Source organism: Sodalinema sp. (assembly GCF_046483825.1).
GTDB lineage: Bacteria > Cyanobacteriota > Cyanobacteriia > Cyanobacteriales > Geitlerinemataceae > Sodalinema.
In genome coordinates this window covers 1-50,671 of sequence record NZ_JAWOCL010000021.1, presented here as the reverse complement: position 1 = coordinate 50,671, position 50,671 = coordinate 1, and the positions used below count along the sequence as shown (strand labels likewise).

Annotated in this window: 41 protein-coding genes, 1 tRNA gene and 1 riboswitch; of the genes, 16 read left to right on the top strand and 26 right to left on the bottom strand. The window is 52.1% G+C overall.

Annotated features, from left to right (window positions below):
• On the top strand, positions 1-218 hold a 218-nt coding region (locus tag R6U67_RS01540), incomplete at its 5' end, for a hypothetical protein (protein WP_410250908.1).
• Between the two features lie 165 nt (positions 219-383).
• Positions 384-1,262, top strand: a complete 879-nt coding sequence (gene nadC, locus R6U67_RS01535; protein WP_410250906.1) for a carboxylating nicotinate-nucleotide diphosphorylase — start codon at positions 384-386, stop codon at positions 1,260-1,262.
• A gap of 50 nt (positions 1,263-1,312) precedes the next feature.
• Here nadC and R6U67_RS01530 read toward each other — a convergent pair whose 3' ends face one another.
• On the bottom strand, positions 1,313-2,368 hold the full coding sequence (locus R6U67_RS01530; RefSeq protein WP_410250905.1) for a C39 family peptidase: 1,056 nt from the start codon (positions 2,366-2,368) through the stop codon (positions 1,313-1,315).
• 57 nt (positions 2,369-2,425) lie between these two features.
• The gene (locus tag R6U67_RS01525) at positions 2,426-3,592 is read right to left on the bottom strand and encodes an RRXRR domain-containing protein (RefSeq protein WP_087712259.1); all 1,167 of its coding nucleotides are present in this window, start codon (positions 3,590-3,592) and stop codon (positions 2,426-2,428) included.
• A 375-nt stretch (positions 3,593-3,967) separates the two neighbouring features.
• Between R6U67_RS01525 and R6U67_RS01520 the strand changes: the two genes are divergently transcribed.
• Positions 3,968-4,041 (top strand) — tRNA-Pro (locus R6U67_RS01520).
• A gap of 97 nt (positions 4,042-4,138) precedes the next feature.
• Here the strand turns inward: R6U67_RS01520 and R6U67_RS01515 are convergent.
• Positions 4,139-4,366 (bottom strand): hypothetical protein, encoded by a 228-nt coding sequence (locus tag R6U67_RS01515; RefSeq protein ID WP_410250904.1) that lies wholly within the window; start codon positions 4,364-4,366, stop codon positions 4,139-4,141.
• Between the two features lie 38 nt (positions 4,367-4,404).
• A riboswitch (Glutamine riboswitch) is annotated at positions 4,405-4,481 on the bottom strand.
• 94 nt (positions 4,482-4,575) lie between these two features.
• On the bottom strand, positions 4,576-5,676 hold the full coding sequence (gene queA / locus R6U67_RS01510; RefSeq protein ID WP_410250903.1) for a tRNA preQ1(34) S-adenosylmethionine ribosyltransferase-isomerase QueA: 1,101 nt from the start codon (positions 5,674-5,676) through the stop codon (positions 4,576-4,578).
• Positions 5,677-5,894: 218 nt separating this feature from the next.
• Here queA and R6U67_RS01505 point away from each other — a divergent pair, with 218 nt between their 5' ends.
• Positions 5,895-6,281: a hypothetical protein gene (locus tag R6U67_RS01505; RefSeq protein ID WP_068790547.1), complete on the top strand. Its 387-nt coding sequence runs from the start codon at positions 5,895-5,897 to the stop codon at positions 6,279-6,281.
• A gap of 190 nt (positions 6,282-6,471) precedes the next feature.
• Here the strand turns inward: R6U67_RS01505 and R6U67_RS01500 are convergent, their stop codons facing one another.
• A complete protein-coding gene (locus R6U67_RS01500) occupies positions 6,472-6,921 on the bottom strand; it encodes a YraN family protein (RefSeq protein ID WP_410250909.1) in 450 nt (149 codons plus the stop codon).
• Between the two features lie 77 nt (positions 6,922-6,998).
• On the opposite strand from R6U67_RS01500, the gene R6U67_RS01495 reads away from it, so the two are divergent.
• Positions 6,999-7,559, top strand: coding sequence for a pentapeptide repeat-containing protein (locus R6U67_RS01495; RefSeq protein WP_410250902.1), 561 nt, complete (start codon positions 6,999-7,001; stop codon positions 7,557-7,559).
• Positions 7,560-7,766: 207 nt separating this feature from the next.
• Here R6U67_RS01495 and R6U67_RS01490 read toward each other — a convergent pair whose 3' ends face one another.
• Complete coding sequence (locus R6U67_RS01490; RefSeq protein WP_410250901.1) at positions 7,767-10,751, bottom strand: ATP-binding protein; 2,985 nt, start codon at positions 10,749-10,751, stop codon at positions 7,767-7,769.
• Positions 10,752-11,162: 411 nt separating this feature from the next.
• Between R6U67_RS01490 and R6U67_RS01485 the strand changes: the two genes are divergently transcribed.
• Both R6U67_RS01485 and R6U67_RS01480 read left to right on the top strand, forming a co-directional pair.
• A complete protein-coding gene (locus tag R6U67_RS01485) occupies positions 11,163-12,629 on the top strand; it encodes a cobyric acid synthase (RefSeq protein ID WP_410250900.1) in 1,467 nt (488 codons plus the stop codon).
• 48 nt (positions 12,630-12,677) lie between these two features.
• Positions 12,678-13,298 (top strand): cob(I)yrinic acid a,c-diamide adenosyltransferase, encoded by a 621-nt coding sequence (locus R6U67_RS01480; RefSeq protein ID WP_410250899.1) that lies wholly within the window; start codon positions 12,678-12,680, stop codon positions 13,296-13,298.
• Here the strand turns inward: R6U67_RS01480 and R6U67_RS01475 are convergent.
• Genes R6U67_RS01475 through R6U67_RS01465 form a run of 3 tightly spaced genes read right to left on the bottom strand, consistent with a single transcriptional unit; the run spans position 13,295 to position 15,830 of the window.
• A complete protein-coding gene (locus tag R6U67_RS01475) occupies positions 13,295-14,467 on the bottom strand; it encodes a beta-ketoacyl-ACP synthase (protein ID WP_410250897.1) in 1,173 nt (390 codons plus the stop codon). The genes R6U67_RS01480 and R6U67_RS01475 overlap by 4 nt on opposite strands.
• On the bottom strand, positions 14,467-15,225 hold the full coding sequence (locus R6U67_RS01470; protein ID WP_410250895.1) for a peptidylprolyl isomerase: 759 nt from the start codon (positions 15,223-15,225) through the stop codon (positions 14,467-14,469). The genes R6U67_RS01475 and R6U67_RS01470 overlap by 1 nt, the downstream gene beginning before the upstream one ends.
• 38 nt (positions 15,226-15,263) lie before the next feature.
• Positions 15,264-15,830, bottom strand: coding sequence for a photosystem I assembly protein Ycf4 (locus R6U67_RS01465; protein WP_410250894.1), 567 nt, complete (start codon positions 15,828-15,830; stop codon positions 15,264-15,266).
• Positions 15,831-16,094: 264 nt separating this feature from the next.
• On the opposite strand from R6U67_RS01465, the gene psbD reads away from it, so the two are divergent.
• Positions 16,095-17,150 (top strand): photosystem II D2 protein (photosystem q(a) protein), encoded by a 1,056-nt coding sequence (gene psbD / locus R6U67_RS01460; protein WP_410250893.1) that lies wholly within the window; start codon positions 16,095-16,097, stop codon positions 17,148-17,150.
• 662 nt (positions 17,151-17,812) lie between these two features.
• On the opposite strand, the gene R6U67_RS01455 is transcribed toward psbD, so the two are convergent.
• Positions 17,813-20,788 (bottom strand): Ig-like domain-containing protein, encoded by a 2,976-nt coding sequence (locus R6U67_RS01455; RefSeq protein WP_410250892.1) that lies wholly within the window; start codon positions 20,786-20,788, stop codon positions 17,813-17,815.
• A gap of 504 nt (positions 20,789-21,292) precedes the next feature.
• Between R6U67_RS01455 and R6U67_RS01450 the strand changes: the two genes are divergently transcribed.
• Positions 21,293-23,533 carry a PP2C family protein-serine/threonine phosphatase gene (locus R6U67_RS01450; protein ID WP_410250891.1) on the top strand — a complete coding sequence of 747 codons (2,241 nt, stop codon included), beginning with the start codon at positions 21,293-21,295 and terminating at the stop codon, positions 23,531-23,533.
• Here the strand turns inward: R6U67_RS01450 and R6U67_RS01445 are convergent.
• A complete protein-coding gene (locus R6U67_RS01445) occupies positions 23,511-24,314 on the bottom strand; it encodes a type III pantothenate kinase (protein WP_410250890.1) in 804 nt (267 codons plus the stop codon). The two genes, R6U67_RS01450 and R6U67_RS01445, sit on opposite strands and share 23 nt — an antisense overlap.
• Before the next feature lie 309 nt (positions 24,315-24,623).
• On the opposite strand from R6U67_RS01445, the gene R6U67_RS01440 reads away from it, so the two are divergent.
• Positions 24,624-27,251 (top strand): GAF domain-containing protein, encoded by a 2,628-nt coding sequence (locus tag R6U67_RS01440; protein WP_410250889.1) that lies wholly within the window; start codon positions 24,624-24,626, stop codon positions 27,249-27,251.
• A 30-nt stretch (positions 27,252-27,281) separates the two neighbouring features.
• Positions 27,282-28,148 carry a tetratricopeptide repeat protein gene (locus tag R6U67_RS01435; protein ID WP_410250888.1) on the top strand — a complete coding sequence of 289 codons (867 nt, stop codon included), beginning with the start codon at positions 27,282-27,284 and terminating at the stop codon, positions 28,146-28,148.
• A 32-nt stretch (positions 28,149-28,180) separates the two neighbouring features.
• Here R6U67_RS01435 and R6U67_RS01430 read toward each other — a convergent pair whose 3' ends face one another.
• Entirely contained in the window at positions 28,181-28,537 is a 357-nt protein-coding gene (locus R6U67_RS01430; protein WP_410250887.1) for a hypothetical protein, read from the bottom strand.
• A gap of 145 nt (positions 28,538-28,682) precedes the next feature.
• Between R6U67_RS01430 and R6U67_RS01425 the strand changes: the two genes are divergently transcribed.
• Positions 28,683-29,489, top strand: coding sequence for an SPFH domain-containing protein (locus tag R6U67_RS01425; protein ID WP_410250886.1), 807 nt, complete (start codon positions 28,683-28,685; stop codon positions 29,487-29,489).
• A 145-nt stretch (positions 29,490-29,634) separates the two neighbouring features.
• On the opposite strand, the gene R6U67_RS01420 is transcribed toward R6U67_RS01425, so the two are convergent.
• The 4 genes from R6U67_RS01420 to R6U67_RS01405 all read right to left on the bottom strand — a co-directional run bounded on the left by R6U67_RS01420 (position 29,635) and on the right by R6U67_RS01405 (position 33,108).
• Entirely contained in the window at positions 29,635-30,912 is a 1,278-nt protein-coding gene (locus tag R6U67_RS01420; RefSeq protein ID WP_410250885.1) for a TldD/PmbA family protein, read from the bottom strand.
• Between the two features lie 30 nt (positions 30,913-30,942).
• Positions 30,943-31,812, bottom strand: a complete 870-nt coding sequence (locus R6U67_RS01415) for a Tab2/Atab2 family RNA-binding protein (RefSeq protein ID WP_410250884.1) — start codon at positions 31,810-31,812, stop codon at positions 30,943-30,945.
• 114 nt (positions 31,813-31,926) lie between these two features.
• A complete protein-coding gene (locus R6U67_RS01410; protein ID WP_410250883.1) occupies positions 31,927-32,679 on the bottom strand; it encodes a tetratricopeptide repeat protein in 753 nt (250 codons plus the stop codon).
• Positions 32,680-32,688: 9 nt separating this feature from the next.
• The gene (locus R6U67_RS01405; RefSeq protein WP_410250882.1) at positions 32,689-33,108 is read right to left on the bottom strand and encodes a pre-16S rRNA-processing nuclease YqgF; all 420 of its coding nucleotides are present in this window, start codon (positions 33,106-33,108) and stop codon (positions 32,689-32,691) included.
• Positions 33,109-33,310: 202 nt separating this feature from the next.
• Here R6U67_RS01405 and R6U67_RS01400 point away from each other — a divergent pair, with 202 nt between their 5' ends.
• The gene (locus R6U67_RS01400; RefSeq protein WP_410250881.1) at positions 33,311-34,252 is read left to right on the top strand and encodes an alpha/beta fold hydrolase; all 942 of its coding nucleotides are present in this window, start codon (positions 33,311-33,313) and stop codon (positions 34,250-34,252) included.
• Here R6U67_RS01400 and R6U67_RS01395 read toward each other — a convergent pair.
• Entirely contained in the window at positions 34,249-34,956 is a 708-nt protein-coding gene (locus R6U67_RS01395) for a Uma2 family endonuclease (RefSeq protein ID WP_410250880.1), read from the bottom strand. The genes R6U67_RS01400 and R6U67_RS01395 overlap by 4 nt on opposite strands.
• Before the next feature lie 197 nt (positions 34,957-35,153).
• Between R6U67_RS01395 and R6U67_RS01390 the strand changes: the two genes are divergently transcribed.
• From R6U67_RS01390 to rnc, 3 genes are all read left to right on the top strand, one after another.
• Positions 35,154-35,429 (top strand): 4a-hydroxytetrahydrobiopterin dehydratase, encoded by a 276-nt coding sequence (locus R6U67_RS01390; RefSeq protein WP_410250879.1) that lies wholly within the window; start codon positions 35,154-35,156, stop codon positions 35,427-35,429.
• A gap of 145 nt (positions 35,430-35,574) precedes the next feature.
• On the top strand, positions 35,575-37,203 hold the full coding sequence (locus R6U67_RS01385) for an HD domain-containing phosphohydrolase (RefSeq protein WP_410250877.1): 1,629 nt from the start codon (positions 35,575-35,577) through the stop codon (positions 37,201-37,203).
• 57 nt (positions 37,204-37,260) lie between these two features.
• Positions 37,261-37,965, top strand: coding sequence for a ribonuclease III (rnc, locus tag R6U67_RS01380; protein WP_410250876.1), 705 nt, complete (start codon positions 37,261-37,263; stop codon positions 37,963-37,965).
• A 160-nt stretch (positions 37,966-38,125) separates the two neighbouring features.
• Here the strand turns inward: rnc and sipA are convergent, their stop codons facing one another.
• The 9 genes from sipA to R6U67_RS01335 all read right to left on the bottom strand — a co-directional run bounded on the left by sipA (position 38,126) and on the right by R6U67_RS01335 (position 50,487).
• Positions 38,126-38,344: a regulatory protein SipA gene (sipA, locus tag R6U67_RS01375; protein ID WP_068788574.1), complete on the bottom strand. Its 219-nt coding sequence runs from the start codon at positions 38,342-38,344 to the stop codon at positions 38,126-38,128.
• Between the two features lie 222 nt (positions 38,345-38,566).
• Positions 38,567-41,422: a response regulator gene (locus R6U67_RS01370; RefSeq protein ID WP_410250875.1), complete on the bottom strand. Its 2,856-nt coding sequence runs from the start codon at positions 41,420-41,422 to the stop codon at positions 38,567-38,569.
• Between the two features lie 70 nt (positions 41,423-41,492).
• On the bottom strand, positions 41,493-44,237 hold the full coding sequence (locus tag R6U67_RS01365) for a methyl-accepting chemotaxis protein (RefSeq protein ID WP_410250874.1): 2,745 nt from the start codon (positions 44,235-44,237) through the stop codon (positions 41,493-41,495).
• A 41-nt stretch (positions 44,238-44,278) separates the two neighbouring features.
• A complete protein-coding gene (locus R6U67_RS01360) occupies positions 44,279-44,644 on the bottom strand; it encodes a response regulator transcription factor (RefSeq protein WP_410250873.1) in 366 nt (121 codons plus the stop codon).
• A 303-nt stretch (positions 44,645-44,947) separates the two neighbouring features.
• The gene (locus R6U67_RS01355) at positions 44,948-46,777 is read right to left on the bottom strand and encodes a methyl-accepting chemotaxis protein (protein ID WP_410250872.1); all 1,830 of its coding nucleotides are present in this window, start codon (positions 46,775-46,777) and stop codon (positions 44,948-44,950) included.
• Between the two features lie 2 nt (positions 46,778-46,779).
• Positions 46,780-47,364, bottom strand: coding sequence for a chemotaxis protein CheW (locus R6U67_RS01350; RefSeq protein ID WP_410250871.1), 585 nt, complete (start codon positions 47,362-47,364; stop codon positions 46,780-46,782).
• Positions 47,365-47,373: 9 nt separating this feature from the next.
• Entirely contained in the window at positions 47,374-48,597 is a 1,224-nt protein-coding gene (locus tag R6U67_RS01345) for a response regulator (protein ID WP_410250870.1), read from the bottom strand.
• 67 nt (positions 48,598-48,664) lie between these two features.
• Complete coding sequence (gene asnS / locus R6U67_RS01340; protein WP_410250869.1) at positions 48,665-50,056, bottom strand: asparagine--tRNA ligase; 1,392 nt, start codon at positions 50,054-50,056, stop codon at positions 48,665-48,667.
• Positions 50,057-50,079: 23 nt separating this feature from the next.
• On the bottom strand, positions 50,080-50,487 hold the full coding sequence (locus R6U67_RS01335) for a DUF2203 domain-containing protein (RefSeq protein ID WP_410250868.1): 408 nt from the start codon (positions 50,485-50,487) through the stop codon (positions 50,080-50,082).
• Positions 50,488-50,671: the final 184 nt, after the last annotated feature.

The following is a 50,671-nucleotide window of genomic DNA, read 5'->3' as shown; positions in this document are numbered from 1 at the left end:
TTTGTCGAGCTTTCAAACGATTTAATTTTCGAGGTTCGGAATGCGTCGTTTGGGGGGCGTTGTTTGCCCGTCCTCCCGAGCGCTTAACTAATCTAACAAGACTATCTGGGGCTGTCAACCCTTTTTTTCAAAGTTTTTTGAAAGTTTTTTGCTGCCTTGCTCCGAAACTCCCTCAGGGCAAGGCTTTCAGCCCGAAAACTTTTTTGATTTTTTCCTGATTTCTCCCCGTTGACCCCTGATCAACCGGATCTAGGGGAGAGATGGGGAGCTGGGAACTGACGAATCGGTTAGGGATAGATCGCCTCCCCAAAGAATCCCTAATGAAACCTCCTCGCCGAACGGTATGGTTGAACATGCTGTATTCAGAATGAGGGACGTCTCCTGTGACCCTATCTCCTGTCTTACCCCCTTGGGTGGTTTTAGATCCGTTGATCCAAAGTTGGCTGGCCGAAGATATCGGACGGGGCGATCGCACCAGTCAGACCTTACTCAACGGTCAATCTCGACAAGGAACCGCAGAATGGACGCTCAAAGCCCCCGGCGTGATTGCCGGTTTACCCGTAGCGCAACGTATCTTTGAGCAACTCGATCGCCAAATCCAAAGCGAACTTATATATAAAGAGGGAACCGCCTGCGAAACAGGGACCGTAGTGGCCCGCTTCCAGGGAAACCTCCAAAACCTACTCATGGGAGAACGAGTCGCCCTAAACCTCGTTATGCGTCTCAGTGGCATTGCCACAAGTACCCGTGAGTACGTCGACACCATCGCCGACCTCCCCACACAGCTCACAGATACTCGTAAAACCACACCCGGACTGAGACTACTCGAAAAATATGCCACCTGTGTCGGAGGTGCTATTAACCATCGTTTAGGACTTGACGACGCCATCATGATCAAAGACAACCACATTGCCGCAGCCGGTAGCCTAACCGCAGCCGTGACGCAGATTCGTCCTCAAATTCCCTATCCGCTGACCATTGAAGTCGAGACGGAAACCCAAGAACAAGTCCAAGAGGCCCTCCAAGCTGGAGTAGACATCATCATGTTGGACAACATGTCCCTCCCCGACCTAGACAATGCCGTGCAACTCATTCGCCGAGAGAACCCCAACATCAAAATTGAAGCCTCAGGCAACATCACCCTAGAGCGTCTGCGAGCCATCGCGGAAACCGGAGTGGACTATATTTCCACCAGCGCCCCCATCTCACGCGCTCCCTGGCTCGATATCAGCATGAAACTTAATGTCCCCTCGAAGAGCTAGGGGACATCACAGAACCTGAGAGAAAGGAGTCAAACCAGCAAACTGAGTCGTCAACGGGAAATGAAATGCACCCAGAACTCACCATCGGGGATACAGACACGACGAATCAAGTTATAGGAGTAATGAAGAAACGCACCGCTTAAATCCCGGCGGTAGCCCCATTCAAACCATTCTCCGTAGGGATCATGGACAATAAAACCGCGATCATCATAGCCAACAAGGACAATAATGTGACCGAACGAGGTGAAATAGCCATGAATAACCGCAGGATTCCCCCCTGCCAACCAATCCTGGACTTCCTCAATGGTGGCATTGGTGCGAAAGGTATCACGACAGCCATAATCCCGTACCACTCGCGCTAAATCGTAGGGACTATGACGACTCCAGCCACGATTAATCATGTATTCGTAGAGTTCATCCTCAAACTGCCCCACAGAACTACGGCGAGAAGCCCCCAAAAAATCTAAACACATGGCCAGAGAGGTCACATTACAAGACCCCATGGGATTATACCAATTGTCCAATTGGGACTTGTAAGGCACATCGAGACGGATGGTCGTCGGTTTATGTAGGGGAACCTGACGATCCTCTTCTTCCCAGATTTCCACATGCTCTCGGAAGGCATACCAGATTTTTGAGTCTTCCACCTTGCCCGTATCCCCCCGCTTGGGGAACGCCGTATCCCGTAAAGCAACACGTAAATGATTGCGCACCTCTTCATAGTCGACGAGGCGAAATTGTTCCCCCGCCGGAACTGAACGCTTTTCAGTATCAGCCAGGGCCGACGACTGTACGGGCCGAGATTTGAAGACTGTGTTTTGGAGAACTTTCAACTCCGGGGGGGGTTTAGGCAAATCCTCCCGTCGGGTTTGAATCATAAGCCGAGCTGTTGCAGCCCCAAGATAGCCCAGTTCCTCTACATCCATCAACTCTTGAAAGCGGTCAAAGGCAGCTGTACTCAATGGGCCAAAGAGTCCATCCGCCGGAGGCTCCAGTAATCCGAGATCAATCAGGCGTACCTGAATTTGACGAGTCAGTTCCTCATCAGCGGCAATATCCTGATAATCGTATTTGCGATCCGTACCGAGAAAGTCCTGTAGCTTCATCAAAAACTCCTTGTGGAAACCCCCACCTCGCACCGCAGGTGGGGGAGGAAACAAGCGTCAGCCAGCAGGGTTCAATACCCCACTGACGGACCATCTCTGCGGGCAACTAACTAAAATGCCCGTGGCGCGATAGAGTAACGTAACCTTGCCAGCACTAAACTGACCAATACGCTTCCAGGTCAACCCAGAAACCGAAACTTGCCGAGCGGTATCGCCACTGACATAGCCGACTGAGACACGACCGGCCATTTCAGCCCGCACCAGATCCCCTTTTCGGAATCCGTGGCGGGTCACTGTGCCCCCATATTTGCGGCGTACCCCCTTCTTTTTCGGAACCATCAGGTGCAGTTGCCGACGACTAATGGGTGGCCGTTTAATCACCACAAATGGGGCAGATGTGAGCTTAACCTGGCCAAATAAACAACAACCGTGACTCCGTTTTCCGTAGAAAGGGCGATACTGAATGAAGTATCCACAAGCTAAGGCAATCCCATCGACAGCATGGGTTTGGGGGACTGCCCTGGCTTTATCCTGAGATTTCGTTAATCCCAAAACAGAGCGAAGTTGAGCGGTGCCATTGCCATCACTCTGCCACCCATAGCGAGTATAAACCGGGGCAATCTGCTCCATTTGCTCAAGGGCGTAGGCTTGCCCCACCATCACAGGTGAGAAACCCTTACCGGATTTTGCCCCCTTTCGACCTGAGGTTAAGTCCACGTCGGCGCGGACTTTCTCGTAGCCAATAGCCGCAATGGGAAAGAGTCGAGATAACTCCTGAACCACCCGAAACTCTAGGTCTCGGTTGGCTCGAATGCTGGGGGCGACGTTCTTCTGTCTACGGTTGTTAAATCGTTTTTGGCGATGATTCCGTAATGGGAAGGGTAACTCTCGATTGATTCGCCGACTACGGCGAGAACGCCGAAGCATTCTGCGATTGTCCATCCGCTCCCGCACCTTGAGATAGGGGAGTTCTAGGTGGGACTGAAATAGGGTCGCTTTAGCCGATTGAACGGCAATCCCTGAATAGAGTTTGCCGGGATCGACACCAACCACAATGGGTTGAGTCTTACGACCTGATGGTTCGGCTTTTAAGCGCACGGCCTTAAGGCGGAGATTTGTTTTGACCCATGTTGCTCGGCCTTGCTCTACCCATCGCTGTGCGCGATGGCGCTTGGTGGGCATGGCGGGAGTCCCATCCGGGTTTTGGACAGGGATACGTTGCATGGAAGATAATTCCCAAACTACAGGTCTCTTAAGCCAGTACATACGGTGTGTCTGGGTTAACCCCACTCCCTGAGATTCCAGGGCCTTACAGATAATCCGGTGCGCGAGAAGCAACCGGACGTGTTGCCGTATGCACCTCAATGGCCGATTCGCAGCTACGACCAGGTTATCTCTGGTCACTCCTCCACCTCGGCAAATGCCAGGTGGGGGTCATTGATTGAACTGTTATGCCACTCCCCTAGTGAGATAGGTCGATCGTACCGCGATCGCAGCCCAAATTTGAGCCAGCCTCAGGAATCAATCGCAGTTTCCCCAATTAAACCAGTTGGCAAGAGCGCGCTCGATCTCCTATACTCTAAGGGGCGACTCAAACATCGGGATGTAGCGCAGCTTGGTAGCGCGCCTGCTTTGGGAGCAGGATGCCGCAGGTTCAAATCCTGTCATCCCGACTCAATCGCAACGGATACAAACGAGAAACACCCCCGAGACCATCTCAGGGGTGTTTCTGTTGGATCATCACGCCTGTGAGGCAATCAGGGGAGACGCTTAAATCTGGCGAGAGCCAAAACGGCCAACTCTAGAGAAACGTCCCCACAGAAACGGGATAGCTAAAATCACAAGTTTGACAATCCAGGGTGCAAAGTAAAGACTCAGAACAGCACAGAGTCCAGCCACACCCACCGCTGCAACCTTAATCATCTCCTCAGTCGTGTTGAGGCTGAGGAAAAAGGAGCCAACGGCAAACGCAAGGGCAACCAAGCAGGCAACCAACATCTGTAATACCTCAAATTTAGGAAATTCGTTAAGGATGCGGTGCGTTCCTTCGGTGCAAAAGCCCTACTTCCGTCTTCCCACGTGTATTGTTTAGACCGATAGGAAGATGAACGATTAAGTTGACTAATCTTTACACTCGCCTCAACTTATGTCAAGGATCATGTTCATGAATCTCTGATACAGAGAAATACTCAAACCTGAAACCCTAACTAAGAGCGGGCTTCAGGCATAATCAGCATCGCATCCCCAAAGGAGAAAAATCGATAATTTTCAGCGATCGCCTCCTCATAAAGCCCCAAGAGTCGTTGTCGTCCCAGTAAAGCCGAGACCATCATCATCAAACTGGACTTGGGAAGATGGAAGTTTGTAATTAAGCCATCCACCACCCGCCAACGATATCCCGGATAAATAAACAAATCGGTTTTGCCCGAAAACGGCGCGATCTCCCCTGATGGCTGTTGGCCAGCGGCGGATTCGAGCGATCGCACCGCCGTCGTTCCAACCGCAATTACCCGTCCTCCCCGAGATCGGGTCTGACGAATTGCTTCCACCGTTGTAGCTGGGACATCCAGCCACTCCTGGTGCATAACATGCCTACGAATATCTGACGTTTCCACGGGCCGAAACGTTCCCACCCCAACATGGAGAGTTACAAACGCCTGAGAGATCCCTTGCTCATGCAGCCGTTGCAACAGATCCGGCGTAAAATGCAATCCTGCCGTTGGGGCCGCCGCTGATCGAGCTTCGCGAGCGTAAACGGTCTGGTATTGACTGCTATCGGCTTGAGACTGCGTCACATACGGAGGGAAGGGAACTTCCCCATAGTCTTCTAAGGTCTCCAAAACCGTTTGTCCCGAGGGTGGAATTAGCTGCAACACTCGACCTCCCGTCGCCTCATCAGTGGTCAGAACCTTAGCTCGAAACGTTCCGAAATCCTCAGTAGGCGAACCGTTCGGGGCATCAAAACGGATCTCAGCCCCCGGTTTCAAACGCTTACCCGGTTTCACCAAAGCCAACCAACGATCCTCAGTCTGTTCTTCGAGCAGCAGCACCTCGACCTTGGCCCCACTTGATTTGTGACCATGAAGACGAGCGGGTAAGACCCGAGTATCATTTAAAACCAATAAATCTCCTGCTTTCAACCAATTCGGTAACTGCCAAAAGACTTGATGGCTGTGATCTTGTGGTGAATGGACAACCAGTAAACGGGAATGATCCCGAGGGGTGACTGGATTCTGAGCAATCCGTTCCTCGGGTAAATGATAATCATAAGAATCGAGTTGTAAATCATCCTCAGACGTGGGGATCATAGTTGAATTTAAACCAGGACATCATCAACAGTGAACAGGAGTATACGCAATGGGATCAAGGACTCTGAGGGTCAAATCAAGCGATCGCCTCCCTCAGCCATTTTCGCAATTGATTCGGGATTGGGGAACCTTCCCCATGCAACTATGGGGAGTTCACCCTAGGAGCTTGGGTCAGAGTCAGCGACCATAGAGATAGACCCCAATTCAAGGCACTCTCTATGGATTACCTCTACTATCTTGCCAACGCCAGCCTGACGTTACGGGTCGTTGAACATCTCAAACGACAAAATTTTCCCGTTCGCTTCATCACCGTCATTCACCAAATCGACGGATGGGTGCTACGAGTTAAGATGGACTCCCCATTGAGCCGTCAGGATCATGGTAATTTCCAAGCTTACCTCAAAGAAGTGGGAATTCCCTATCCCTCCAACATCCGAGTGCAGATGGCGATGTGGAGTTTAGAAACAGACCAGGCTCCTGTGGATGTTATGCGACGCTATCAAGTGGCTGTTGTCTGTCATGGCAACCCAGACACCGCAGAAATTGAAGCCTTCCGTCGTCAGTTTGTTCGGGGACTTGGTTATTGTCCCGAAACCTTAGCGTGAACGGGTATTGAGACAGCGATCGCAGCATTAGATCATCGCACCATTTGATCAGGTCAATCAGGGTCATCTTCAGCATTGGCAGACCAGAAATTCGCCACTTAGGCTTGGACTAAAATAAACAAAAAAACGTTTCACAGCAAGGGTTAAAGACGTTAATTTAGTCCTATCTGATGTGACGAATACAAAAGACTCAATCCAAAATACTGACAAGGTACTCTTGTAACGTCAGTTGAACGTGATTCACAATCACAGGCTGTCCGATCGCAATCATATCGGGCAGTTTTGTGTTGATAGGCTCCCTCAATCCCCGGTTAGGAAGAGACTGACAACGAACTAAAGCCAAATCAAAGCGACAGGGAAGCTCAGCATACTGGGGGAAGCGAGACAAAAACAAGGACGCCGCCTTCTGCAATCGCTGACACTTAGCCGCCGATAAAGCACCTCGTCCATCGTCATCCCAATTCCCACGACTGCGAGTTTTAACCTCCACAAACGCGAGAATTTTCGCCTGTTGAGCCGTCGCAGGAAACCCCGCCACAATATCCAACTCCCCCAAACGACATCGCCAACGTTGGTGTAACACACGCACCCGAGATCCCCGTAACCACTGAGCCACGAGATCCTCCCCTAGAGTTCCCAGAGTGTTCCTGCTAGGATGAGCCTTGGAGTGCCTGTCGTGAGACGGACTGTAACCTTTTGTCATGGGAGAGAACGATTGTGAACTACGAGGATGAACAGTATTGGTATCAGCATTGGTATCAGCCACTGGCGATCGCAGCCAAAGCCAGCCTCAACATCAGCCTGGCCATCATCTGCATCTTAACGTTCGCCGTAGCAGACCTAGCCTGGGACAATTCCCAAGCTCAAGCCGTGGCCTATGAAAAGCAAACCCTCTATGGATCTGACTTTTCTGGTCAAGATTTACGAGATTCCAACTTTACTTTAGCAACCATCCGTGCTAGCGATTTCAGCAAAACCAACTTACAAGGGGTGCAACTGTTCCGAACCAAATTCAAAAACGTCAACTTAGAGGGAGCCGATTTGAGCTTCGCCACCCTAGACTCGGCCTTGTTCTTAGAAAGCAACCTCAAAAATGCCATCCTTGAGAGTGCCTTCGCCTATAACTCAGAATTTCGTAACACCAATATCGAGGGAGCCGACTTTACCGATATCTTTCTCAGCGATGACACCGTGATCGAGTTATGTGAGATCGCTTCGGGAACCAACCCCGTCACGGGCAATAAAACTCGGGATACCCTCGGTTGCGACTATCTCTAGGAAACGATCTCTAGGAAATTGCCCAAACCCGCTCAGACTGGGCTATCTGTACTGAACTGAGCCGGGTAGATCGGCCGTCAATCCCCCGGTTGTGATCGGATCACGGCGATCGCGCATCACTAAAGAAGAGTTTAGAGGTTTCTGTGATCCGCGATCGCCCACATCAGCCAATCCACCCCAGCACGAGAAGCCAAATCACTCAGACGGCTATTTGGACAAGGTTTGAGTTTGATGGGGTAGCTCAATAACAAAACCAGCTCCGCCGTCAGCCGATGGTTGATAGAAAAGTCGCCCCCCATGTTTGTCAACCACAATCTGGTAACAGATGGACATCCCTAACCCCGTTCCCTTGCCGATCGGCTTGGTGGTAAAGAACGGATCAAAGACTTGCGATCGCAGATGTTCAGGAATCCCCAAGCCATTATCCTCAATTCTCACCCGAACCACCTCCCCATCTAACTCCGTAGAAATACGAATTTGGCTCGGCTGAGCGTACACCTCCTCAACGGTACGCTGGCGATCGCGCTCTTCGAGAGCGTCAAGAGCATTCACCACAATATTCATAAACACCTGGTTTATCGAACCCGCATGACATAACACCTGGGGTAAGGCTCCATAATTTCGGATGATCTTGACTTCAGGGCGATCAGACTTAGCCTTGAGGCGATTCCCCAAAATCGTCAACGTACTCTCAATCCCCTCATGTAAATCCACCGGTTTCACCTCCGACTCATCCAGGCGGCTGAAATTCCGTAGACTAGAGACAATTTCCCGGATACGTTCAGCCCCAACCCGCATCGAACCGAGAATTTTGACAATATCCCCGGCGATAAAATCCAATTCAATCTCATCCCGTCGTTGAGCCACCTCCGGATCATCGAGAGGGCAATTCTGCTCATACAGTTGGATAAACCCCAATAAATCCCCAATATACTCATCAGCATGAACCAAATTGCCATAGATGAAATTGACAGGATTATTGATTTCATGGGCCACCCCAGCCACCAACTGTCCCAAACCTGACATTTTTTCCGTTTGCACTAACTGGGCCTGAGTCTCCTTGAGGGTGTTCAGGGCCTGCAACAGTTCTTCGGTACGCTCCTTAACTCGCTGTTCGAGAGTTTCAGTCAGTTCCTCCAGAGCCTTTTGGGCCAGTTGCCGATCTTGAATTTCCTGGGCCAGTTGTTGATTTTGTTCAGCCAACTCTTCCTCAGCCAGTTCTCGGCTTTCTTCACTCAGCACATACCACCAGGAGGCGATCCCTAAAATCACCAGTAGGGGAGCGTAAAGTGCTACAAACACCGTCAATAGGCCTTCATCGAGTTGCGGCGATCGCGGTGGTAACTCTTTCAAGCCTAGATAGGCGACGACAACAAATAAGAGTCCCGTAATACTGGCAACGAGGGTAAAGGCCCCTAGGAACCGTAATACCTTTCGATCGAGGTGAGGGGCAATTTTGCTATGAAAAGTCTTTTGCAACGGCTGCAACAGAGGAAACTCTCCCCACTCGATGGCCGGTTTGCAGCGATCATGACAGCGAGAATCTAAGCTACAACACAGCGAACAGATTGGCCCGTCATACACCGGACAATGGGCCATATCTTGCGGTTCATAGGCGTTGTCACAGAGACAGCAATCGATCAAATCTCGATTATCTAAGGTACGAACCGCCCCAGTCAGCCTGTCATCGAGGCTGGCGATCAGGCTGGTGGCTTCAATTTGGCTTTGATAGGGATTGACACGGGCAATGTAGAATCGTCCTTGCGTGAGTTTGGCCAGCAGCGGTGAGAGAACGACAGCCAAACCGAGGGCAATAAAGGGGGAATAGGCTTGAGCGTAATCCCCCCAGGTTCCCACAAAAGCGACGATCGCCACCAAAGAAGCAATAATCGTTGCTCCAAACCCCACCGGATTGATGTTATAGAGATGAGCCCGCTTAAACTCAATATAGGAGGGACTCCAGCCCAGGGGTTTGTTAATGACCAAGTCGGCCACTAAGGCCCCAACCCAGGCGATCGCCACATTCGAATACAGTCCCAACACCGCTTCTAACGTTTCAAACACTCCCAACTCCATCAACAGCAGCGAGATGGCCACGTTGAAAATTAGCCAAACCACTCGTCCTGGATGATTATGGGTTAAACGGGAAAAGAAATTCGACCAGGCTAAAGACCCCGCATAAGCATTCGTGACGTTAATCTTGATTTGAGAGACCACCACAAACAGCGTCACCACCGCCAACACCGTTTCAGGGCGGCTAAAGACATCCTCAAACCCGGCTAAATACATATATACAGGTTCTTTGGCCTGAGTCATCGAAATCCCATGTTCCAGGGCTAAGAAGGCCAGAAACGCCCCTCCAATCTGTTTGGCCCAACCTAATACAACCCAACCGGGACCAGCGGCCATGGCGGCTAACCACCAACGGTAACGATTCTGGGGGGTGCGATCGGGTAAAAATCGTAGATAATCCACTTGTTCACCCAATTGAGCGATCAGGGAAAACGAAACCGTCGCCGCTGTCCCGAATAATAGTGGATTGAAACCCGACTCACTGGCTGCCTTTCCCCCAAACTCAATCCAACGAGCGAAAACATCAGGTTCCCGGTGCAAAACAAACAGATAGGGGGTCACCATCAGAATCAACCAAAGGGGTTGCGTCCAAAGTTGCAGTTTATTAATAAAGGTCACCCCATAAAACACCATCGGGATGATAATCAATGAACAGAGTAAATACCCCCAGGGCAACGGTAAATTTACGTAGAGATTAAGGGCCTGGGCCATAATGGCCGCTTCCAAGGCGAAAAAGATAAAGGTAAATGAGGCATAAATCAGAGATGTAATCGTTGAACCGATATAGCCAAACCCAGCGCCCCGAGTGAGTAAGTCCATATCGATGTTGTATTTTGCCGCGTAATACGAGATGGGAATCCCGGCCAGAAAAATAATTGAGCTGACTAGACTAATTGCCCAAAATGTGTTAAAAAACCCGTAGTTAATGACCAGAGATCCACCGATCGCCTCAAGAGCCAGAAAGGAGATCCCCCCTAACGCTGTATTGGCCACCAACAACTCAGACCATTTACGGAAGGATTTTGGTGTATAGCGCAGAGAATAGTCTTCAAAGGTTTCATTGGCAACCCACGTGTTATATTCTCGCCGTTCTTTTAAGATTTTGGGCGTACTAGCCATGGTTTATCGCGTGTTTTTGACAGACTAAACTAGGAAACAAAAACTTGACGGCTGATGCGCCGGCTCAGACAAGCTGACGTTGGCTGACGTTTATCAAGACTGGACATCGATAACTGTTGTCTTAGTCACATTCTTGGATGCTTGATGGTATGAAATCAGACTGGAATAACCGAATCTAATTTTAGAGGATAGCTCCCTGAATCAGCAAGCAAATTAAGTTTCATGAATTTTAGGGGAAGTTTAGGGGCAAACCAGAGTCACAAATGTAAATAAAAATTCATAGATTTTGCGACATGATTGAAGCAGGGTTTAGAATGAGATTATTTATTTTATAACTTATATGTTTTAGTTGAGGTGTTGTAACCGTTGAAGTTAACCGTTGAAGTTGACTGTTGAAGTCAAAAAAATCTCATGAAAGCTATTTCGATTCTAGGAACCTCATCCAATGCCGGTAAAAGCTGGTTAACAACAGCATTAGGTGCATGGTTGTATCGCCAAGGGGTTCGCGTTGCCCCTTTTAAATCGCAAAATATGTCCAATAACTCCTATGTCACCTTAGATGGTGGAGAAATTGGTCGAGCGCAAGCGGCCCAAGCCTTAGCCTGCGGGTTACAGCCCCAAGTGGAAATGAACCCAATTCTGCTTAAACCCTCAGGGAACAGCACCTCACAATTAGTCGTTTTAGGACAGGCCAAAGAGCATATCCCCGCCAAACTCTATTATCGTCATATTGAAGCTCTTTGGCAGGTCGTTACTGATACCCTAGAAGGCTGGAAATCTCGCTGTGATGTTCTACTTCTCGAAGGGGCCGGAAGTCCCGTTGAACTGAATCTCATGCACCGAGATATCGTGAATTTACGTCCAGTTGCCCATCTACAAGGACGTTGGTTATTAGTGGGGGACATTGAACGGGGAGGGATTTTTGCTCAAGCGGTGGGAACGTATCAGTTAATTCCTGAGAATCTCAAAGAAGCGGGATTGGGATTGGTGGTCAACAAATTTCGTGGTGATTTGAGCCTGTTTGCTGAGGCTGCAAGCCACTTTCAACAGCATTTACCTCATTTTCCCTATTTGGGGACGTTACCCTATCAGGACGCCCTACAACCTGAAAGTGAAGATAGTTTGTGTGAGGAGGCGGAGGAATCCAACAGCGGCGAGGGAGCGATCCTGGCCTGGATTCGCTTCCCCTATTTGTCCAATTCCCAAGATTGTCAGCCCTGGCGGCTTGATCATGGGGTACAGGTGAAATGGGTGCGATCGCCGCAGCAGTTAGACGCGGCCCGCGTCATCGTCTTACCCGGAAGTAAAAATACCCTACGAGATTTGGCCTGGTTACGGGAAACCGGCTTAGCGGCGGCCATCACCCAGGCCCGCGATCGCGGTGTTCCCATCATCGGCATCTGTGGCGGCTATCAGATGTTGGGGGATTGGCTGATTGATCCGACAGGATCAGCTGGGGATGCGGGCCAAGTTCCCGGCTTAGGCTTGCTTCCCCTCGTGACGGAGTTTGCTCCCTCGAAATCCGTGCGTCAAGTGGCGGCCCAATGGGAAGATGAGATCTGGCAAGCCTATGAAATCCATATGGGGCAAACCTCACTCTCTCCCCGGGGGGTTGATGACTCCACCTATGGGCCTCTGTTGTTGGCGGATGGCGTGGCTGAAGGCCAACGGGGCGATCGCACCCTGGGAACCTATCTTCATGGCTTATTTGAGTCCTCAGCCGTCCGTCGTTACCTGATGCACTTGGCCCGAGTCGAGGGGTATCAACCCGCCGCCGAGAGTTGGCTGGCAGTCCAACGGCGACTGTACGATGACATGGCACAATTGATCGAAGACTATTTGGATTTAACGCCAATCCGTCGTTATTTAGAACTTTGATTCGTTCAATTTGCTTCTTTAAGGGGTTCGATGACCAGCAATTCTCCAATGGATTCACTGACGCAGAAGGAACAAGAGCGGCTACGGAAGATTAAGGCCGCTAAAGATAAGTCCCATGAGGCTCGACAGGGCCAGGAAAAAGGCCTCTATGTTCTATTTACAGGACTGGGTAAGGGCAAAACCAGTAGTGCCATGAATTTGGTCTATCGTCATTTGGCTCACGATCGCCCCTGTGCGGTGGTTCAGTTTGTCAAAAACTCCCAGGCCTATCCCGATGGCGATCGCCTCCTGCTGACAAAACTCTCGCAACAGGGGTTTCCTGTCAACATTCATACTCTCGGAGGCGGCTTCACCTGGGAAACTCAGAACCCTGAACAGGATCGCCAGATGGCCGCAGCGGCTTGGCAGCAAGCGGTGGATTATATTCAAGATCCTGAGATTTCCTTGGTGGTTCTCGATGAACTGCATATCGCCCTCAAAAATAAGCAGTTAGAGGTTGAACCGATTTTGGCGGCGATTCAGGCTCGTCCCCCCCTCTCTCATGTGGTGACGACGGGCCGTTATGCGCCCGAGGTGTTGATTGAGGCGGCGGATTTGGTGACGGAGATGACTCGCGTGAAACATCCCATTTCTCAGGGAGTTCCGGCCCAACTGGGGATTGAGTTTTAAGGCGAATAACGGGAGAGGGCGATCGCGGCATTTTGCCCGCCGAAGCCAAAACTTAGACAGAGACTGTGATTGCACTCTTGCTCGCGAGTTTGGCTGATTAAATCTAAGTCAAACTCCGACTCTCGCAGGCCCACACAAGGGGGAAGACGGCTGTCTGTCATCGCCAAGAGGCAAAAGGCCACGCCTAAGGCGCCTGAGGCCCCGATGGTATGGCCCGTTGCACCTTTGGTGGAACTGACGGGAACCCCTTGGGGAAATAGCCATTGAATCAAGGCCGCTTCGCGACTGTCGTTGAGCTGGGTACTGGTTCCGTGAGCGTGAATATAGTCGATGTCTTGGCTGGTGAGTTGACTGCGATCGAGACAGTGTTTCACCGCTGCGATCGCCCCCAAACTCTCGGGCTGCGGGGCGCTAACATGATAGCCATCGGCGGTGAGGCCAAAATCGAGAACTTCGCCGTAGATCCGGGCCTGTCGCTGTTGGGCTAAATCGGCTCGTTCGAGGAGAAATAGGGCCGCACCTTCGGCCAGGGCCAGTCCTTCTCGTTGGCGATCGAAGGGATAACAGCCGTGTTTGGCTAAAGCGCCCATGCGGTCAAAACTGGCTAAGGTTAGGGGAGTGATGGGAGTTTCGACGGCCCCGGCCAGGACGCGATCGCAGGTTCGCTCCCGGATTAACTGCACCCCACGGGCGATCGCCGCGATTCCGGTAGCACAGGCGGCCATCGGCGACAAAACGGGGCCGTGACTGCCACAAAGGGCGGCGGCTAGGGTTCCGGGGTTATAGGGAAGAGCCGCATACCAGGCTTGGGGGTTTGGAAAATTGCTTTGTTTGGCCCATTGAGTCGCGAGTTGTTCTAATTGCCCCTGTTGAGCGCGACTGGAACTGACGACAATGCCGCAATCGGCCAGGGGGGGAGTCAGTCCCCCATCTTCTAAGGTCATGAGTACAGCTTGCTGAGTCAGTTCGCTCAACTCCATCGGCTGAGAACCCAGCATCCCGAGAGGTTTGCTGGGTAAGGTGGGGAAGGGTTGTTGCTGTCGCAGCCCTGATTCTCCATTGAGGAGTTTACGCCAACTTGTGGGCAACGTTCCTAAGCTGCTGCGTCCCCCCATGCCGGTGATGACAACTGGGATTTGCGATCGCCTCACCTGGACTTGTTCAACCACTACTCGACGAGATTCTCGGCGCCTTCGCTGACTCGGGCCGATTCGATGCGATCGCCTTGTTGAATCCCATCAACGACCTCCATTCCTTCGCTGACATAGCCAAAGACGGCATAATTCCCGTCCAGGAAGCTGAGATCATCGAGGGTGATGTAAAACTGGGCTGAGGCGGAGTTGGGGGCTTGCGATCGCGCCATCGCCACGGCCCCTCGACGATGTTGTAATAGGGGCGCGTCTCGGACTCCAGCCTGGGCTAAGGTTTGACCATAAACGGGATCGTCTGCCCCTTGGGGTTTGATTTCCAAGGGGATATAGCGAGCTTCCCCCGTCTCAGCATTGACATAATTCCCCGTTCCCAGTCGCGAGGCGGGGACATCGGGATCGGTACTGAGGGGATCTCCCCCTTGAACCACAAAAGGATCTGGCTCTCGCACGACGCGGTGAAAGCGGGTTCCGTCATAGACCCCTTTCTGAACTAAGTCTACAAAGTTACCGGCGGTGACGGGGGCATCCTCGCCGTTGACTTCAATGGTGATGGGGGAACCATTGGCGACCATCACCACGGTCGCCATCCCTTCTAAGCGAGGCGTGATCTCTGCTGCGGCTTGGACTTCGGAGGTCGCGGTTGGAGTTGACGCGGGATCGGTTTGAGTGAGATCGCTCGATTGAGTGCAACTGGCCAATACCGTAATACTGAGAACAATTAACACCGTCAGGCGCAGTCGCCACCAACGGTCCTGGGATTGGGTCAAAGGTTGCATGAGTCTGTGACCAATAAATTGGACTGAGCTAACTAATCTTATAAGCCTTCGAGGGGAACGGCGAGGAAACGTGCTAACTCAGCGGCGCGATTTTCGACTTCGGCTAAGGACAGGGGTTGGCCAACTCGGGTTAGGGGGATATCCCGCATTCCTTTTACCCGCAGGTATAAGGATCGTTTGGGGTTCACGCCATCTTTGATGTCAACGCGAATGGATTTGATGTCGTTGACGTCGCAGGTAATTTCAATGCGGCGGTTTTTGCCGGGAAATCCCCAGCGAAATACGGTTACGGTTCCCTCGTTGAGGTTGAACTCGTTGTAACCACCGCCAACATCCCAGAGAATCACGAGCCAGAGATAGGTTGACAGTAAGATAGCGGCGGTTCCGTACAACCCCATGACGAGGCCTTGAGGTACGAAAATCAGTTCGGTGGGATTGGCGAAGGGGAGAAGGTTCACTTGGGTATAGCTCGAAATCCCCGAGAGCAAGAAGCCAACGCCACCGACGAGAACAACAGTCGCCCAAAAGTAGTTACTGAAGCGTCGAGAGCCTAAGACGGGCTGTTTTAAGGTGCGATCGCTCGTGCTAATAGTCTGTGCGGTCATAGTAAATTCTACCTAATTTCTAAAAAAAATTGTCTGAGCCTTGACAAAAAATATGAAGTGTGATATGGGCGCTTCAATCACATACAGGACTGAAAAATTCTTAATGTATTTTAACCCCTTCAGTCCCTGCTTTGAGCGGGAATTTCCGCGACTTTCTCAGAAACTTGGGTAGCATTCTGGAGAACTTGGTGGCATAGTATATACTTATGTTAACTTAATTAAAACCTTGCACAATTTTTCAAAGCAAGGAGGCTTGACGATATTATGACCATTGCTGTAAGCCGTGGACCAGAAAGAAGCTGGTTCGACGTACTTGACGACTGGCTCAAACGCGATCGCTTCGTGTTTGTCGGCTGGTCTGGCATTCTTCTGTTCCCCTGTGCCTACCTCGCCGTTGGCGGCTGGCTCACCGGAACCACCTTTGTTACATCCTGGTATACCCACGGTCTGGCATCTTCGTACCTCGAAGGCTGCAACTTCCTGACCGTTGCCGTGTCCACCCCTCCCGACAGCTTGGGTCACTCCCTGCTGTTCCTGTGGGGACCCGAAGCTCAGTGGAACTTCGCCCGCTGGTGTCAACTCGGCGGACTTTGGACCTTTACCGCCCTCCACGGCGCCTTTGGACTGATTGGCTTTATGCTGCGTCAGTTTGAAATTGCTCGTCTGGTGGGATTGCGTCCCTATAATGCGATCGCCTTCAGCGGTCCCATCGCCGTATTTGTCAGCGTGTTCCTGCTCTATCCCTTGGGACAATCGAGCTGGTTCTTCGCTCCTAGCTTCGGTGTCGCGGCAATCTTCCGTTTCATTCTCTTTTTCCAAGGGTTCCACAACTGGACCCTTAACCCCTTCCACATGATGGGGGTTGCCGGTATCCTTGGCGGGGCGCTTCTCTGTGCCATTCACGGTGCTACCGTGGAAAACACCCTCTTCCAAGACGGTGAAGGTGCCAACACCTTCCGCGCCTTTGAACCCACCCAAGCCGAAGAAACCTACTCCATGGTGACGGCTAACCGGTTCTGGTCTCAGATTTTCGGGATTGCCTTCTCCAACAAACGCTGGTTGCACTTCTTCATGCTCTTCGTTCCCGTAACGGGACTGTGGATGAGTGCCATCGGTGTGGTCGGACTCGGCTTAAACCTGCGGGCCTATGACTTCACCAGCCAAGAAATTCGCGCGGCTGAAGACCCCGAGTTTGAAACCTTCTACACCAAGAACATTCTCTTGAATGAAGGGATTCGCGCTTGGATGGCCCCGACAGACCAACCTCACCAAAACTTTGAGTTCCCCGAGGAAGTTCTACCTCGCGGTAACGCACTCTAAGTTTGGCGATCTAAGTTGGGTTATACCGTTAAGCCATCATTTCCCGGGGTCAATGGATTTGACCCTTTCCCCCCACAAGGAGACTTGCGGGGGGCTTTTTTTGCATCTAGGATCTCAGCCACTCCAGAGAACTCCATGAATCAACAAGATCACTTAACAAGATGACTCAACACAATCACTCAAGCCGTCTGCGATCCGTGTTCATCGTCAATTATTTCCAAGATCAATTTGCAATTGTCCCCCATCTTGAAAAACCTGTGTTATCCTAACAACAGTGAGAACCTTGTGTTCTCAAGTTGTTTCGCGATTTGGAGGTGATGTCCATGCAAGATAGTAGTAGTTGCAAGGGTCTCCAAATTGGACTTTGCCGGCTGTGTGCCGGGGCTGTTCTCTAAGCAATCGCTTGCCCTTTGGGCGCTGTATTGTGCTTTGGAAGACAAACGAACTTAGAGTTCCTTCCGGCAGTCAGGTTCCAATTTGAAGATCCGCTAGACCGCTCTTACTTTTTTGTGCGTTTTTCGTACTCACGAGTGAGAGCGGATAGTTGTTTCAGGGGAAATCCTTAATCGCCTCAATGTTAATCTCATACCATTTTTCGATATTGTAGGGGCAAAAAATGTTTCGCCCCGATGAGATGAACAGACCCCTAGCCTCAGGTTTGATTACTCAAAGACAAAATCTTCAGGGCCGATCGCATCAAAAGGCGTACTTTGCAAGACAGCTAAGGTGATATCCGTGTTAGCAATGCGAATGAGACTATTGCCTCCACTGGGTTGAACAATAATATCCGAAGCAGTAAAGCCACCTTGAACCACAAGCTTATCACCCTGTTGGGAACTGAAGTTCAGAATTAGATCCACGGAACCATCATCGGGAACTTCTAAGACAAAAGAGTCGGCGCCACTACCACTAAAGAGGACATCATTCCCTAAATCTCCTTTGAGGCGGTTGTTACCGGCACTACCATAGATGGTGTCATTGCCCTGTCCGCCATAGACGGTGTCATCGCCACGGCTACCATCGAGGAGATCATCCCCCTGATTCCCAAAGATGATGTCATTGCCATCACCCCCTTGGATGAGGTCATTTCCACTCCCTCCAACCAACACATCATTGCCAAAATTACCGGTAATGATATCGGCATCAATGCCACCAACCACGGTGTCATTACCAGAACCACCGTCAATGCGGTTAACCCCTGACTCGCCGAAGATCAAATTATCAGCGGAACTGCCTTTAATTAGGTCATTGCCGCGATCGCCATGAATGGTGTCATTCCCCGGACCCGATTCAATATAATCGTCACCCGCACCACCAAAAATAACGTTATTGCCCCCAGTGGGACTGATAAAGTCGTTCCCTTGGTTGCCAAAGAGAGTATCATTACCCGTTCCCCCAAAAATGTTGTCATTGCCCTCCAAACCAGCTAAGGCATTATTGACACCATCTCGGGCAATGAGAGTATTGGCGTTGGCATTACCGATGAGAACAAAGTCTTCACTATCGGCGGGAACTTCTTGGCGATCGGCGGTGGGATTGGGGTTGCGATCGGGGACGGGGGGAATACGCAGGGTACTTCCCAAGTTCCCGAGCGGATTCTCCTCGGGCGCTGGGTTTTGTTCTTCGGGAGTTCGCACATCTGGAGATACTAAAACTTCGACCGTTGCTGTCGAGCGATTGCCATCAATATCCTCAATGGTGTAATCGAAATAGTCAAAGCCTTCAAATCCGGGTTCGGCCACATAGACAAGTTGATCGCCATCCCGAGTAATTGACCCCTCATTGAGGCCTTCTGTTTCAAAGGCAACAATGGAAACATTACTAAAAACCTCATCATTATCAAGAACCGGAATCCGCAAAACTTGATCGGGGCGAGTGCGGGAGGCGTCATCTTGGGCCTGGGGTGGGTTGATAATAACAGTCGCGCTATCGGTAGCCCCGAGACTGTCTTCGATGGTGTATTGGAAGCGGTTGGGGCCGTTATACCCGTCGGGAGCGGTGTAGAGAATTTCCCCGGTACTGAGGATACTGAGGCGGCCACCCCGTCGGGGTAGTTCATCGGTACTTTTAACGCTAATGGTATCCCCAAACGGTTCGTCGGGGTCGCTATCATTTTCGAGGACGGCAATACGAATCGGTTGTGCCGCAGATTGGCTAAAGGCGGTTTCGTTAGAAGCGCTCGGCGGTGTATTTACTGTAATTGTGACGGTAGCGCTGTCACTTCCCCCTAGGTTGGCTGCAACATAGTTAAAGGTATCCTCACCAATAAAGTCACTAGGGGCACGATACACCAGAGAATCCCCATCCTGGCTAATGCTACCTCCATTCTCGGTACTCGCATCAAAGTCAAGAATGGTAATTGGCCCACCTTCGATGTTGTTATCATTCGCTAGTACGGGGATGCTGACAGATTCTCCTCGCCCGACTTTAATTTCTTTATCTTCATCAGGATCGTTGTTGGCGACAACCGGTGTGTTTTCACCCCGAATTTGCACGGTAACGGTTCCTGAATCAGTGAGTCCATCGGGATCGGTAACCGTATATTGAAAGGTGTCAGTAATCGTTTGACCGTCAGGAATTTGTTGAATTTCATCAACTTCGGTGGGATCATAGGTATAGGTCCCCTCGGCATCAATTTCAACCTTAGCCCCCCGAGAACTGGTCTCTGACCCACTGAAATCTAGGTCGTCATCATCATGGTCAATATCGGTCGCATTCTGCCGTAACGACTTACTATTCGTTGTGTCGTTAACTACAAAGGTTTCAGTTTTGAGGAGGGGTGGATCACCAATACCTATGGAGAAATTTGAGGCAACTGGTGCATCATTAACGCCAATAACCTCAACTTCAACAACCCATTCGGTCAATGTCCCGTCAACAAATTCATAACTGAATTCATCAATTTCTGATTCATTCTCGGCAAGCTTACGAAAAATATCGGGGTCAGCCCCATTTACATCCCTAGGGTTATATGTGAATGTTTGTCCGTCGGGATCTAGTGTGAGCCTAGCCCCTAAATCGCTTCTCGTTGGTAATGGTAGAACAAGGGATTGGGACTCAAGATCGCCAGTTAAGATTGAATTGGCCTCAGTTTGTACTTGTAAATCCGGAAATACTTCTGAGTACGATCGCCGCACCGACTCATCGATGACAACCCCAGGAACCGGACCGATGCCTTGCGCGACATCCAAATCCCAAGTTCCACCTAAATCAGCATGACCAACCACCCGAGTCGACGCAGAAATCGTCGCCCCTGTCAAATGATGTAATCTCTCAAGAAACTCCGCCCCGGCATCCCCAGCCGCCACCTGACAGCCGTAGAGGGCGATCGCCCAGTCCCCTTTCCCCTGGCCCCATCCCTGTAAAATCGAGGGAGTTTCCCTCAGTGTCTGCAAATTCAGATAACCGTTTCCCAGCCTCAGAGAACCGGGACAACCATGAGCGATGATATGTAATTCTGCTAACCCCGGCCGGGCCGCGATCGCCTCCGAGACTCGCTCCAAACCATCATCATCACTCCGTAAAACCAGCACCTCCACCCCAGACACCGCCCCAGCCGCCAGAGATTGCACCGAGTCAACCCCAGCATCGAGAACCACGAGGCGAGAGGGAGAAACAGACGAAGAGGAATAACGCATAACAGTTCTTAACCCGCAAGGAGTGAATCGACAACGGAGTCTTGAATCAAGTCAAGGAGCGATCGCATCAGCAATCAAGACCGGGCAACCTATCCCATCCTAGCCTGTCCCTTCCCCGAGCGATCGCCCCAACCGCTCAATCCCTTCGATCAATGGTTCAACCGTCGAGGGACATCAAAAGGTGTAGTCCGAGTTGACTCAACCCTTAACCTAGCCTCAGTTTGGACGGATCAACTCGGGGAATTGTTCCACTCCTTTCGTTACAAATTGTGACAAACATCCGGGAGCGGCCTAAACGGTTCAACACCAGAGCCTGTCATCCCCTAACCCTCCTAACCCTCCGAAGCCCCTGGGAACGCCCCGATGGGTGAGACCCCCAACAGCGGTAGAATAAGAGTAGCCCTGAAAATCCAGTTTTGGGAACTAACCCATTGCCAGGAGAGAGCTACAATGGTGGAGCGGTGATGGACGCCGCCGCCGAACTATTTGCCCTGAACAAGCCTCATGGAAGAAAACTTGGCAAAGTTGTACTGCCCCAATCCCACCTGTCAGGCTGTCAATGACGAACGCCATGAGTTTTGCCAAGTTTGTCGAACCCCGCTTCCCAAACGGTACCTTTGGGCGACAGTGCTGCGCGATCCCGACGATAGCCAACTGAGTCGAGACTGGGATGATCTTGATCTCGGTGAAGTCTGGTGCGATCGCTATTGGCACAAAGGCGATCGCGTCGTCCTCGATACCCGTCCCGGTAACTTTCCCGACCTCCCCGAAGTCGTCCCACCCCAACTCGAAGCCTATTTGCGCCTGTTTCCCTACCGCTGGCACGTCCCCCAACTCTACGGACGGGCCGGCGCCCCCTCCCAACTCAAAGGGCGTTCCATTTGGCTCCTCGACGAAGCCCCCATCCGTTGCGGCCCATCAGGAGTGTGGCTCCTGCAACCGAGCCTAAAAGAAAAATGGCCCGACGCCTCCCCCCTGCGTCAACTCAACTGGCTCTGGCAAATCGCTCGCCTCTGGCAACCCTGCTGTCAAGAAAACGTCGCCTCAAGCCTGCTCGACTACGATCGCCTACGAGTCGAAGGGAGCATGGTTCGCCTTTCTCACCTCGCCGCAGACGTTGATCCCCAAACCCTCAAACGTCTCGGTCACCGTTGGAGTGGCCTAATTGAGCGCACCGCACCCCCAGTACAAGCATTTCTCCAACAATTGTGCGATCGCCTCATCCAAGGAACCATCCAAAACGAGACCCAACTCATCACCGCCCTCGAACGAGCCATCCAACAGATCGGCGATCGCTACCACTACCACAATCGAGTCGCCGCCCGCACCGATCGCGGTCCCAGTCGCGCCCGTAACGAAGACGCCTGCTATCCCGTCAGCGGCCAACGGGGAGTCGCCGAACAATACCCCCTAACCCTCGTCTGTGACGGCGTAGGCGGCCATGAAGGGGGAGATATCGCCTCCAACCTCGCCATCCACATCGTTGAACAACACCTGCGCCCCTTTCGCGATCGCCATCACCGCCCCGACCGCGATCGCCTCCTCAACGGCATTCAAGAAGCCATCCTCAAAGCCAACGATGCCATCAGCGATCGCAACAACCAAGAACAACGCCACGGCCGACAACGCATGGGAACCACCCTCGTCATGGCCTTCGCCCAAAAACAAGACCTCTACATCTCCCACATCGGCGACAGCCGTGCCTACCTCATCACCCGCCATAACTGCTATCCCGTCACCATCGACGATGACGTCGCCAGTCGAGAAGTCCGCCTCGGCTATGCCTTCTATCAAGAAGCCTTACAACGACCCGCCGCCGGTTCCCTCATCCAAGCCCTAGGCATGGGGTCCTCCCACAACCTCCACCCCACCACCACCCACTTTGTCATCGACGAAGACTGCATCTGTCTCCTCTGTTCCGACGGACTCAGCGACTATGATCGCGTCGAGCGGATTTGGCAACGGGAAATTCAACCCCTCCTCAACAACGGCGTCAACCTGCACCAAGCCGTCAGCAAACTCGTTGACATCGCCAACAATCAAAACGGTCATGACAACGTGACCATCTCCCTACTACATCTGAGCGTCGAAAAAAAGTCCCCAACCCTTCCCTCCTCCCAAGATTTGCTTAATTGTCTGCAAAAGCTACCTCGTTCCCTGCCCCCAGATCGCGATGAAACCATCGGCTTTCTTGGGGATGAAGACGAATCCGACCGTTCAGACCCGACCTCCGCCGACCTCGACACCACCGAACTACGGGTCGCCCCAACCCGTCGCTCCTACTGGCTGCCCATCACCCTGATCATTATCATCCTGGCGGGCCTGCTTGCCGGTCTCGCCTACGCCTTCAACCAGCGTAACCGTCCCGAGGAACCCGAGCCACCCGCGCGGCAACCCCTATCCCAAGACTCATCCCAAGACCTCCCCGAAGACGAAGGCATCGCCGCCCAACTGCAAGACCCCACCCCCATTGGCGTTGGTGACATCTTGCGTCTGGACAATCCCATCGACCTCTACAGTAACCCCGCCACCACAGCCCCACCCCGTAGCTTCCCCACCGAAAATCAGGTCTTTATCGTCGAAACCATACGTCGTGCTGATGCCGACTCCCCTCAATGGGTGCGACTGACTCCTTGTACCCTGTTACCATTTCCCGTCGGGGGCTGGGTAACGCTTGAGGATCTCAACGCCGCAGAATTTTCCCCGGTCGAAGAACCCCCCCCTAACTGCGATCGCCCCGAGTAACCTCCAACTGGCTCACCATCGCCGCCATCCCCCAAAACAGCGCTTCCTCATCCAACACCACCTTAGGGGCTATCTGAGGGGCGATCGCCTGCAACCCCGCCGCCAGCGTCGCGCCATCTCCTCCCGTCAACACGATCGCACTCTCGGGAAACCGTTGTTGCCACTGTTCAATAAACTGCTCAACCCCAGCCAACAGCGTATAGAGAATACCACTGCGAATCGCCTCACCCGTCTCTAACGCCCAACGAGGGGGCAGTTCTCCCCCCGTCATATCAATCTCATCGCTTAAAGCGGTTCCCTGCACCAAAGCTCGGGATTGTAAGCCTAACCCCGGCAAAATTGCCCCTCCGACTAGGGATTTCTCTCCATCAATGCCGGTCAACGTCAAAGCCGTTCCCCCATCAATCAACAACAGCGGAACCCCCCAGCGTTGCCCCGCTCCCAACGCCGCCAACCCCCGATCCAGCCCGAAGCCCCGATAAACTCCCCCCAGAGGCAACGACACCGTCCCCAAATTGTAAATTGGGGTCTTGGGGGGTAAATACGCTTGTAGCCGTTGCCACTGTTCGGGAACTACGCTGGCCACAACCCGGGGAACCTCCGGACTTAAGCCAGACCACCAGGGCAGTTTTGCCAACGAGACCGGCGTTTCCGAAGCCTGTAAATGACGACTATGACCCCTAGCCGCGATCGCCCCCGACTCAAACTGTGCCCAATGAGTACGAGAGTTTCCCTGGGCTATTGCCAACCAAGACTGGGACTCAAAACCTAACTGTGCCATAGTCCTTGCTCGATCTCACCATTACCAATTCTCCAGCCTCATTCTCCCCCAAAATCTTGTCCGGTTTTCGCCCAATTCCGCTCCAGCAAAGGTTGACCGATCCCGATTCCCAAACCCGTCTAACCCCTGACACCTGTTGCAAGTTAACAATTTTTTAACGACAATAAGGATCAAGTGTCCCAGCGCTCGACCCTTAGCTTTTTTCTCAGCCATCATCACCTCAGGATGCAAGCCTAAAAAACCGTTATTCCTCTAACGAGGCCTTGACCAGAACGGAGTCTCGATTTTCCTACCCCTACGTAAATTTATATGTCTTTCTCCCTTCCCTCCACCAACCCACGCCGAGATAAAGGATCTCATTCTGGCGATCACTCCTCCGCGCAGCCGAGTTCCGAGAAAGAGTTAGAACGCAACCCAGGGAATCTCAACCCCAGTCAAGATGCTGCCACCCTTGATCTGCAACGTCAAGTCAAACTGGCGAACCTGATCAACGAAATCAATACCCAACTCAGTAGCACCCTCGAACTCGACGACATTCTCAACACCGCCTGTCAGCTTCTGTGTCAAACCCTCAACTGTAGTCGCGCCAGTGTCTTGGTTCGCGAAGAGGGCGATCGCGAAACCCTGGTTACCCGAGGAGAATATATCGATGGTGATTATCCCAGCCAACTCGGACTCAAGATTGACGCCAAAGATAACACCCATATTCAGGTTTTAATGTCCGATGATAGCCCCGTCAGCGAACGGGATATGGCTCAGTTTCCAGGCTTAGGCCGCGCCACTCGCAAAGCCCTTAAGCGGCTGCAAGTCAAGTCAATGCTGGGGATGGCTACCCGCTATCAAGGGGAGGTTAACGGCATCATTGGCTTGCATCAATGCGATCGCCACCGAGACTGGCAACCCTGGGAAGAACAACTCCTCGAAGGGGTGGCCCGTCAGCTTGGAATTGCCATCGATCGCGCTCGCTTATATCAAACCAGCCAGGAAGCGGCCGCCCAAGAAGCCTTTCTACGTCTCGTCACCAATAAAATTCGCAACACCTTAGACGTTAAGACCATTTTAAAAACAGCCGTTGAAGGAGCGCGACGACTTCTTAAAGCCGACCGAGTGGTCATCTATCAGTTTCAGGATGACTGGAAAGGACAGGTGGTCGTTGAAGATATTACAGATTCCTGGGCGTCGGTTTTAGGAAACATGGGCGCTGATGATTGTTTTTCCGGGGAATATGCTCATTTATACCGGGAGGGGCGAGTTCGCGCCATTGATAATATTGAGACAGACTTAGATTTAGATGCCTGTCATGCGGATTTTTTGAGAACCTTAGATGTTAAAGCAAATCTCATTGTACCCATTCTAATTGGACAAAATCAAGAGGGCGATTTACCCCAACTTTGGGGTCTCTTGATTGTGCATCAATGTCGCAGTCCACGTCATTGGCGAGTGCGTGAAAGTCATCTCATGTTGCAATTAGCCGATCAGTTGGCGATCGCCATCCAACAAGCCGAACTCTTTGCCAAATCTCAAGCCCAAGTTGAACGAGAATCTCTGTTACGACTGATGACCGAGCGGGTTCGAGGAACCCTAGATTTACACGAGATTTTACAAACCGCTGTCACCGGGATTCGCAGTCTTTTAAATACCGATCGCGTCGTGGTCTATCAATTTATCCATGCCGCGATAGGAGGATGGGATGGGGATGTCGTGGTTGAGGATGTTGGCAACCCAAAATGGTCAATTATTCACCAGAAAACCTGTGATGATTGCTTTGGCGGTGAACATAGTCAACTTTATTTAGAAGGACGAGTTCGGGCGATTGATAATGTCTCGATTGATCCTCAATTAGATGACTGTCATCGGCGTTTTTTGGACAGTATTTCCGTTAAGGCGAATCTGATTGTTCCAATCGTGACCAATCCCACAAAATCAAACGATGCTAAACCTTATCTCTGGGGGTTATTACTCGCTCAAGCCTGTGAACAGCCCCGTCAATGGCACAAAAGAGAAATTAGTCTTTTAGGTCAATTAGCCGAACAAATTGCGATTGGCATTCAACAAGCGGAGTTATACAATCAAACTAAAACTCAAGCCCAAGAACTTCAAGCCACCTTAAACCGTCTTCAATCAACTCAGTTACAGTTAATTCAAACCGAGAAGTTATCAGGATTAGGGAAAATGGCCGCCGGTGTCGCCCATGAAATTAACAATGCCAATAATTTCATTTTTGCCAACTTGCATTATGTCCAAGAATATGGGCAAGACTTACTAAAAGGACTGGCTCAGTTGGACACCGAAGCCGCGATTGATTTGAAAGAAGATCTGGATTTTGACTATATTCAGGATGATTTTCCCAAGATGCTAAAATCGATGCGGGAAGGGAGCCAACGGATTCATAATGTGGTGCGATCGCTGCAAACCTTTTCTCATTTGAATGAAGCAGAAATCAAACCCGTCAACTTACATGAATGTCTCGAAAGTAGCTTAGCCATGTTGCGGCTACGCTTTGATGCTAACCTACAAATCCATAAAGACTATAGTGAGGAAATGCCTTTAGTTGCCTGTTATCCAGGACAAGTGAATCAAGTCTTTTTTAACCTCATTGAAAATGCCCTAGATGCCTTAGAAACAGATAAAAAAAGTGGCCAAAAAAGTGGCAAACAAAGCAGCGAACTCCGCTTGCGGACAGAGGTATTATCCGACGATTGGGTTCGCATTTGTATCGCCGATAATGGGCCGGGCATTCCCCCAGAGATTCGCGATCGCATCTTCGACCCCTTCTTCACCACCAAAGCCGTGGGATCTGGCACCGGTTTAGGCCTATCAACCTGTTATCAAGCCATTGTCCAGGGACATCGCGGTAAACTGTATCTCAACGAGAACGATCAACCGGGAACAGAAATTTGTATTGAGTTACCGGTTCATCGAGATGATTGCCGTTAACTGTTCATCTTGTTCATCTTGGGGGTATCCATGAATTTAATTCGAGATCGTTGGCCTGAGTCTTCTCAGCCTTGGGGGAACCGTTGGCGGGAGATGTCTCGCCCCATCTTGGCGCTGATGTTGGCCCTAATGCTGCTGCTTTGGGGAATGCCCGTTGCAGTGGCAGACCCGTCCATCAGTGCCGCTGATTTGCAAGAACTCGAAGACGTGAGCGATCGCGCCCGAGAAGCCGCACAACGAGGCAACTTTGCAGCCGCCGAAGCCCTCCTCTCAGCCCTAATTGAGCAAGTTCCCCAAAATCCGGCCCTTTGGAGTAATCGTGGCAATGTCCGAGTCAGTCAAAACAAGCTCAATGCTGCCCTTGACGACTACAATCACGCCATCGAACTGGCCCCCGAGTTCCCCGATACCTATCTCAATCGAGGCACCGCCTACGAAGCCCTAGGGCGCTGGGATGAAGCGATCGCCGACTATAACCGCGTCCTAGCCCAATCCGCAAACGACGTAGCCGCCTACAACAATCGCGGTAACGCCAAAGCCGGACAGGGAGACTGGCCCGGGGCCATCGCCGACTACCGCCAGGCCATCGAACAAGCCCCCGACTTCGCCCTAGCCCGGGCAAATTATGCCCTAGCCTTGTACCAAGTGCAACAGTCGGGCGAAGCCCTCCAGGAAATGCGCAATCTAGTCCGCCGTTACCCTCAATTTGCCGATATGCGGGCCGCCCTAACCGCCGTCTTGTGGGATATGGGGAAACAAGGGGAAGCCGAGAGTAACTGGGTGGCCGCTGCGGGATTAGATGGCCGATATCGTAATCTCGACTGGGTGAGTGATGTACGCCGCTGGCCACCTCGCATGGTGCAAGCCCTAGAGAAGTTTTTAACTCTCAATCCCTAGACTCTCAGGCAGTGGATTAACATGAGGCTAACCTAACCCACGAGGGGGTTATCCCGTTCCCGCCAATCCCCGTCATCATCCTCAAGGCGATCGCGCTCATCCTCGCGTTCAGGCCGCAGATCTCGCAGTTCCCGTTCCTCCCGTTTCTCCTGAGCCCGCTGGGCTGACTCAAAGGCGCGATCGAGGTCAGTGCTACAATCAGTCCAATAGCCACCCGACTTGCGACGGCGCAAGATATCTCGAACCGCACCGATGAGATCAGCAAAGGTATAGCCTTCGTTTTCAATCGCTTCGATGAGGGTTTCGAGTTCTTCAGATAGAGCTTGACGTTTTCGTTTAGAAAGATTGCGAACTAAACCAACATAGAGGGAGTCGTAATCATTCATCATCGGCTGTCATCCAGTGGGATTCAAAAGTGTCACAATGAGTCTGGGAGTGTTTAAGAGACTCCCCATCGATGATATCCCACTCTCCGCCGTCTCCGTCACCCCATATTCTCTCAATCGATTCTTGATCGACTGGGCTTGATTGTCTATGAACTCTATTTTTGCTGTTATCGTCCTCTCCGCCATCGGTTATGTGGCGGTGGGTATCCGAATTATCAATCAAGGAAATCTCGCCCTGGTCGAGCGTTTGGGGAAATACAATCGCACCCTGGCCGCCGGGTTAAGCTTTGTTGCGCCGGTGGTTGAGAGTATTGTTTGGGAAGATACCACCCGAGAACAGTTCTGTCGCGTTGATCCTCAGTTAGTTATCACCAAAGATAATGTCTCCTTGGAGGTGTCAGCCGTGATCTACTGGCGCATTTTCAATTTGGAGATGGCCTATTATGAAATTGAAGACGTAGCCGCCGCCTTACAAAGCCGCGTCACGACCATTATCGGTGCAGAAATTGGACAACGGGAATTAGATCGAACCGTTACAGCGCGAGCGGAAATTAACCAAGTTTTATTAGAACAGATCGAAGACGAAACCCAGGAATGGGGCATTAAGGTGTTGCGGGTTGATATTCAAAAAATCAATCCTTCTGCGACGGTCTTGGAATCAATGGAAATGGAACAAGCGGCAGAAATTAAAAAACGTGCCTCAATTTTAGAAGCGGAGGGAACAGCGGAATATATGAAAAATATCGCCCGCGCTTTAGAATCGCGTGAAAATGCCCGAGAAATTTTGCACTTTTTCATAACGCAACGCTACGTAGATTCAAGCTTTAAGTTGAGTCAAAGTGACAACTCGAAAGTTGTTTTTATGGACCCGAAAGCGCTCTCTGAAGCCCTTGGCCCCATTTTGGGCGATGATTTACCCCCTTCAGGACCGACAAATGGTTCCCGAGAACCTTGATGGGAGAGGGGTTCAGGATAACCAGGAATTAATTGTTTATTGTGGGTCTTCTGAATCTAGCGTAGCGTAGGGGCGAAAGATTTTTCGTCCCTACAGCAACGGATGTAATCAAATTCTCCTTATCACCCTAAACCCAGAAGACCCTTTATTGTCCGGTTACGGATAAGCCTTCAACTAAAATAGAGGGAGTATAACAGGAACCATGCCAGCGGGCATCACCTGCCAAACGGACAACATTCTGCAAGGCCGTATAAACATTTCCTGAGACCATCGTATCTTTAATTCGTCCGAGAACTTGCCCCTTCTCAACGCGATACCCGAGGGCAACATTGATAGAAAAATCTCCCGAGAGTCCGCCACCACTGCCGAGAATTTCATCGACAATAATGCCATGATCGAACTCAGCAATGAGATCCTCTAAGCGGCCTGATCCCGGTTCAATCATGAGATTAAACAGTCCGGGGGTGGGATAACTCGATAATCCCGGACGAAAGCCATTGCCGGTGCTACCACTGCCCATTAAACGACCAATGCGGCGATCGCAATAAAACAGTTGTAACACCCCAGCCTCAATAAAGGTCAGGGGACGGGTTGGCGTTCCTTCATCATCAAACGGACAACTATAGGGACCCAACTGAGGCCGTTGAGAGATGGTCAACAGCGATGACAGTACCGGCTGATGCAACCGAGAACTCCAGGGGGAGGACTGTTCGAGCGCCTGCTTCCCATTCAGGGCCGCCTGAACGGTTCCCCAAAATAAATCAGCCGCTTTGGCGGTAAACAACACCGGTAGTCGTCCACTGGGACAAGACACATTTTCTTTAGCCCAAGCGAGTCGTTGTAAGATGGGTTGAGTGAGATCCGAGGGATTGAGGCGATCGCGTTGGCTTTCCCCATCCGAGACCGTGAGAAAATCATCGCCACGCACCCATTCGACGGTTACATCACTGCTTAAAGTAATGTCCGTGTAAGAACAGTCCAGTCCGGCGGTATTGGCTAAGCGAGTTTGTTCATGGTCGCATTCCCACGCCGCTGTACAGAGCGTTTCGGGATAGAGATCCCGGATTTGCGCGATGCTTTCGCGGCCCCAACTCAAGAGTTGTTCAACGGAGACAGCCTGGCCCACATCCCAATTTGCCGTGGGGTAGGGGTCTTGTAAATCCGGGGACTGGGGGGGATTGAGGCGACTAATACTGAGCGCGCGCTGGACCAGTTCCTTGGCGGAAACCTCCCCGTAGGCCACCGCCAATCCCGGTTGGCCATTGCGCCAAACCCGAAGGCTGAGGCCTTCGGATTCGATACTTTCGAGTTGTTTGAGGCGATTGGCTTCAAAATAGACCGGACGGGTGTGCGATCGCGATTGAAAGACCTCGGCCGCTTCAGCGCCCTCTTGTAATGCTAAATCTAGGAGTTGTTCTATCATGACGGACGCGACAGTCTCAGGGTCTCAACTCTACCGTAGGTTCAATTCTGGCAAGAGCCAAAATCCGGCGAAGGCTTCCACCTCCGGCGAGGACTGAACGGCTAAGAAATGCGCTCCACCCGCCTGATCTTTCTGGGCTTCAAAGGTTTTAGCATCGTTGACGCTACTCTCATTGGTGAGATCGGCCAACACCCAACTTGAGTCATCTTCCGTTTCCAAAATCAAGCGCGGCCGGGGACTGGGGACAAATTTGATAAAACCAAGTTCCAATCCCGACATCCAGGCGGCGATGGGGAAGGCGCGGGGAGAATAGATAACGAGTCCGGGGATAATGCAATCGCCATCGAGGTTCAGCAGTTCGAGAGGGAACGATTCACCAAAATCAATGTTCCAGTCGGGTAAATCCGCAAAATCAGCGGCGCTGAGGCTGACCATGGCCCATTTGTTGCCCTCTAAAGCATCCGGGAGAGGGCGAGGCGCTTGGATTTCGTAGCGCACTGAGGCCGAGCGCACGGCGGCTTCTTCATAGCAGGGATCTTGAGGATAGACCGTCGCCATGCGGTCTTCGAGCCATTGGTACAGGGCCAGGGTGCGCCGACTCACCTGAGCGTCTAGCCCCATATCTTTACAGGCTTTGACGATCATATTGTTCATCTGTCGCCGAAAGAAGCGCACCTTGGTGGGGGGGGTGGGGGCTTCGGCCATGGCCTGGGCTAAGGCGTCTTTTAGCCAGGTTGAGTTAACGGTGCTGCTTGAGCAGTATTGGGAATAGCGAAATAGATCCTCGGGCGATCGCGAGACCGATAGCGGACTTTCACAAATCAGAAGTTCCCAGCGTTTTTTTTGCGTTTCGTCCACCAAGGGACGAGAGTAGAAGTCGAGTTCCCAGACAGTTCCCATGCCAAATTTCTAAATTGCCAAATTTCTAAGTTGCCACTGTTTCTATCATAGGGGCTATTGACCCCTCAGCTGAGGCGATTCATCCTCACCGGGGTTGAGGTGGCCCGGCTGTACCTAACGGCGATCTAGGCGTTTGAGGGTTTCGAGGGTATATTCTGAGCCAGCAAAGTCATCCTGTTTACGAAAAAGCGCTTCTGCGGTTTCTAAATCAGCGATGGCACTGTTGAGGCGATCGAGTTCCAGGTAAACCATAGCCCGATTGTAGAAGGCTTTGGCCGATTCGGGTTCGGCCACGAGCGTCTCGGTGAAGTCATTGAGGGCCTGATCGTAGTCTCCGAGTTCAAAGTAGAGACTGGCTCGATTGAAGTAAGCGTCCCCATAGTCGGGGTTGAGGGCGATCGCCCGGTTGTAGTCCTCCAGCGCGGCCTCACTGTCCCCCAGGGCGCTGTAGGCGCGACCTCGATTGGTGTAGGTGCGGGCATCGTCTTGATCGAGTTCTAAGGCCCGCGTAAAATCGCGGATCGCCCCGTTATAGTCCTCGGTTTTTAGGCGGGCGATGGCCCGGCCGTGATAGCCTCGGGTGCTGTCGGGAGAGAGGTTAATGGCTCGGCTAAAGTCATTCACCGCCGCCTCGTAGTCTTCAGCTTCTAAACTGGCCTGGCCGGCGGCGATCGCACTCAAATAAGGCTGACTCAGCGCTGATTTGCGCAGTTGTTCTTGTCGCCAGGAGGAATCGACATTTTCCGGAGTCTCCCAGCCAAGATTTTCCGTGAGACTGCGAGAGTGTACCGAAAAGGCGATCGCCATTCCCACCAAACCGACTCCAACGGAAATCAGGGTGGTTTTAACCTTAGGACTGGGACTCATGAGCAGCATTTAATCTGGGGTGAGATAGCGTTCAATTAGCAAGATAGCCACAATATCATCGATTGGCCGAGGTGGAAGTCGCAATCCTTGCGGAATTAAGCGTTTTAATCCCCGTGGGGGATACATCGACCAATAGCGATCGCGAGCCGCTAAGGTACTGTTCTGTTCATTAACCGTTACCAGCCTTAAATCCGGAAGTTCTTGCCGAATACGGTCTTGCCACTGGCGCGAGGTGGTGCGATCGCCGATAATCAGTGTTGTACTACCAAAGCGATCGCACAGAGTTTGTAGCGTCTCTAGGGCGCGATCGCTGGCCACCACTTGAGCGTCCAAGACTTTGTCAAATCCTTGAACCACCGCCACACCACATTTATCGCGGCCGGGGTCAAATCCTAATAGGGGTAAATTATCGCAGCAGCCTTGTGTCATAGAGGATTGATTACCATTGAGCCGCCATGATTCCTCAGCAGACTCTCAAACGCGAAGCCCAAACGATGATCTCGAACCGTCAACTGGACCGACCTGAATCTTGGGGTTGAGTTTGGGGTTGAGTTTGGGGTTTAATTTGGGGTTTAACATTAAGTATTGTATAGCATAGAGCCAGACCTTATCCAAAACGCCGATCCCGACTATGGCCACAGCCGTTCCCAACCCCACTTCCCCCGAAACCGCCCCGACTCAGACCTATTCCTGGCAAAACTACCGTTGCGCCTACGCCGTCCACCGCCGCGATTCGAGCCAAGGCCAGCCCCTCGTGCTCATCCATCCCATCGGTGTCGGCTTATCGCGCCATTTCTGGCAACGATTCTGCGACGAATGGCAGCATCAGGGGCAAACCAATCCCCTCTATGCCCCTGATTTGCTCGGCTGTGGCGAGAGCGATATGCCGCGAATCGCCTACCGTCCCGAGGATTGGGCGCAACAATTGCAGGCCTTTATCGATCGCGTCATTCAAGAACCCGTGATTGTGGTCGTCCAAGGGGCCTTATTTCCCGTCGCCCTGCGACTAGCCCAACAGGCCCCAGAACAAGTGGCTGGACTCGTCTTATCGGGGCCGCCGGCCTGGGGGGTGATGACGCGGGAGGCCAAACCACGGCAAAACCAACTCCTCTGGAATCTCTTTTTCGACACTCCCTTAGGCTGGGGGTTCTATCGCTATGCTCGCCGGGAAGCCTTCCTGCGATCGTTCTCCCAAGACAAACTCTTTGCCGAAGCCGACGACGTCGATGCCAACTGGCTCGATACCCTACAGCAAGGGGCCGCCGATTTAGCCAGCCGTCATGCCGTCTTCTCCTTCCTAGCCGGCTTTTGGCGTCAAGATTACGGCCCTGACATCCGTCAACTTCAGCAGCCGGTGAAGGTTTTATTCGGAGAAGGGGCTTCAGGGATTAGTCGACGGGGCAAAAACGACCCCGCCTCCAAACGCCTCGACGACTATCTCAGCCAACTCCCGAATGCCGAAGGAACCCTCATTCCAGGGCGAAACGTCATGCCCTACGAAGAACCCGAAGCCTTTGTCCGCGAAACCGCCGCCTTCGTACAACGAGTTGCCCAAAACCACTCATCGAGCTAGTCCTCTGGCTCCAATCCGGCGGCCCGCAGCTGCGATCGCAATCGCTCAGCTCGTTGGCGTTCGAGTTCAACTTGCTCGGCTCCCCATAATAGGAGCGTCCCCGGCTCATCCCACCAGCGTAGCCAAAAGCCGTTCCGATTCTCGCGGCATCCTTGCCATGACCCGAGGAACAGCCCCATTTCCGCAATCCAAAAGCGATTCTCTGCGTTGGCTGACACTAAGATATAACGTCCGTTTTCGTTGAGGCGATACAGTTCCAAGACCCCCGTTTCTGGGTCAAAAATACCGTAATTGGGGACTTGGAGAATTTGCTCGTAGAAAAAGAACTTGCCAGGGGGATAGGTTTCTTTGATTGAATACTCCTCTCCGCCTTGGTTTGAGAGGAACTCCAGCACTAACAGGGGCGGTTGTCCCTGGAGTTGGGGGGTATAGCTACGGACGACCTCCTCTCGCGCTACCGTAATCTCGGGGATAAAGGCCCAGTCTGGGGCTTTAATCACCAACTGCTCGTCAAGGGTGGCACAAATTCCGTAATTTGTGGACGCTAGGGCCGTTTCGGGAAGTCGTCCCGCGAGGCTGAGGCTTTCGCTGAGGGCGGCGGCGAGGGCAGGCTGATTGATATTATCCACAGGATCATCCGGCAGCACAACATCATCCGGTAACAGATCCCAGGTCACGGTGTGGGAGCGATAGGGGGCTAACATGACGACTCGTGCTGTTTGCAGACAGGTTAATGGGTTGAGATAATTTGATTGTACTGGGTCGATCGCGTCTTGTCTCGTCGGGTCTCTCGTAATTTTGGGGTAGATACGTTAGTTTCAAATTAGTGCAAGTCGAAGCTTGGCTCTTGTCCAGGAGTCGGCTTGTCTGAAAATCATGAATGTTACGGAGTTAACAGACTATGGCGTTACTGAATAGTAATGAAATCCAAACCAAAGCTAGTGAACTGGCTGATTGGACAGTTGAGGGCAAGGAACTCAAACGCACCTTTGAGTTTAAAGACTTTCTGCAAGCGATCGATTTTGTGAATAAACTGGTTGAACCGGCTGAGTCTGCTGGACATCATCCAGATTTGAGTATTTCTTACAATAAGGTGACCGTTAGCCTCACCAGTCATGATGCCGGTGGCTTGACGGAGAGCGACTTCGAGATGGCGAAAACGCTCTCAGCCATCTAGTCAGACTTTGGCGAAACGGGTAGAGAATCAGAGTTCTGCCAGATGTCAACCCGAGGAAAACGGCAGGAGAAACCACGGGCGATCGCAGTGAGTGTTATCATTTTCGCAACTCAAGAGCGGTGGCCAATCCACTCCACATTCAACGATGGTAGTTCCTGATCCTAACTTTCTCAGTGATGATGGCGAGCATCTCCAGGTCATTGAGCAGTTGTTTGATATCGGTGCAGCCCTATCGAGCCGTTATGATCTCGGTGAACTGCTGAATCTGATTCTCTGCAAAAGCCGGGAAATAACCTCTAGTGATGCGGGGAGTCTCTATCTCGTCGATCGCAGTTGCCCAGACTTCCCGGTGTTACTCTTTAAGGCGGCTCAAAACGATTCTCGCCCTGCGGTGTCGTTTCGTGAGTTTGCAATGCCTCTAACGAAGCAGAGTATTGCCGGGTATGTCGCCCTAACCGGAGAATTGCTCAATCTCCCCGACGCTTACCATCCCCCTGAGGATGCTCCCTATCATTTCAACCGCAACTTTGATGTAGACATTGGCTATCGCACTCGCTCTATGTTGGCGGTGCCGATGCGAAACCGTCATGGAGACACGATTGGCGTTCTGCAACTGCTCAATCGTAAACGCCAAGCTGATTTAATTCTACGTCCTGAGAATGTCATCGAGGCCACGGTTCCCTACAGCTCCTGGGAATGTCGAGTGGTGAAATTTCTGGCGAGTCAAGCGGGAATTTCGATTGAGCGTAATCATTTACAGACGAATATCGAACAGTTATTTGAGGGATTTATCCGCACTTCAATCCAAGCCATTGAGATGCGAGATCCCTGCACGTCGGGCCATTCGGAACGGGTGGCTCAGTTGTCGGTTCGTCTCTGTGAAGAGGTGAATACAGTCACCGAGGGAAGGTGGCAAGAGATTCACTTTAGCAAGGCTCAACAACAAGAAATTCGCTATGCGGCTCTACTCCATGATTTTGGCAAAATCGGTGTTCCTGAAGCCGTTTTAGTCAAGGAAAAGAAACTCTATCCTTATCAATTGGATCTCATCCGTCAACGGTTTGCTGTCGCTCGGCGTACTCTTGAACTCGATACGGTACAGGCGAAGTATCGCCGGTTTCTCGATGAATCGCAACAGGTAGAGCATCGAGATACTTGTCCCCATTGTGAGGCAATTCAGGCTCTCGATGAACGGTTACGGGAACAGTTGTGTCAATTAGAGCAGTATTGGCAGGTGATTGAATTGGCGGATAGGCCTCAACCCTTAGCGTCTGAGTCGTTGACGCTCCTTGATGAGATTGAAAACTATCATTATCGTGATGTTGATGGGAGTCTCACTCCGTTGATTACGGCTGAAGAATTGGAAAAATTACGGGTTTTATATGGAAATCTGACGGCTTTAGAACGGACTCAGATGGAGGCTCATGTGAGTAAGTCTTATGAGTTTTTAAAGCAAATTCCTTGGACGCAAAATTTAGCGGATGTGCCGAAGATTGCTTTTGCTCATCATGAAAAACTCGATGGAAGTGGTTATCCTCAAGGCTTGAAAGCTCCCGAGATTCCCTTACAGAGTCAGATTCTCACGATCGCCGATATTTATGATGCCCTAACCGCCGGCGATCGCCCCTATAAAACTGGCTTGTCTGTTACTCGCGCCCTCGAAATTCTCAATGAAGAAGCCAAGCTATATCATATCAATGCGGATTTATTGGCATTATTTAAAGAACGCCAAGTCTTTACCGTTTTAGGGCATCAACTTGAGTCGCAAGACTAAGTTTATAAAGTTCATAAATCATCGAGTTGGCACAACCTATAATCAAGTAACAGCAGGATGTCAGGTTCACAATTTCCCTTAAAATTTAAGAATGAAACCTTGTTAAGACAGGCATTTGTTCATCGTTCTTATGCCAATGAAAGCGCAGAACCCCTTGAGGATAATGAGCGGCTTGAGTTTTTGGGAGATGCCGTTCTCAACTTTATTAGCGGCTCATGTTTGTATCAAACCTATCCCGAGTTTAGCGAAGCAAAACTCAGTAAATTGCGAGCTAAGTTAGTCGGACAAACCCATCTTGCTAGTCTAGCACGACAACTGCATCTGAATGAGTGGATTAAACTAGGACAAGGAGAACGAAAAAATCGAGGCTATGACAAAGATTCGCTTTTAAGTGATGTGTTTGAAGCGGTGATTGGTGCGTACTTTCTGGATGCGGGAATTGAGGCGGTGCGGGAGTTGGTTGAACCGTTACTGACGAAGGCGATCGCCGATATGGAGAATGATACGACAATCGAGGGACAACTGCACGATCGCATCACTGACGCAAAAACACGGCTACAAGAGTGGGTTCAAAAGAACTACGGGGTTCCCCCTCAATATCGTGTCATTGAAGAACGTGGCGAACCTCATAATCGCACCTTTGTGGTGCAAGTGTTGATTCAAAATCAAGCGGCGGCAACTGGAACCGGATCACGAAAACGAGACGCGGAACAAAAGGCGGCGGCGATCGCCTTAGAAAAGCTGACAAGACGTGATCAATAATCGTGAGTGATCGTGTAATTTGGAGAAAATGGGTGTTCTTGAAATGCGGTGTAATGCGTTGCATTAAATGCAATTGAATGCAAAATTGTAGAGGAACCCACCCCTTACCCCTCCCAGGAGGGGATTTTTGCCCCTACAAAATAGGATGATTTACGGGATTTTAATCCTCAACCAACTCCAAATACTGAGTATCCAAAAGATAGGTTCCCCGTTCAAACTTAACCGTCCAAGTTTGTCCCGGATTGCGAGTGATAGCAACCCCTTCCATCCCCACATCGAGGAGATTTGGCGGCCGTAACATTGGCATTGGATCAGCCGTTTTTAGGTAAGGAGGGCGGCTCACCAACCGCACTTTCGCCCCAACAGTCAACTCAGCCATAGTCACTCGTTATTGTCAATCATTTGTAATCATTTGTAATGAATCGTCAATCGCAGCGAAAACCGTCAAATTCGTTATCTTAACCTAACGTGAAATGACTCAGTTTAGGGCGATCGCTGGCGGTAGAGATTACAAAATTGTTGCGTATTTAACTGAATCCTATACCGACGGAAGTTCACTGTCAACTCTGACCAACCGTCAACCGGGATCAACAGGTAACCATCAGCGATGATCCACCGTTAACAGATCTTCAATCGTTGCCAAGAGTTCAGCCGGGGCAACGGGTTTACCCAGATAACGATTAGCCCCTAAACTTTGAGCTTTTTGGCGGTGGCGATCGCCCGTACGTGACGTTAAAACAATCGTCGGTAGGCCATACCAACTCCCATGAGCGCGAATCCGTGCCAACAAATCAAACCCATTGAGAATCGGCATCTCAATATCCGTCACCAACAGATCCACCTGGCCCTGTCGCTGTTCCAACTTCTTCCAGGCCTCCTGGCCATCGCGACAAGGAACCACCGCAAACCCCGCCGAACTCAAAATCCTCTCAAGCGATCGCCGCGCTCCCGTCGAATCCTCCGCAATGAGAATCGTCGGGACCTCCGTTCCCCGAGACAATCCCCGCGTCTCCTGAAGTTGGGGGTCTGGACTGGCTAACTTCGCCTTCAGAAAGCGAGGTAAAATCGTCGGGACCGCCTCTCCCGTTCCCAAAATGGCGCAACCGGCCAAATAGGGGGGAATCGCCACCGTATCATCAAACGGCTTGAGAATCAGTTGTCGCTCATCGGCAATGCGATCGATGGCTACCGCCAGAGGTTCCGTCGCCCCCCGCAACACTAACACCACTCGCGGCCGATGCGACACCGTCGCCGCCGTCGGGTACGGGAGTAGATCCCACAGCGGCGACAACGACAACACCTGTCCACGCCAAGTCATCGATTGTTCTACCTCCTCCGGCCCGTTCATCGCCCCTAACCCTGGCGTTAACCGCTCCCCAGGGACAAACAATTGCCCCATACCCACGGCATCATCGTAAGGCAACACATCTAAAACCGTATCACTGGGAATCGCCACCAACTGCTGGCCAATCTGGCATAACAACACCGACAGCAAATTCAAACTCAACGGTAAGCGAATCGTGAACGTGGTTCCCTTCGAGGGAACCGTATCCACCTCAACACTACCCCGCAACTGTTGGACCTGAGTGCGAACCACATCCATCCCCACCCCGCGCCCAGAAATATCACTCACCGCATCGGCGGTGGAAAAACTCGGCTCAAAAATCAAATTCAGCAGCATCTCGCGGGGTAACTGGCTCATCGAGACTCCATTGCCCAATACCCCTCGTTCCAAGGCTTTACGGTACACCGACTCTAAATTGATGCCCCGGCCATCATCGGCAATGGTAATCACCACCTCACTGCCCTCTGTGCGTGCGCCTAAGTGAATTTGAGCCAGATCCGGCTTCGACAACAGCCGCCGCTCTTCGGGGGCTTCAATGCCATGATCCAAGGCGTTATTGAGCAGATGCGTCAGGGGAGTTTGCAGTTGTTCTAAGACAATGCGATCGACGAGGACATTTTCCCCAGAAATCTCCAAGCGAGAGGTTTTGTCACAGCGACGATTGAGCCGTTCTAGCTGGGGAATAAAGCGCTCGGCGAAAATTTTAAAGGGAACTAAGCGGGAGGTGGTTACCTCGTCATAGAGATGGTCAAGATCTCGCCGAACTTGTCCGAGATCCTGAGCCAGTTCGCGGCTGACAATATCGATGTCGAGGCGGGTTTCTTGGACTTGAGCAATTAACTCCTCGAAGGTTTGTAGGCTACTGTGTAGGGCGGTATAGCGATCGAGTTCTAATAAATCAAACTCTCCCGCTTCCTCATTCACTCCATCGGCTTGAGGGGGATGATCCAAAGTCGAGAGGCGGTCATAGAGGGTTTGCACATCATCGCGGACGGGTTTCACCTGTTGCACGATGCGCCGCAGGGTTTGGCTGGCCTGTTTGAGTTGTCGCTGTTGCAGGGTCAGCCGTTCATGGGAGACGATCAACTCGCCCACTAAACTGCCCATTAACTCCATACGCTCTAAGGGAATCCGTAACTGTTGCTGGCGCAGGGAGGGCGAGGAAGGGGCTTTGGTTGGGACGGAGTTTGTATTTTCTATATTTGTTGTATTTGCCGCCTTCTCTGGGGTCTGGGGCGGTTCTGAGGTGGTTCCGGGACTGGGGGAACTACCCCCTTGAGACTTTCCCGGCGACCCTCCCTGATCTAACTTGGGATTTAAGTTGGGATCTAAGTTGGGATCTAAGTTGGGATCTAACTTAGCCAGATAGCGGTCTCGTTGCGATCGCAACTCCGTGATGAGTTGCTTGGCCAGGGGCCGTAGTTCGTCGGGATGGGTACAATCGTCGATCGCAGGACTCACCGCATCAATCTTGGCCACGAGCCACTCTAAACTATAGGCTTCCCCGAGCAACAGACATTCATCGAGAAATAGGGCGATCGCCTCGTGCAAGTTGGGCCGCTGTTCTTGCAAATGCTCCTCTAGGGTCTGCAAACAGGCCTCTAAATCCGAGGTCAGGGCCTGGCGAATTAGACGAACTTTCCCCGGCGAGACCGAGGTGGATGAGGCTTCTGGGGCAGAAGTCTCCTCTTGCCGAAGCTGTCCCTTAAAGCTCGTCAGTGCTGTCAGCAGTTGGGGATCGGGTTCTAAATCCATTCCCTGAGCTTGAGCCGACTCTAGCAACTCCGTTAGGGTTTCGAGTCCTTCTTGCAACAGGCCTAAGGCCGTCTCTTGCTGGTTTCCCTGAATTTTGCCCTCATTCCAGGCTTCGAGGAGATCTTCGAGAGGATGAGCCAGACGACTTAACCCCGGCATCTGGGCCACCCCAGCCCCCCCTTTCACGGAGTGCGCGGCCCGCATCAGCCCCTGATAATCGGGAGATTGGCCCGCCGTTAACTGTTGCAACCCCTCTTGCAACACCTGTAAATACATGGGGGCATCTTCTTCAAGAAAGCATTGTCGTGCTTCTTCGGCGATCGCCGCCAAAACATTGGGATCAAGACTGTAATTCATGGGCCGGTCATCATTGAGGGTTCAGTCGCGAACAGCAAATCTCTAACAGCAAATCTCTAACAGCAAATCTCTAAAGTCGGAACTGAGCCACAGAGTCTTTAAGTGTCGCAGCGGCCTGTCGGAGTTCTTCGAGGGATTCAGTGACCGTTTGTGCCGTCGCTGACGTGGTTTCGGTCATCGCCGAGACTTGTTCGACCATCTGATTCACCTGTTTCGAGGCTGAGCGTTGGGTGGTGGTATTTTGTGAAATGGCTTGCACATATTGATCAATCGTCTGACTGAGATCAGCTAACCCTTTCAACGTTTGTTTGGTTTGGGCCACCCGTTCGGTTCCCTCAGCCACCTCTGATTTTCCGACTTCCATCGCGTGTTGCACTTCAACGGTGTCCTGCTGAATAATCTCAACAATTTGCTCAATACTGCGTGTGGCTTCCGTGGCTCGTCCCGCCAGGCGGCGGACTTCTTCGGCCACCACCCGAAACCCTTGTCCATATTCTCCAGGTACGCGGGAGGCCTCAATACTGGCATTGTATGCCAATAGGTTGGTTCGTTCAGAGATTCCCGAAATAATCGTCAGAATTTGTAAGATTTGCTTGAACGAGTCCGTGAGGCGATCGACTTTACTGGCGGTTTCGGCCACAGCCGCACTGATGTTTTTAATACTCGACACTGTTAAGTCCATCACTTCCTCCCCATCGCGGGCGGTTTTAGCCCCCTGCTGGGCGATCGCCGCCGCCTGTTGAGCCGATTGGTCCACCACGCGAATCGACTCGACAATCTGGGCCACCGTCCCGAGAGTGCGGTTAATCTCCTGGGCTTGCACCGTCGCATCCCGCGACAGTTGCTGCATTACGGGAGTATTATCAGCCGCCAAGTCATTAACTTGGTTAGCGATGGTTTGCACCTGAGACACCAGCTCTCGCAGCCGGATAATGGTGGTATTAAAGGCATCCGCGATCGACCCGACGGCCCCATCGGTCACCGCCGCATTGACCGTTAAATCTCCCCGTTGCGCCCCTTCAATTTCGAGCAATAGGTTCATCACACCCCGTTGTAGGCGTTCCTTTTCCCGCCGTTGCTGTTCGGCTTCTTGGCGACGTAGGGTTTCTTGTTGTTCAACTGAGGCCATATTGACCTCAATGCTGGCGGCCATCTGATTGAGTTCCTGGGACAAAATACCAATTTCGTCGGTGCGTTCGGTACTCGCCACCCGCACTCCTCGTTCGCCTCGTCCCACCCGTTGGGCGAAGGCGGCCAAGTCTTCGAGGGATTTAGCGAAGGTTTTGGCCACCACGATCGCAATCCCACTAACAATCAACGCCGCTCCCCCACCCACGGCAATTCCGAGCAGTTGCTGGGCGCGAATGAGTTGTTCGAGTTCGGTTTGGGGCCGGGCCACGGAAACCATACCCACGGGGGCGACATCGGGGTTATTGCTTTGGGTATGGTCATAGAGGGGACGATAGACGGTGAGATAATTGTTGCCGTCGATATTTTCAACGAGGGAGACGTTATTGCGACTCTCCCTGAGAACAGCTTGGACAACGGGAGCGGGGGCTAGAGTTCCGATGGCGCGGGTTCCGTCTCCAGCATCGATGTTGGTGTTGACGCGCCAATCTTTGGCATAAACCGAGAGGGATTCGGCCCCGACCAGTTGTTGAAATTCATCGAGGAGGGCATGATGTCGGTTATGTAGAACGCCGACAATGGTCGTCCCCACGATCGCCCCATTGAGACGCACCGGATAGACCACCACAGTGGTGAGTCCGGCTTGAAAGTCATCGAGGGCAAAGTCTCGTTCGGATAAGGGTAACGGTGGCGGTTGCGTCATGCGGGCCAGGGACTCTCGCAGGGGAATTTCAGCTTGGGGTTGCAATCCTAGGCGGCTGATAATCTCTGAGGGCAGAATTTCGATGCCTCGTTGCGGTTCGCCGCCCTCGAGGGCGCGGCGCACGATTTCTAAGTCCCCGAGGGCGATACCGGGTTCTGTGTCGATGCGCTGAAATTCACTGGCGTCAATGTCACGATCTGGGGCGGGAACGGGAGGATAGGGAGATTCGTTGAGGGCGGAGGTGTGAATTTTAATGCCCTGGGCGACGGTGTTTCCTCGCGCGTCGGTGAGGATGCGAAAGCTTTTGGTGGTATCGGCGCGGTTGCGATCGCCGGCGGCTAAGGCTTCGGTGGCCAAAGCATCGAGATAGCGGCGTTCTTGTTCAACTTGTCCGGGGTTGCTGAGGTTGATATCGCGGACGGCGACGAGTTGGGAGAGGTTTTCGGCTTCGGTGAAACTATCATCTTCGGTCCACATGACATAGTCGCTGGCCCAACTGGTGACATCGGAGTTGAGTTGGGAGAGGAAGTCTTCTTGAACTCGCTCTTGGGTTCGGGCCACCAAAAACACGGTGGTGATGGCCACGGGGATGACGGAACCACTCACCAGGAGGGTGGTCAGTTTGTGGGTAAAGCTGAGATCTTGCCAGATATGACTCAACCAGGTTTTGGCCGCTTTGGGGAGCGAGGACAGGCCCGTGGCTAACTCGGAACTGGTGCTTGAGGTGGAGATATCGCTCTGAGCGGGGTTGTTCTCACCCAGGTGGTTGAGGGCTTTACGGGCGCTAATGCCATAAAAGCCCTCGGGATCTTGACGAATGAGGTGTTCATAGAGCGATCGCGCCTCAACGAGCGCCCCCGACTGCTCGTAGCGGTTGGCTTCGAGCAGTTGTTCTAGGAGCGGATCTCCTGGCTCCGCCGCCGATCCGGGATTGGCGGCAGACGGGGAAGGGTCAGACAGCGATCGGGCGGGGCGATCGGACATGGTGGGGGCGAGGTAGAGGGAACAGGGGACAGGACGCGGGGCTATTGGATATGTTGATAGACGGCGTCGAGGAGTTCTTTGGGCGCGTAGGGTTTAATTAGGTAAGCTTGCGCCCCTTGACGCAGCGCCCAAAATCGGTCAAATTCTTCGCTTTTAGAACTACAAAATATGACCGGAGTGTCTTTTAATTCAGGGGTTTCGCGAATGGTGCGGCACAATTCTAAGCCACTTTTTCCTGGCATCACAATGTCTAAAATAAAAAGATGCGGCGGCGAAATGGATTTGAGTTTTTCCCAGGCTTCATCGACGGCACTGGCTAGGGTGACTTGAAATCCTGATTGTTCGAGTAATGCCCGCATCATTTTTTGTTCCGCGTGACCGTCTTCGACAACAAATACGTGTTTCATGGGTGTTAAAAAGAGATTAGGGTAGTGGACAGTTGATGGTGGCTCATTGAAGGTTGAACCGGGTTAAGTTGAACCGGGTTAAGTGGATGGGTTTTACCATTTTTTAAACGTTGTGCCATAGATGTCTGTCGGGGAACCCACCCCTAACCCTTCCTGGGAGGGGATGGCTGTTCGCCCTCCTCGGTGTTAGATGTCTAGCAAGCATTTCGAAGAATGGTATAAGTTGAAGGCTAATCACAAAAAAAGTGTATCGGTTTTCATTAGAATTCATCAGAACGGTTGGGGGAAACAGGGGATTTAGACTTATTCGAGTTGAAATTTTGCCAGGTTAGACCTGAGAATCTCAATATCCTGAGTCAATTGTTGGAGATGAGCGAGCATCTGTCGAGTCTCTTGCACAGTCCTGAGAGATTGGTCATAAATGTCTTCAATCTGGGGCGGTAGCGGTTCTGTGTCTTCAAGCGGCGGCCCATGCTTCTCAGGGCTGGCGGCTAGGGTGGTTTCAATGTCCTGGGAGAGATCAATCACTTGCCGGAGGGTGGTTTGAGTCTGTTGGACGCAACGGGTACTGTTGACGACCTCGGAGGTTCCGGCTTCGAGGACATCGAGGACTTCGGCGGTTTCTTGTTGAATCCCATTGATGAGTCGTTCGATGTCGGCGGTGGATTCGCTAATTTGAACGGCTAACCCTCGTACGTCGTCAGCCACTTGACGAAATCCGGCGCCTCGTTCGCCGGCCCGGGCCGCTTCGATGGCGGCGTTGAAGGCCAGGAGGTTAGCGCGTTCGGAAATGCCCACGACAACGGTGAGGATTTGCGAGACCTCTTGAGCTGATTCTGCCAGACGCTTGGCTTTTTTGGAACTGTTGGCGACGGTGGTGCGTAGGCTGTCGATGCTGCTGACGGCTTCGGAGCGTTCCTCACTTCCGCCGAGGGCGGTTTGGCTGATCTGTTGGGCTAGGGTGCGAATGTCTTGCTGACGTTGGCTGAGTTGGGTCATGGCTTGGCTGATGGCCGTGACTTGGGTTAGGGCGGTTTGTAGCTGTTGGGATTGGTCATCGACGCCTTGGCAGAGTTGATGGGCGGCCAGGTGGCTGTTTCGGCTTTCTTCCTCGATGCGATCGCTGATTTGGTTGGTTTGGCTGAGGCTACGACGAAGGCTGGCGGTGGTGGCGTTAAAGGCGTCGGCGATCGCCCCGATGGCACCGTCACTGAGGGGAGCTTGGACGGTGAGATTGCCCCGACGAGCGGCTTCGAGCCGTTCGAGTACATCCATCGCTTGTTGTTGTAGCCGTTGTTTTTCTTGCTGCTGTTGGTAATGTTCGCGATCGCGCTGTCGTTCGAGTTGCCCGAGTCGTTCTCCTTGATAGGTGAGGCGATCGATCATTTCCCGCAGTTGTTGGACAATGCCGCCAATTTCGTTGTCACTGGGGCTAATGTCTAGGCGGGCTAGGGGGTTCTCTTGGTTAACTTGTTCGCTGTAGTCGGCAATTTCTTCTAACTCTCGTCCCCAGCGATGCAAGCGCGGCAGAATCAGACTGAGGCTGATGACGGCACTCCCTGTGGCGAGAAGGGCAATCCAGAGATAGGGATGATCTGGCGACGGTTGCGCCCTCTCAAGTTGCTCTTCGAGTTGGCGGTCTAGGGGGACATCCTCGGAGGATGAGGGTCGCGGCGATCGCGGCCCGGTTTGGGGGTCGGGTAATAGCCAAAAGCTAGCCAGAGCGGCGGTTCCTAGGGGGATAAAGGCGGCGGCGATCGCCATCAGTTTCAATTTGACCCCGAGGGGGAATTTCCGCCGTTTGCGGCGCGATGGGGCGGGGGCAGGACTGGGCTGAGTGGGGGCCGGGGTCGCCAGCAAGGATTGAGGGATGGGGTTGTTTTCGCCAAATTGGGTATCGGCGAGTTCCTCGCTTGGGGGCGTTTCGCCTAGGGCTTTGCGGGCGCTTTGTCCCCAAACTCCTTCTTCATCCTGTTCGATAATTTGCTGGTATAGCTCTCGGGCGCGATCGCTCTCCCCGTTTTGCTCATACTGATTGGCTTTTAAGAGCAAATCGAGCAAATCCAGGGAGTGGGTCGAACTGACGGTATCTTGTTCGAGTTTTGGGTTAAGGTCCGAGTAGGGTTGAGCCATAATTACTCTGCATGAGGGCGCTTCAGGTCAGGGGCTGTTGCTGGTAAACGCCTGGGGATTGGATGCCGCTGTAGGGCATCGAGGAGGGCCTCGGGATCTAACACGGCGACCCCTTCGCGGCCGTCGTACACCACTTCGGGTAAGAGGGGTTGTAGTCTGGGTTTAAGTCGTTGTTGGACCCGGCGCGATCGCGATGAGGAAAACACCCGTTCTAGGTCGGCCACGACACAGGCGACGGTTTGCCGTTGTCGGTTGGGGCCAGCAGCCACGTAGGCGCGGCTGGAACGGTCTGAGCCTGGCGATTCTGACTCCTGACTGTGGCGGGTCAATAACAGGGCTTTCACGGCTTGGCCGGGCAAATTTAAGCGTTGGGAGGAAACCAGGGAAGGAAGGTCTAAAAATTGGCTGGTGTCTAACACCCAGGTTAAAACTCCTTGACGATTGATGACCCCCAGTAAGCTGGGCATCACACCAGGAATCGGACAAATCAATTGCCGCTCAATTTGCAAGGCGGCGTCAATGGCATTTAAGGGTAATGCGACCCGCACGTCTCCCGATACTCGAATTTTAAAGTAATCGCGTTCCATGATAGTCTCTTAGACATCAACCGGGTTATTTTGTAAAACTTTGCCAATTGACTCGACTAAATGTTCGGGATGAAAGGGCTTGGTTAGATAAAAGTTTACACCTAAGGTTTTGGCCCGGATGCGATCGAGAATCCCATCGCGACCGGTGAGCATAATAATCGGAATTTCCCGCAGTTGTCGCGATTGCCGCAGCATACTACAGAGTTCATAGCCATCGATGTCTGGCATATTGACATCCATCAAAATTGCCGCCGGTTTTTGTCGTACTAAGGCGGTCAGTGCCTGGGCTGGTTCGGTAATTCCTAAGACTTCATAGCCCGACAAACTTAGGATTCCTTTCACCTGTTTTTGAATAGTTTTACTATCATCAATACAGGCGATTAGGGGACGTGGTTCTGGTTTTTTGTCGGCTTTAGCCTTGGGCGCACCGGTTGTCCTTGATGAGTCGCTGGTTGATTGTTCCTGAATTTGTGTGACTAAAATTCCCTCATTCAGAAAGGGTTGTATCCAGGCCACCAGGGTTTGAACTGAGACTTTGAGTAACGTGGAAATTTCATAGAGGGAAAGCTGTTTACGAAAGATGCTGGCGGTGGCTTGAATCAGTTGATCTGGCTCATGACTCGATCGCACCGGGACCGGATTATGGTGACAGCAGGCTCGAAAACGGACTTGTTGCTGATCGGGCAAATAGAGATGGACAAAGGGAGAGGGAAGCTGTTTACGCCACTGTTGCCATTGAAGGGCCATCTGCCAGAGAGGGGCCGGAATCTCGGCTAAGGGGGTTTCCATTAACACGGGGTCAACTTTCGACCCTTTGGAAAACTCAATTTCTGTCTCAGGAAGTGCTAAAACATGAACCAAGGCTTCGAGACTCAGTCGCATCAGTAATTGACGCAGTTTCGACATCGCGAGTCCTTGGCCATGCCACCAGCGACAGAGTTGAGGATATTCATTCTCGCGATCGCTAAATTCGAGTTTGGCGAGATTGGGTTGAATCGTCCGCACCAGACATTGCAACCGTTCGGTTTTACCGTTGACGCTCGTGGCGTAGGTCAGTTTACCGGCTCGTAGAAACACCTGCCAACTGACCTGTGGATCTTGGGGATCGCCCACGGTGAGACACCCAGAGACTTGCTTATTGACAAGATGCTTGATGGCTTTACGGGGATGCGTGACCGTGCGGGTGACACGTAACCCAGTATTACCGGTCTGAGGGGGAGAATTACCAGTCATGGTTGCTGTGAACAGTTGACAGTTAGGAGAGCGGCGCGATACAGGCTCAATAAAGGGGTCGAGAGGGTTAAAAATCAATGCTCATCGGCGATCGCGGGAAAGGAATCACATCGCGAATGTTCGTCATCCCGGTGATCAGTTGCACTAAACGCTCAAATCCGAGTCCGAACCCAGCATGAGGAACGGTTCCGTAGCGTCGTAAGTCAAGATACCACCAGTAGTCCTGTTCATCTAAGCCGCTGGCGTGCAGACGTTGCTGTAACCGGTCCAGCCGCTCTTCACGTTGGGAACCGCCGATAATTTCTCCGATTTGAGGGGCCAGGACATCCATGGCGGCTACGGTGTTTCCATCGTCGTTGGCCCGCATATAAAAGGCTTTGATGCCGATGGGATAGTCGTAAACGATGACGGGTTTACCGATCAGCTCTTCGGTGAGATACCGCTCATGTTCTGATTGTAAGTCCATCCCCCATTCGACGGGAAATTCAAAGGCTTTGTTGGCTTGTTGGAGTTTTGCGATCGCCTCGCTATAGGTTAAACGCTCAAAGTTACTGTTAATGATGCCATCGGCGCGGCTGAGAACGGTCGGATCGATACGTTTATTGAAAAATTCGAGGTCTTCGGGACAGGTGTTGAGAACGGCGTTGACGATAAATTTGAGAAAGTCCTCGGCTAAGTCCATGTCTTGGCTGAGGTCACAGAAGGCCATTTCTGGCTCAATCATCCAAAATTCAGCCAGGTGACGGGAGGTGTTGGAGTTTTCAGCGCGGAAGGTGGGACCGAAGGTGTAGACGTCGCGCAAGGCCGAGGCCATGACTTCGGCTTCGAGTTGTCCGCTGACGGTGAGATAGGCGGGTTTCCCAAAAAAGTCTTGACGGTAATCGACGCTCTGGTTTTCGGTTTTGGGAACGTTGGCTAGGTCGAATTGGGTGACGCTGAAGAGTTCTCCGGCGCCTTCGCAATCGCTACTGGTGAGGATTGGGGTGTGAATCCAGAGAAATCCTCGTTCTTGGAAGAATTGATGGACGGCGTTGGCGGCGCTGTTGCGGACTCGGAAGACGGCGCCGAGGGTGTTGGTGCGCGATCGCAGGTGCGCGATGCTACGCAGAAACTCGAAGGAGTGGCGTTTTTTCTGGAGCGGGTAGGTTTCGCTATCAACGCCGCCGTAGAGGTGAATCTGTTGGGCCTGGAGTTCGAGCCGTTGACCTTTGGCGGGGGAGTCGACGAGGGTTCCTCTGACTTCGACGGAGGCGCCGGTATTGAGCTGTTTGATGAGGTTGGGGTAATCGGGACGTTCTGGAGCGATGACCACTTGTAGGTTGGCCAGGGCCGAGCCGTCGTTAACTTCAACAAAGCTAAAGTTTTTGAGTTCCCGTTTGGTGCGAATCCAGCCTCGAACAATCACGGTCTCGTCGGGATGACCGTGGCGTAAGATATCCAGAATTTTGCGGTGTTCCATAGCTTAAGCGGTGGCGGCGTCTCTTAACTGGCACATGATTTCAATATCCAGCCTACAACAATGCCTAAGCCTAGGAAGCGTACCGCCTGCCAAAATGGCTCTCGTAATTCTCGCCAGGAGAACAGTTGACTCTCAAGACGCAGTTCGAGGTCTTGGAGTTGCTGTTGAATCTGTTGTAATTGTTGCTGTAGGGTTTGTTGTTGTTGGCGATCGCCTTTGACTTGTTCGTAGCGCTCTCGAAACTCCTCGAAGGCGCGTTCGAGGGCCTGAAGTTCCTGTTCAAGCTCGGGATTGGGGGGTGAGGGGTCGCTGCGGCGATCGGGATTTGAGGACATGGATTTGAGGATGTGGGGAGACTCAGCAGAAGTTCCACGGATAACTCGGGGTTGGGGAATCGAGAATCCTCGCCATTTACAGTCGAGGATTGGCAAGGCTTAATCGTTCTTTTAATTGTTTAATCGTATTATGACAGTATTTTGATTTGATAGTTAAGCTGTTTAAGCCTTAGGTGACGGGCCTCCCATCTACGAAGAGCAAAAAGTGGACAAGTTCTAGGGTCTTTTGCCGGCTCCCCTGTTCTAAATGCCTAGGAAAATGTCAAAATGGGGAAGAACG

Coding starts and splice junctions, on each gene's coding strand:
- R6U67_RS01470 (WP_410250895.1), bottom strand. CDS start 15,225: ATGCAACCTTTGACCCAATCCCAGGACCGTTGGTGGCGACTGCGCCTG.
- R6U67_RS01455 (WP_410250892.1), bottom strand. CDS start 20,788: ATGCGTTATTCCTCTTCGTCTGTTTCTCCCTCTCGCCTCGTGGTTCTC.
- rnc (WP_410250876.1), top strand. CDS start 37,261: ATGTCAGGTTCACAATTTCCCTTAAAATTTAAGAATGAAACCTTGTTA.
- R6U67_RS01365 (WP_410250874.1), bottom strand. CDS start 44,237: ATGTCCGATCGCCCCGCCCGATCGCTGTCTGACCCTTCCCCGTCTGCC.
- R6U67_RS01515 (WP_410250904.1), bottom strand. CDS start 4,366: ATGTTGGTTGCCTGCTTGGTTGCCCTTGCGTTTGCCGTTGGCTCCTTT.
- asnS (WP_410250869.1), bottom strand. CDS start 50,056: ATGGAACACCGCAAAATTCTGGATATCTTACGCCACGGTCATCCCGAC.
- R6U67_RS01530 (WP_410250905.1), bottom strand. CDS start 2,368: ATGAAGCTACAGGACTTTCTCGGTACGGATCGCAAATACGATTATCAG.
- R6U67_RS01390 (WP_410250879.1), top strand. CDS start 35,154: ATGGCGTTACTGAATAGTAATGAAATCCAAACCAAAGCTAGTGAACTG.
- R6U67_RS01350 (WP_410250871.1), bottom strand. CDS start 47,364: ATGGAACGCGATTACTTTAAAATTCGAGTATCGGGAGACGTGCGGGTC.
- R6U67_RS01525 (WP_087712259.1), bottom strand. CDS start 3,592: ATGCAACGTATCCCTGTCCAAAACCCGGATGGGACTCCCGCCATGCCC.
- R6U67_RS01450 (WP_410250891.1), top strand. CDS start 21,293: ATGGAAGAAAACTTGGCAAAGTTGTACTGCCCCAATCCCACCTGTCAG.
- sipA (WP_068788574.1), bottom strand. CDS start 38,344: ATGGCTGAGTTGACTGTTGGGGCGAAAGTGCGGTTGGTGAGCCGCCCT.
- R6U67_RS01505 (WP_068790547.1), top strand. CDS start 5,895: ATGGATTACCTCTACTATCTTGCCAACGCCAGCCTGACGTTACGGGTC.
- R6U67_RS01435 (WP_410250888.1), top strand. CDS start 27,282: ATGAATTTAATTCGAGATCGTTGGCCTGAGTCTTCTCAGCCTTGGGGG.
- R6U67_RS01430 (WP_410250887.1), bottom strand. CDS start 28,537: ATGATGAATGATTACGACTCCCTCTATGTTGGTTTAGTTCGCAATCTT.
- queA (WP_410250903.1), bottom strand. CDS start 5,676: ATGATCCCCACGTCTGAGGATGATTTACAACTCGATTCTTATGATTAT.
- R6U67_RS01370 (WP_410250875.1), bottom strand. CDS start 41,422: ATGAATTACAGTCTTGATCCCAATGTTTTGGCGGCGATCGCCGAAGAA.
- R6U67_RS01385 (WP_410250877.1), top strand. CDS start 35,575: ATGGTAGTTCCTGATCCTAACTTTCTCAGTGATGATGGCGAGCATCTC.
- psbD (WP_410250893.1), top strand. CDS start 16,095: ATGACCATTGCTGTAAGCCGTGGACCAGAAAGAAGCTGGTTCGACGTA.
- R6U67_RS01420 (WP_410250885.1), bottom strand. CDS start 30,912: ATGATAGAACAACTCCTAGATTTAGCATTACAAGAGGGCGCTGAAGCG.
- R6U67_RS01490 (WP_410250901.1), bottom strand. CDS start 10,751: ATGGCTAGTACGCCCAAAATCTTAAAAGAACGGCGAGAATATAACACG.
- R6U67_RS01410 (WP_410250883.1), bottom strand. CDS start 32,679: ATGAGTCCCAGTCCTAAGGTTAAAACCACCCTGATTTCCGTTGGAGTC.
- R6U67_RS01400 (WP_410250881.1), top strand. CDS start 33,311: ATGGCCACAGCCGTTCCCAACCCCACTTCCCCCGAAACCGCCCCGACT.
- R6U67_RS01425 (WP_410250886.1), top strand. CDS start 28,683: ATGAACTCTATTTTTGCTGTTATCGTCCTCTCCGCCATCGGTTATGTG.
- R6U67_RS01355 (WP_410250872.1), bottom strand. CDS start 46,777: ATGGCTCAACCCTACTCGGACCTTAACCCAAAACTCGAACAAGATACC.
- R6U67_RS01345 (WP_410250870.1), bottom strand. CDS start 48,597: ATGACTGGTAATTCTCCCCCTCAGACCGGTAATACTGGGTTACGTGTC.
- R6U67_RS01415 (WP_410250884.1), bottom strand. CDS start 31,812: ATGGGAACTGTCTGGGAACTCGACTTCTACTCTCGTCCCTTGGTGGAC.
- R6U67_RS01480 (WP_410250899.1), top strand. CDS start 12,678: ATGGATTCACTGACGCAGAAGGAACAAGAGCGGCTACGGAAGATTAAG.
- R6U67_RS01445 (WP_410250890.1), bottom strand. CDS start 24,314: ATGGCACAGTTAGGTTTTGAGTCCCAGTCTTGGTTGGCAATAGCCCAG.
- R6U67_RS01395 (WP_410250880.1), bottom strand. CDS start 34,956: ATGTTAGCCCCCTATCGCTCCCACACCGTGACCTGGGATCTGTTACCG.
- R6U67_RS01465 (WP_410250894.1), bottom strand. CDS start 15,830: ATGACCGCACAGACTATTAGCACGAGCGATCGCACCTTAAAACAGCCC.
- R6U67_RS01485 (WP_410250900.1), top strand. CDS start 11,163: ATGAAAGCTATTTCGATTCTAGGAACCTCATCCAATGCCGGTAAAAGC.
- R6U67_RS01360 (WP_410250873.1), bottom strand. CDS start 44,644: ATGAAACACGTATTTGTTGTCGAAGACGGTCACGCGGAACAAAAAATG.
- R6U67_RS01440 (WP_410250889.1), top strand. CDS start 24,624: ATGTCTTTCTCCCTTCCCTCCACCAACCCACGCCGAGATAAAGGATCT.
- R6U67_RS01405 (WP_410250882.1), bottom strand. CDS start 33,108: ATGACACAAGGCTGCTGCGATAATTTACCCCTATTAGGATTTGACCCC.